A 57,671-nucleotide genomic window follows, 5' to 3' on the forward strand; every position below is an offset into this window, starting at 1 on the left:
TTTAAACTAGGTAGACATAAAACTAACCAGCTACCTGCTTTTAATGTCCCTGTTAACATTGCGAGTGCATCAGCATTAAATTCTTCATTGGCATCAAAAATACCATGTAAGTATTCGTTACCTAATAGATTAATTGCCTGGTTAGGAATAATCGCATCAATATAATTTGGCGATATCATTAACCAATCACCAAGACATACTTGTCGTAATTGCTGGATTTGCGCTAATTGCCATGTCTTATCTCCGGCTAATAGCAACAACCGCCGCTGACCTTTTTGTGCAAAATTCGCTTGATAACGTTGTAACTCTAATAATGGCACAGTTATGATTTACCAATTAATAACGAAAGAATACCTGCGGCAATTAATGGCCCGACAGGTACACCTCTAAATAATGCCACACCTATGACAGTCCCCACTAATAAACCTGCAACAGTAGACGGTTGATTATTCATTAAAGAAACCCCCCTTGCTCCCAACCAAGAAACAGCGATACCTATGACAATAGCTAACAGAGATTTCCAATTTAAAAATGAATTTAACACCTCTTGTGCCGAAATACGGCCAGTAGCAATCGGTGTCATTACACCAATGGTTAGAATTAAAATACCTATTGTCATACCGTATTTTTCAACAATAGGAAAATATTGATTTAATGGTGTGATTTTAACGACTAACAAAAAAATCATTGCTAATGTCACTGTCATGTTATGGCTAATAATGCCAAGACCTGCAAGCACTAACAAAATTAATAATGAGGGATCAACATTACTCATTTGTGTTCCTAACCTATTCTAATAATGGGAATAATCATTTTCTTATTTATAACGGAATATTATTAGTTCAAAGAGGAAGAAGCAAATGTATCACAAGATTTAATGTTGCCACTGTTATATCCTTTCATAAACCAAGCCTTACGCTGCTCAGCACTACCATGAGTAAAGCTATCTGGCACCACATAACCTTGCTGTTGTTGCTGTAGTTTATCATCACCTATCGCTTGAGCAGTTTTAATAGCCGTTAATAAATCAGCTTCATCAATGCGTCCTTCACCAGCCATAAAACGCCCCCACATTCCAGCAAAGCAATCGGCTTGAAGCTCTAATTTCACTGATAATCGATTAGCCTCTGCCTTTGAGCGTGCCATTTGCTGTTTTTCACGCATTTGTGTGGTGATCCCTAATAAATGCTGAACATGATGCCCAACCTCATGAGAAATCACATAACCTTGAGCAAATTCACCCCCCCCCCCTAAGCTATTCTTCATTTCATTATAAAAGGAGAGGTCGAGATAAATTTTTCTATCTGCTGGACAATAAAATGGCCCCATAATTTTGGTGCCTGTTCCACACTGTGTTGTTGTACTACCACTATAAAGCACTAATTTAGGATCACTATATTGTTTGCCTGCTTGAGCAAATAATTCTTGCCAAAAATCTTCTGTACTCGCTAATACCACACTACTAAAATCGGCTGCTTCATTATAAAGTGCACTTTGCTGTTCATTAACTTGTGCTGGCTGAGTTGTTTCACCGGTTAATGAATTAAAATCAAACCCCATAAAGCTAGCGATAACTAAAATAATAATCACAACAAAACCATATTTAGTACGCAATAAAAGTGTAATTAATCCCAAAGGGAGATTACCACCACCTGATGCTGAAGAAGACTGCCCTCGTCTATCTTCAACATTATTGCTTCTACGGCGATCATTCCAACGCATAATCATTCCCCATTAATTAAATACATTAGTTAAATATGCTAGTGTAAATTGATGTCTCTATTTTAGATAATAACAAAAATCTTACTATTTCTATTTCCTATTTTTTAAAAGCAGAATAATAGTGAAGATCAGAAAATAGCCACAACGATAAAAAAATACACCATAAGCATTGGCAAGCACGCTGTTTTTTTTTATTAAGAACCAGAATAGAATTCTCATGTTACCTACACTATTACTAATGAGTAGAAAAATTAATGACTCGAACTCAACGTTTACTCACGTTATTACAGATTTTAAAAGAAAATCGCTATCCCGTTACAGCTCAGGCTTTAGCAACAAAATTACAAATTAGCGTGCGATCTATCTATCGCGATATTGAATCATTACGCGATCAGGGTGCCGATATAATAGGAGAAGCCGGCTTAGGTTATCAATTAAAAACAGGCTTACTACTTCCCCCTTTAATGTTTGATGTGAATGAACTTGAAGCACTGATATTAGGTTTGCGTTGGGTGCAAAGCAATACAGATCAAGAGCTCAAAGAATCGGCAATACGAGCAATAAATAAAATTAATACCGTTGTGACTACACAACATCGCGTTATTCTGGATCAAAATACGTTATTTGCTCCAACTAACCAATTTATTACGGTTAATGACGATATTGCTAAAGATTTACGCCTTAGTTTAAGAGAAGAAAAAAAAGCTAATATAGATTATCAGGATGTAAACAAACAATTGAGCAGTAGAACAATATGGCCTATTGCTGTTGGTTATTTCAAAGATTCGCAAATATTAGCGGCTTGGTGTGAATTACGCCAAAGTTATCGCCACTTTCGCTTAGATAGAATTGCCTCTTACCGTGTATTAACGGATAACTTGCCTTATCCAAAAAGCTATTTACTCGATAGATGGAAAAAAGAGACTTTTTGTAACACTACTGACAAGAATTGACACTCAACAGCCTTACTATTTCATCTCACCTAGCGCTAATTAATAAATACACAAATAGTAAGGAAACATCATGAGCGAACTCACTCTTTATACCAATACAATATCGCGCGGTAATACTGTAGAACTCTTTTTAAACATGCTTGCGGTTCCATTTAAACGCGTGGAGTTATCTTATGGCGAACAGATGAATAGCGCAGAATATCTTGCTATTAATCCGATGGCAAAAGTTCCTGCATTAGTGGATGGAGATAATATCGTCACTGAGACAGCTGCAATTTGTATGTACTTAGCAGATAAGTTTATTGAAAAAGGTTTTGCACCTGCGTTTGGCTCACCTGAACGCGCAGCATATTACCGCTGGTTCTTTTTTACTGCGGGTCCTATTGAAGCCGCTTTTACTGTAAAAGAACTAGGTATTGAACTTAATGAAGAACAACAAAAATCATCTGGTTTTGGCTCTTTTAAGCGTGCATTTCATGGTTTAGAAACAGGTTTAGCAAATGCAAAACCTTATATTTGTGGCAAAAATTTAACGGCTGTTGATGTTTATGTTGGCTATTTTCTCATATTCCTATGTAAATATGCACGGATCCAGCCTACACCATTAATTAACCAATATCTTGATAGCCTTGCTCTTAACAAAGAAATTAAGCAATTACTTGAAGGTTTTGATTTAAAATAAATATTTCAAGCACAAACATGCATTAATCTTTCATTTTTTATACAACAAAAGGTCAGTTTTTAAGCTGACCTTTTTTATTATTGTTTTTTTTCGTGACGTAATCGATTGCGTTTTTAGTCTAAAGAAACACCAATACGGCGTGCAACTTCTTCGTATGCTTCAATTAATCCACCTAAGCTTTGGCGGAAACGGTCTTTATCCATTTTATCTAAGGTGTTTTTGTCCCATAAACGACTGCCATCAGGAGAGAACTCATCACCGAGTACGACTTTTCCGTTAAATAAACCAAACTCAAGTTTGAAGTCCACAAGAATAAGTCCTGCTTTATCAAACAATTCGCTAAGGACATCGTTTGCTTTATAACTCAGACGTTTCATTTCTGCGAGGTGTTCTTTAGATACCCAACCAAAAGTTTCACAATAAGATTCATTCACCATCGGATCATGACGGGCATCATCTTTCAGGAAGAGATCAAAAATAGGTGGGTTTAAAACAAGACCTTCTTCAATACCTAAACGTTTTACTAATGAACCAGCTGCACGGTTACGAATAACGCATTCAACTGGAACCATATCCAGTTTTTTCACCAGCACTTCATTATCAGAAAGCAAACGTTCCATCTGCGTTGGGATACCCGCTTCTTCCAATTTGTTCATAATGAAATGGTTAAATTTATTATTCACCATACCTTTACGATCAAACTGTTCAATACGTTGGCCATCTAACGCTGATGTATCGTTTCTAAATTCTAAAATCAGGAAATCAGAAGATTCGGTGGTATAGACTGTTTTGGCTTTCCCACGATACAACTCAGCTTTTTTTTGCATCTGACACACTCCAAAGATGTGATAGGTTTAACAAGAAATAACCGCCTATACTCTACTCTAGATTATACAAAAAAGCTTTTAAAACGTGGGATAGATAGCTAAAAAACTCATTCATTTAAGCTGTCATTGAGACTCATTACTAAAGGGAAATCAAAGCATAAGCAATATGATAGAAAGTAAGAGATGGGAAGTTAAAAAGAGGATCTTAATACATTTTCTAATGAAAAAAGGGATGTTTATTATTGGTAAACACGACTAACAGCAAAATGTTCTATTTATCATTAACCATAAGCCAAATAGAGACAGCATATTAATAGTTTAATTACTCTAAAAAAGAAAAAAAACGTTATTTTATATTTATCACTAACTCTATTTCATCGTATTTATATTATTCTATTTTTATTCCCTTCCTATATACCAATAAAAACATCCAGACACATTACTCATAAATTAAGTAATTTGTCTGGATATAATGAAATATAAGTGTGGTGATTTACTTTAGTTTATAAACATCATCCTTGATGTATCATTAATTAATTATTCTAACCTAAAGTTATTCTTAATATTTATTAAATAATAAAACAATATACTTCATAGGCGAACCAACCTAATAATGCACCGGCTGGTAAATCAATTAAATAATGTTGTTTAGTAAACATACATGATAATGCAATCAATAATGGGAAAAGAAAAACTAATGGCCCTAATGTTGCATATGCCAAACATGCAGTTAATGTCGCAACTGAAACATGCATACTTGGGAAACAGTTAGAAGTATCATCAAAGTGCTGGACAAACTTAAGAAATTTTTCTGATGCCTTTTTACCTGGATTGATTGTACGCCAATGTGGCGGTGTCGCGACAGGAAAAACAATAAAGAAAAACATTTGCATAACTAACAAAACAATATAACTAAATACAATCATGATAAATTGTCTTGAGTCTTGAATGATCCAGTTGAGATAGAGAATTGCAGGATAATATAAAAAACTATAGATCCATGACCACCAAGGCCAGAAGGGGATCTTTTCATCAATTGGTGAATTAATTACTTTCACTTCTCTTAATGTATATCGTTGAGTAAAAAAATAAAACTGATAAACACCAACAATAAGTATCCCACTTAATATTAAGTGAATAATCATATCACCCGCACTCATAAATACTCCTTTAAATGATTTGAGAATGCTTTGTTATTCTTATTAAAGTAAATAGCGCAGTAATATTGCACAGTTTTTGCCGTATTGCATTAAGATTAATATTATTAATTCTATGATATTCATTTTTCATTTAAAGAAAATGACTATTTTGATAAATATGAATAAATATCTATTGATATATTTATATTAGGAAAAACCTTCTTGCTTATTAAATTATTTTGATAAAATAATAAGTTAAGTAAATAAAAAGCCGCACAATTAGTATTGTACGGCTTATCTTATCATCTTTAAGAAATAATTTTATTTCACTGGTTTACTGAACGCAGCTTTCATTGCAGCAACCATTTGATCATTTTGTGATTGAGTCAAAGGTTTTCCATTATCACTGATAAATTGCAAACTACTACGGTTATTTAAATCACCGACTTGTAGTTTATAATCCCCTTCTTCAACAGAAGGTTTATCAACACCTAAAGAGCTCCAACTTGCACTACTTAAACCTTTATAAGTCACTTCAATTGAGCCTTTAGAACGTGTGCGGTCCCCCATCTTCATACCAACACTTTCTAATGCGATAGGCAGTCTATCCCAAACCACATCAAATGGTGCGCGTACAATAATCACAGGTAAACCTACGTTATCGCTACCGCTTTGTACATCGATAATACCTTGCAAATTGCTAGTTGCCGTATTTTCACTTAAGTTACGCATACGGTTTAAACCATCAACAATTTCATTAAGCAGTAGTGTGTTATAGCGTTTTACTTCAGTAGCATCGGTTACGTCACTTTCGCCTTGGCGTAAACCTTCATTAGTAATAGTTAATACGATAACATTACCTTGCTGAGTAATGGCTAAACGCTGGCGTGTTTGGTAAGGTACGTTTTCATCAGCCCGTGTCCAAACAATCCAATCTGTCATTATCTCTTTTTGTACTGCATCACCTTTAGCAACGACCACACCTTTATCTTTTAACACCGCGGTTACTTGCTCATAAAGCGTGCTATTTTCTGGCGCATTAGGTAATAATAATTTGCTGTTTGTGGCGTTATTTTCACTGCGAGAACCACTCAACAAATTGAGCGCTTGTGTTGGCGGACGAATATCAAGCGCTAAACCAATAGGCTCACTTTTTTTAGAAACGGGAATGTCATATTCCCCATTTTGCAAAGGCAACACCATCCCCGCAGGAAGTGCTAAGTTTTTTAGTCCAGTAGTCTCTAAATAAGACTCGTCACCACTGACCTGACGTTTATAGCGCTGATCGCTTGAACAGGCTGCCAGTAAAACCACCAGCGACAGACCCGCGACTTTCATAATCTTTGATTTATGCAATAGTGTTGCCATTAAAATTCCCTAAGTTTTACAGTATTCCCGCTGTTACCAGCGCTTTCTCAACAATTTGCTGACCTGATGATGTCAACGGTGTCATAGGTAAGCGCAATGTGGCGTCTTCAATCAATCCAATACGTTGACACGCCCACTTAGCTGGGATTGGATTAGGTTCAACAAATAACTGATGATGTAAGTCCATCAGGCGTCGGTTAAGTTCGCGTGCTTTTGCAAACTCTCCAGCTTTTGCCAATCGACATAATTCTACCATCTCTACAGCAGCAACGTTAGCAGTAACCGAAATAACACCATGACCACCCAGCTGCATAAAGTCTAATGATGATGCATCATCTCCACTAAGTAGAATAAAACTATCATCATTTACCAACTCTTGGATTTGACTAACACGACTTAAGTTCCCTGTCGCTTCTTTAATTGCCACAATATTATCCAACTCAGCTAAACGTGCAACTGTTACTGGCAATAAATCACATCCAGTACGACCCGGCACATTATACAATATCTGTGGTAAATCGGTGCTTTCAGAAATCGCTTTAAAATGCTGATAAAGCCCTTCTTGTGATGGCTTATTATAATAAGGTGTCACACTCAAACAACCCGCAATACCTTTATTTTCAAATTGCTGAGTAAACCAAACGGCTTCTGATGTAGCATTTGCCCCTGTTCCTGCAATAACAGGAATGCGGCCATCAGCCATATCTAACGTCATTAAAACAACATCAACATGCTCTTCATGACTGAGTGTTGCCGATTCACCCGTTGTACCAACAGAAACGATAGCAGCACTATTGGCTTTAACATGGTAATCGACCAATTTACGTAAGCTAACCCGGTCAACATTGCCTTGTGCATCCATAGGAGTGACTAGCGCCACCATACTGCCTGTAAAATTAAATTTGTTACTCACCATAATTTATTGCTCCGAGATAGACTTATACCCAATGGTACTCATTCATCCCTCTATTGAAAACTACTTAACTCTAGGTTTCTAATGAAATTTGCTAATATTCTTTGATATGAATTAAAGAGAGATAATAATTCAATATAGTGAACGTCTGATCTTGGCAGAAATCAAAATTTGTGGTTACCTGTTAAGAATAAACTGAAAGTCAAAAGGAACCTCATTTTGCCCATACCTGATAAACATTTTCTCGTGCTCACAGCATTAGGTTCTGATCGTCCTGGTATCGTTGATACCATTACTCAATTAGTTAGCCAATGTGGATGTAATATCGAGGACAGCCGACTTGCTATGTTCGGTCAAGAATTTACGTTTATCATGCTCCTTTCTGGTGGTTGGAATGCTATCGCTCAGTTAGAAGCGTTACTTCCAATCAAAAGTGCGGAACTGGATTTACTGACTGTAATGAAGAGAACAACTAATGCCTCGCCAATAGTTTATCCTTCAACTATTGCGGCAAAAGTCGATATTGAAGATGCACCTGGTATTGTAGAACGATTTACTAATTTGTTTAGTCAACATAACTTTAATCTTGCGGAGTTAATTTCTAAAACACATCCTTCTGATGATGGAACCCCTGCTCGCTTAGAAATACAAATAACGGCACATAATCCGTTAGATGATAATGGTCTTGTTATTCATGAGAAGTTCAATCAATTATGTACAGAACTTCATGCTCAAGGCACAATAAGTATTGTAAATAGTCTGATGATGAAACAGTAAAAATGGAGAATGACCTAATGAACCCATTAAAAGCCGGTGAGAAGGCACCTCAATTCAGTCTGCCCGATCAAGATGGAGAGATCATTAATCTGTCTGATTTCGCTGGCCAACGTGTGCTCGTTTATTTCTATCCAAAAGCAATGACACCAGGCTGTACTACTCAAGCCTGTGGATTGCGTGATGAGATGGATGCACTAAAAAAAGCCAAAGTCGAAGTACTAGGTATTAGCACTGACAAATCGGAAAAGCTTTCACGTTTTGCAGAAAAAGAGATGTTAAACTTCACTTTGCTTTCAGATGAAAATCATCAAGTTGCAGAAAAATTTGGAATTTGGGGTGAAAAACAATTTATGGGGAAAACTTACGATGGCATTCATCGTACTTCATTTCTCATTGATAAAAATGGTGTTGTTGAACATGTTTTCGATAACTTTAAAACCAGCAATCACCACCAAATTGTGCTTGAGTATCTGGCACAACATCCATAATTTGTATGCTCCGTTTTTAAAAACAAACAGACAGTTTTCACTGTCTGTTTTTCATTTTAGTTAAAACTATCTCATCAACTAAATTATATTTTCTTTCTATCTGGTTGATCATTCGCAATTTCATCTGGTAAGGCATGAAGTACTGCTTTAATTAATGTTGCTAATGGGATGGCAAAAAAGACCCCCCAAAATCCCCACATTCCACCAAAAATAATAACGGATAAAATAATGACTAAAGGATGCATATTAACCGCTTCAGAAAACAAAATAGGTACCAACAAGTTACTGTCTAACCCTTGGACAACTAAATAAGCAATAAATAGAGCCCAAAAATCAGAACCTAATCCCCATTGAGAAAGCGCAATCACAATCACTGGAATAGTCGCTAATACTGCACCGACATAAGGAACCAGCACTGACACGCCTACCAACACGGCCAGTAAAACGGAATAGCGTAAATCGAAAAAAGCGAAGACAAAATAGGTGAATATTCCCACGATCACCATTTCTGTTACTTTACCTCGAATATAATTGGTAATTTGCTGATTCACCTCTATCCATACTTGTGCAGCTAATATTCTATTTTTAGGTAAAACACGACGCACTGCATTTAGCATCTGCTGTTTATCTTTTAATAAAAAGAAAGTCATTAACGGTACAAGGATAAGATAAATAGAAAGTGTAATAATACCAATCAATGAAGCGAGAGAAACTTTTAGCACCGATTCTGCCACAGTAGACAGTTTGCTACGTAAATTTTCAGCCATCATATCCACAATGCCTGCATCAACTAGCGCAGGAAAACGATCAGGCAATTCACGAGCAAAATCATTAAATCGATTTATCATATTAGGTAAATCAGAAATGAGAGTCATGCCTTGTTGCCAAACGGTTGGCGCTAAAATCAAAATTACAATGGCACTAACACCAATAAATAGTGTCAGAATGATTGATACCGCCCATACCCGGGCACAACCTAATTTTTCAAGCAAATGTGTTGGCCACTCTAATAAGTAAGCAAGCACAATCGCCACTAATAATGGCGCCAGTATGCCACTGAAAAAGTAGATAATTGAAAAGCCGGCAATTAAGATGAACACTAAGGCAATAACCTGAGGATCAGCAAAGCGGCGTTTATACCATTGAACAAGCAAGTCCAGCATGAAAATCGAGGTCCTTTATAATAACAAGTAAAATATATCTATGTGTTTTGGTTTACAATAGCAATGAACTTTTGACAGATTTTACGTTAGGTTTTGCTATGATACATCATTAATTATTAATTTTTAGTTAAGATAGCCATCAGGATGCTGTTGTATGAAACTCAGACTTAAAAAACCATTGGTCGCGCTTCTTGTTTCTGCTTTGCTATCAACATCAGTGGTGCCTGCTCACGCTGCGATTGATATAGAAGATTCATTACCTGATATGGGAACGACGGCGGGTTCAACCCTAAGTATCAATCAAGAAATCGCTATGGGTGATTACTATACTCGTCAACTGAGGAATAGTGCACCATTAGTTTTTGATCCCCTACTTTCTAATTACATCAATAATCTAGGGCAAAAACTTGTTTCAAATGCAAGCTCAGTGAAAACGCCTTTCCATTTTTATTTAGTTAACAACCAAAATATAAATGCCTTCGCCTATTTTGGTGGCAATATCGTGCTGCACTCCGCACTCTTTCGCTATAGCCAAAATGAAAGCGAACTGGCTTCTGTTATGGCACATGAAATCACTCACGTTACACAGCGCCATCTAGCACGAATGCTTGAAGATCAATCAAAAACAACCCCTTTGGCTCTCGCTGGTGTTTTAGGTTCTATTCTCATTTTTATGGCAAACCCTAACGCAGGACTTGCTACTTTTACTGGGAGTATGGCAGGTATTCAGCAAAATATGATTACGTTTACACAAATGAACGAACAAGAAGCTGACCGCATTGGTATACAAACTCTTTATCGTGCCGGGTTTGACCCACAAGGAATGCCCGATTTTATGCAAATTTTGGCGGATCAAGTAAGATATAGTTCTAAACCACCAGAAATGCTGCTGACGCACCCCTTACCAGATAGTCGTTTATCTGATGCGCGTAGCCGTGCATCACAATATAAACAGCGTCAATTGCCACAATCAGCCGATTTTCTGTTCGCCAAAATGCGCGTATTAGCCATGCTTAATAATGCGCCTGCATCAGATAATGCCTTACAAACAGCACTTGATCAGTTTAACAATGGTACAGAATTAGAAAAATCTGCTGCTAATTATGCACAAGTGTTGATTTATTCTCGTGACCGTAAATTTGATGATGCGAGAAAAATACTCACACCAATGTTAGAAAAAGATCCAAATAATATCTGGCTTATTGATGCCATCACAGATATTGATTTAGAGCAAAACCTTGCTAGCAATGCTGTTGCACGGTTACAAAATGCCTTAAAACGAACCCCAACAAATAAAGTTATTATTGCTAACTTGGCCAATGCCTATATGCATAACAAGCAATATAATGAAGCCAATAAACTACTTTATCGTTATACCTTTGATAACCCGGATGATCCTATTGGCTGGCAATTAACTGCTGAAAATGCAGCAAAACAAGGTGATAGAGCTCATGAATTAGCCGCTTATGCAGAAGATTTAGCGCTTAGAGGCGATTTTGAAACGGCCATTCGTTACCTTGGCGATGCTAGCCGTCAGGTAAAATTAGGCAGTAACGATCAAGCTCGGTTTGATGCTCGTATAGATCAATTACGTAAAATTCAGCAAAGAGATAGTCAGTTTAAATAAGGGAAAACATGACCAAGAAAGTGACGATTTATCATAATCCACGCTGTTCAAAAAGCCGTGAAACCTTACATTTATTAGAAGAAATGCAAATAACACCTGAAGTGGTTCATTATTTAGATAACGCACCGTCAGTAAAAGAGCTCAAATCGCTGCTTAAGGCATTAGGTTTTAATGATGCAAGAGTATTGATGCGTACAAAAGAAGAGATTTATAAAACGCTAAAATTGGCGGATGAATCTTCGCAAGATGTACTTATTCAAGCAATGCATGACAACCCTAAATTAATTGAACGTCCTATTGTGGTTGTTGGTGATAATGCACGTTTAGGCCGCCCTCCCGAGCAAGTGAAAGCGTTATTTCTTTAATTAATCTAAAAAAGCCTCTACTTTTTTCAGTAAAAAAAGGGGCTTTTTATCTATTCACACTCATATCTATAAACATCCGATAATTTTTTCTCATTACATAATCGCTAATTAAATCATCACATGTTAATTAAATGTAACTAGTGTAATTAGTCTCATCTTTTTAATATCCTTAATAGAAATAAGTTTATAAATCTTTTCCTTTCAAAAAATTTCATCTCACTTTCATTTTTTTTATGACTTGTTTATAAGCAGATAGCAAAATAGCTATCTCGATCACATTACTGCGTATAACATCCCGCCTATAAGAAAAAATTTATGCAACGTTTCATTTGTATTGTGACTCAAGTCTCTTTACACAATTGCATTCATACATATTATGGGCATCAGAAAATATGATGGCAAAAATAATGGGTAGCAAATTTTAGCCTTTATCTATTTTCACTATCATCCAAGAAAGAAATTAACAACCGATTTATGGTTTATAACAATATTACAACATAGCAATGTGAACCCAATCCTAAACATTTCTATCTTTTCTTTTTGTTATCTATTTTTGTTTGATGGCAAATTATTTATTTAAAATAAAGTATAGATAGAAACAGGATCGGTTAAAAATATAGCCAACATATGGGCGAATAAAACTAAATAATCATCATAAAAATGTTAGGTGATTGTCAGGCTAATAGGAAAATAGATGAATATCGTACTCAGACTAAAACTTGTCTCATTCCTCCAGTTTTTTATTTGGGGTTCTTGGCTTGTTACGTTTGCCTCATATCTGTTTGGTGAACTTCATTTTAAAGGTAGCGATGTTGGGCTTATTTTTAGTGCACTAGGACTTGCTTCGCTTATTGCACCAGTCGTCATGGGATTTATTGCAGATAAAATAAATAACCGTAAGCTTGTTTTTATTACTTTGCATATCTTCTCAGCATTAGCCCTTGTGCTAATGTCACAAATGACAACCGTCACAACCCTATTTTTTGCTACCTTGCTACATTTATTGTTCTTTATGCCAAGTATTTCCATGGCAAACAGTATTATCTTTGAGCTGTTAGAACAAAAACATTTAGAACCTAATAATTATTTCCCCAAAATACGCGTTTACGGGACTGTCGGCTTTATTGCTGCAATGTGGGTGATTAGTTTTTTAGGATTAGGAAATAGCTATCACCAATTGTTTGTTGCTGCAATTGCATCAATTGTTTTAGCTGTATTTGCGATGTTCCTACCAGCAACAAAAGCTGCTGATAAAAATGCAGCGAAAGAAGAAGTTGCCGCATTTAGTCTATCAAATATTTTGCAAGTATTTAAAAAGAGAAACGTGGTTGTTTTCTTATTTTTTGCAACCTTATTAGGCTCAGTGCTACAAATCACGAATACTTTTGGTGTACCATTCCTGCAAGATATTGCACAAGCACCTAATGCTGATGATTCATTCTTTGCACGTTATCCTTCTGTGTTCTTATCTATTTCACAGATATCAGAAGTCGTCTTTATCTTATTCCTACCACTATTATTAAAACGTGTAAGAATCGAAACTATCGTGCTATTTAGTATGATTGCATGGATTTTACGTTTCGGTTTCTTCGCTTATGGTGATTACACATCGTTAGGCCAAATCGTTTTATTACTATCCATGATTGTATATGGCTGTGCATTCGACTTCTTCAATATCTCAGGTTCATTATTCTTAGAAAAAGAGATCCCTTTGCAATACCGTTCAACCGCTCAAGGCATGTTTATGACTTTAGTGAATGGTTTTGGTACTTATTTAGGTGCGATGTTAAGTGGTTGGGTTATCGATTTATACACTACCGATAGCATTGTTGATTGGAAAATGTTCTGGCTGATCTTCACTGGTTATACTGTAGCAATTACTGTGCTATACCTTATTTTCTTACTGATCCCACAGAAGAAAACAAAAGCAGCAGTAGAAGCAAACTAATTAAATAAAATTATTTCAGTAATCTCTCACCGCTTGTTTATAAACAAGCGGTTTTTTTTATGCCTATTAATTCTTCATTACACGGGTGCGAGTGTTGATTTTTAGAAAGAATGATATAAATAATTTTTTGAAATAAAAAAACAAAAAAGTGGCTAGCAAAATAACTTACCACATCTTAGGTAATGCAAAATAAGGACAACACTAAAGCTTCAGAATATCTTTAACAAAAGGAATTGTTAGTTTTCTTTGAGCAACAATAGAGGCGCGATCAAGCTCATCAAGCATTTCAAAAAGGGTACGCATTTTTCTGTCAAGACGTTTCAATACAAAGCGACCAACATCTTCAGGTAATTCAAAACCGCGTAGTTTAGCTCTTAGTTGTAAAGCTTGAATTTTTTCTTCATCACTTAAAGGCTGTAAACGGTAGATTTGCCCCCAATCTAAGCGTGATGCTAAATCAGGAAGTTGCAAATCTATTTGGCGAGGAGGTCTGTCACCAGTAATTAATAAGCATGTGCGACCAAGTTCTAATACACGGTTATAAAGATTAAATAACGCAAGTTCCCACTCTTCATCACCTGCAACACATTGCACATTATCAATGCAAACAAGAGATAAATGTTCCATACCTTCAAGAACATCGGGGACAAAATAAGCGCGTTTATCTAATGGCACATAACCAACGGCGTCGCCTGCGGCAGAAAGTTCTGCACAAGCGGCATGTAATAGATGACTCTTCCCGCCCCCATCACGAGACCAGAAATAGATATAACTGCCATGAGATTGGTGGATGGCGGTTCGTATTGCAGCGACTAATGACGCATTTTCCCCTGCATAGAAGCTATCGAATGTCTCATCATCGGGCAGAGATAGTGGTAATGATAGCTGCGACGGCGTATTCAGAAGCACCTCACCTGAATAGTTTAATAAACGTCGTGATTCTAACACAAATTCTCTCTAGGTCAGAACCAATATTCAAAAAGCACAGAAAGCTATTTAAAATCCCAGTAACAATCTATTAGTTAGTCTATTTAACAACCATAAATAGACTGTTTAATATTCGGTTACTATCCACTAAGTTATTTAAATCTTAATTTAGTTAAATCATTTCCCGAAGGCTGCTGATAAATGTCGAGCTTAAAATATTTTGCTGACGCATTAATATATTCAAAAATTTCTGATTGCGTCTCTTCATATTCAATCCATGTTGTTGCTCGAGTAAAGCAGTATAGTTCTACAGGAAGCCCCATTGGAGTTGGTGGCATTGTTCTTATAACTAAATACATATCAGCCCGAACATCACCGCGCATCTTTATCCAATTGAGCATATATTTTCTAAATAACTGCAGATTAGTCACACCTTTGCTAACCATCCACTCATTTATATTTTCAATATCTGCTTCTTTTTCTTCAAGCATGGCTTCAATGCTTTTACTTAAAGCTGGCGTGTCTTTTAATTCATTAAATAGCGCTTCTGTTGCAAATGAAATAGAAGATTGATCAATATAAAAACTACGTTTAATCCGACGCCCACCAGAAGAAAACATAGGCTGCCAGTTAGTATATTTTTCTGTTAAGAAATCTTTTGTTGGAATACGTGAAATAGTGTTATCCCAATTGCGGACAGTAATAGTGTGTAGTGCGATATCTATTACTTCACCACTAATATTACTACTTGGTAGTTCTATCCAATCATAAAGCTTTAACACTTTACCATTAGAAATCAAAATATTAGCGACAAAAGACATTAGTGTGTGCTGAAAAACAAACATTAAAACAGCAGCAATAGCACCAAAACTAGAGATAATAATAAGCGGTGATTGTTCAGTAAATAAAGCAAGGATCAAAATAAACGAGATGAGCCAAACAATAATTTTGGCAATTTCTATATAACCTTTAATTGAGTTATTACGATGCCAAGTTTTTTTAGCGTGTCTAAGATTGAAAATATCAAGCGCGTTATTGAGTAGCGAAGCCGTATTTATGATGATAAAGGCGCGACATACTGTTTCAAAAATAATATTCATTTCTGGCGAAAAAGAAGGTAACAGCTGGTTGATATAAAGAACCAATGTTACAGCAACAATTGATGCACTCCTTTTCGCAATATCACCAATAGTCTCTTCATCAGATAATTCAGTAAATAAAAACAGTAAGCGTTTTACTATTCTGCGAAAAATCATCTTGGCAAGAAACCACACCGTCAATAACACAACAACTAAAAATAGTGTGGTGAAAATCTGCTTTGATACAATAAAATCGTAAACTTTAACCAGCTCTTCCATAAATAACACTCGCACCTTTTAAATACTGTTAATCATTTGAAGACACACCACAAAAAATGCAAGTAACAACTACATTTCATACAGCACTGACTATCATTGTCTCATTTATTTTATTTAAATAAACATCAATATGGATAAATAAGCGCTTTTCTAAGTTTTAAACACTATTTACAGTAAAAATCTTAGCGAGTTAAGCCAGCAAAATTAAAATTTACCAATAAAAAAGGTGGGAATTAGCCACCTTTTAATTAAATTCGATATTTTTGCTTTAGCGCGTCAATGTATATATTTATGCGTATAGTTTAGAATTACTTTTTATTTGATTGCTCATTAACAGATTCAAGGGTGTTATCCACCAATTCTGTTTCTGGGCGAAGAATACTGGCTAACTTAAAGACCAGACTTAACACGATACCAACTACTGTTGCTAGCGCCATACCTTTTAATTCAGCAGCACCAATTTGAATTGAAGCACCACTCACACCAACAATCAGAATAATTGCAGTTAATATTAAATTTTGAGGCTTATTGTAATCAACCTTAGAATCTAATAACACGCGAATACCTGATGCCCCAATAACCCCATAAAGCAGTAATGAAACCCCACCCATCACAGGTACAGGTACCGCAGCTATTGCCGCTGCCAATTTACCGATACAAGAGAGTAATATAGCTAAAATTGCAGCGCCGCCAATAACCCAAGAACTGTAGACTTTGGTTATTGCCATAACGCCGATATTTTCACCATAAGTGGTGTTAGGTGTAGAGCCAAAGAAACCTGAAATAATGGTAGAGAAACCGTTTGCAAACATAGAACGATGCAAACCAGGATTTTTCATCAAATCACGTTGCACAATATTTGCAGTCACAACAAGGTGTCCAACGTGTTCTGCAATAACCACTAATGCAGCTGGCAGAATAATAAAGATGGCACTCCATTCAAACCGAGGTGAATAAAAAGTAGGTAATGCAAACCAATTAGCTTCTTTAATTGGTGTAATATCAACGACTCCCATAAAGAAAGAAAGCGCATAACCCGCTAATACACCGATAAGAATAGGAATAATTGCAAGGAATCCCCTGAACATAACAGAACCTAAAATTGTTACGCCAAGAGTGACCATTGAAATAAGCAATGTTGTGTTATCTACAGGATTATCTGCGCTAGGTAATAAACCCGCCATTCCAGCTGCAGTTCCTGCTAATTCCAAACCAATAACGGCAACGATAGCACCCATTGCCGCAGGTGGAAACATCACATTAATCCATCCTCGCCCTGCTATTTTCACAATTCCAGCAACAAGACAAAATAACACCCCACAAACAATAAATCCCCCAAGTGCAAGTTCATAACCTAAAGGTAATAAAAGAAGCACTGGAGAAATAAACGCAAAGCTGGAACCTAAATAAGCAGGAATGCGTCCTTTACAGATAAAGAGATAAAGCAGGGTTCCGATCCCGTTAAATAATAATATTGTTGCCGGATTTACTTTAAATAAAATTGGCACAAGTACGGTAGCGCCAAACATTGCAAACAGATGTTGGAAGCTCAACGGAATCGTTTGTAATAATGGTGGGCGCTCTTCTACCCCGATTGCACGACGAGTCATGCTTACGACCTCTCTTTAGTATGTTGTGAAATGATTTTTGAATATCGTTTAGTTAAAGATAAGTAGTCCAAAAAAAAGCCGACTATCAAAGTCGGCTTAATTATTATTTCGTACCAAATATCTTATCACCAGCATCACCAAGACCTGGGACAATGTACCCGTGCTCATTAAGATGGCTATCAACCGATGCAGTATATAATTCAACATCTGGATGTGCTTCTTCTAATGCTTTAATTCCTTCTGGAGCAGCAACAAGTACTAATACTTTGATTGAAGTACAGCCAGCATTTTTTAATAAATCAATTGTGGCAATCATAGAGCCGCCTGTTGCTAACATTGGGTCAACAACAAGAGCCATACGCTCTTCAATATTGGATGCTAATTTTTGGAAGTAAGGGACGGGTTTTAATGTTTCTTCATCGCGGTAAACGCCAACAACACTGATTCGGGCACTAGGAATATTTTCTAATACTCCATCCATCATCCCGATACCTGCACGGAGGATAGGAACTACTGTGATTTTTTTTCCTTTAATCTGTTCTATCTCTACCGAGCCACACCAACCTTCAATTGTTACTGTCTCTGTTTCTAAATCGGCGGTAGCTTCATACGTCAGTAGACTGGAAACTTCTGAAGCCAGTTCACGAAAGCGCTTAGTGCTTATATCATGATCTCGCATCAGCCCCAATTTATGTTGAATGAGTGGGTGTTTTACCTCAACGATCTTCATAATTTCTCCTAATGTACGACGCAGCCTGACAAAAAAATCGCGAGATTATACCGCTTTTTTGTCAACAATCCATCGTTTTTCTATTGATATTGATCAAACGCACAGCTTTTAACCGCACCAACATGAATAATTGTGATCTAAAAAGAAGATCCTCGCAAACGATTGCTTAGCCTGTTAGAATAGCATCCGCACACATTTTATCTTAACGCAACTTGCCGTGAGGGCCCGAAGTGACAAACAAATCCTCTCTCAGCTATAAAGATGCCGGTGTCGATATTGATGCAGGTAACGCTTTAGTCGAACGTATCAAAGATGTAGTAAAAGAGACTCGCCGTCCTGAAGTTATGGGGGGGTTAGGTGGTTTTGGCGCATTATGTGCAATCCCAACTAAATACCGCGAACCCATTTTAGTCTCAGGTACTGATGGCGTTGGTACTAAACTTCGCCTTGCGATGGACTTGAATCGTCACGATGATATCGGTATTGATCTCGTCGCAATGTGTGTCAATGATTTAATCGTTCAAGGCGCAGAGCCCTTGTTTTTCCTTGACTACTATGCCACAGGAAAACTCGATGTCGATACCGCAGCACGAGTTGTTACTGGTATTGCGCAAGGTTGTAAACTATCGGGCTGTTCTCTTGTTGGTGGTGAAACAGCAGAAATGCCAGGCATGTATCATGGTAACGACTATGATATTGCAGGGTTTTGTGTCGGTGTTGTTGAAAAATCAGAAATTATTGATGGTAGCAAAGTAAAAGCAGGTGATGCATTAATTGCGCTAGCATCAAGCGGCCCACACTCTAATGGTTATTCATTAGTACGTAAAATTCTTGAAGTCAGCAATACATCTGCTGAAAACACCCCATTAGGTGATAAAACACTGGCTGATCACTTATTAGCCCCTACTCGCATTTATGTAAAATCACTACTTTCATTAATTGAAAATATTGATATTCATGCTGTTGCTCATATTACAGGTGGTGGATTCTGGGAAAATATTCCTCGCGTTCTACCTGAAAATACGCAAGCGCGTATTAATAGTAATAGCTGGGAATGGCCAATAGTTTTCCAATGGCTGCAAAATGCAGGGCAAGTTAGCACACATGAAATGTATCGCACCTTTAACTGTGGCGTGGGTATGCTAATCGCAATTAACCAAACTGATGTTGAAAAAACACTAGCACTACTGAATGAAAGTGGTGAAAAAGCATGGTTAATTGGTGAAATTGCGCCTCAGGCGGCAAATGAAGCCCAAGTTGTTATTAGTTAACAAAATATTAACTGAAACGTGCGAATGAAAAATATTGTTGTCCTAATTTCAGGAAATGGTAGCAATCTACAGGCGATTATCGACGCCTGTAGAAGCAATGAAATAGCAGGTAATATTGTTGCGGTATTTAGCAATAAACCCGAGGCTTATGGGCTTGAACGCGCAAAGCTTGCGAATATTCCTGCTCATTTTATCGACCCAGCCAACTTTAGTGATAGAGTCGCTTATGATGAAGCATTGATTGAACAAATCGATGCTTATCAGCCTGATATTGTGGTACTTGCTGGTTTTATGCGTATTTTATCGCCAGCTTTTGTCACTCATTATCAGCAGCGCTTATTAAATATTCATCCTTCACTGCTTCCCAAATACCCCGGATTGCATACTCATCGACAAGTATTGGCAAATAAAGATTCATTTCATGGTGTTACCGTCCATTTTGTTACTGAAGAACTCGATGGTGGCCCAATGATTCTTCAAGCTCGTATTCCTGTATTACCCGATGATACTGAGCAATCACTACAAGCCAGAATACAAACTCAAGAGTATCGAATCTATCCATTAGCAATTAGTTGGTTAGCTCAGGAACGGTTAAAAATGGTTGATAATCAATCATTTCTAGATGGTGTCGCGCTTTTCGATAATTTAGACTAACTATTTCATTTAAGGTAAAAAGTCACTTTGTGCTACACTGTAGCCCGCGTGACTTTTTTTATGTCACTCTTTTTTTGTTTAATTTAATGCATTCACCGAGGTGCTTATGTCCGGTGGTAAGAAAGTTCCACCTATAAAATTACGTCCTCTTGAACGAGAAGACCTCCCATTTGTTCATCAACTCGATAATAATGCTAGCGTTATGCGCTACTGGTTTGAAGAACCCTACGAAGCTTTTATCGAGCTTTGCGATCTCTACGGAAAACATATTCATGACCAAAGCGAACGACGCTTTATTGCTGAAAGTGAAGGCACTAAAGTCGGCTTAGTTGAGCTTGTTGAAATTGATTATGTTCATCGTCGTGCCGAATTCCAAATTATTATCGCACCAGCACACCAAGGGCATGGTTATGCCGCTCGTGCAGCAAAACTTGCGATGGATTATGCTTTTTCTGTACTTAATTTATACAAACTCTATTTAATCGTTGATAAAGAGAATGCCAAAGCGATTCATATTTATGAAAAACTTGGCTTTAAAAAAGAAGGTGATTTGATAGATGAGTTTTTTGTCAATGGTTCCTATCGCTCTGCGATTAGAATGTGCACATTCCAAGCCCCCTATTTTGAACAAAAAGCAAAAGAAACCAAGCCTGAAAGCTTCGTTAAACCAGGCGCGACAATAAAGCAGCATGTCTGATAAAATTCAGATATTATGATTTTACTTTAACCCGTGTTGGAGTTCAGATGTCCCAGGAACGACTCTATATTGACAAAGAAATCAGTTGGTTAGCGTTTAATGAACGCGTATTACAAGAAGCAGCTGATAAACGAAACCCGTTAATTGAAAGAGTCAGGTTTCTGGGGATCTATTCAAATAATCTTGATGAGTTTTATAAAGTGCGTTTTGCTGATGTAAAACGCCGTATTCTTATCAACGAAGAACGAGGTTCACGCTCTGGCTCTAGCCATGCCCGCCATCTCATAAAAAAAATACAATCAAAAGTAGCTAAGGCTGATCAAGAATTTGATGCTTTATATAATGATCTGCTACTTGAAATGGCTCGAAATCAAATATTTTTAATTAACGAACGTCAAATATCGCCTAATCAACAAATTTGGTTACGCCAATATTTCCGACAAAATTTAAGAAAACATATCACTCCTATTTTAATTAATCCTGAAACGAATTTAGTTGAGTTTCTTAAAGATGATTATACTTATTTAGCTGTCGAAATTGTACAAGGTCAAAATATCAATTATGCCTTGTTAGAAATTCCTTCAGATAAAGTGCCTCGCTTTGTGATTTTGCCAACAGATCAAGGCCGTAGTAAAAAGAAATCAATGATTTTGTTGGATAATATTTTGCGTTATTGCCTTGATGAAGTATTTAAAGGCTTTTTTAATTATGATTCTTTAAATGCTTATTCCATGAAAATGACTCGTGATGCAGAATACGATTTAGCCACGGAAATGGAATCAAGTTTACTTGAAATGATGTCATCAACACTAAAACAGCGTCTTACTGCGGAACCTGTGCGCTTTGTTTATCAGCGTGATATGCCTGACGAAATGGTGGCATTACTGCGTAGCAAATTAGGTTTATCAAATAATGACTCCGTTATTGCTGGTGGTCGTTACCATAACTTTAAAGATTTTATTAATTTTCCAAATGAGGGAAGTAAATTTTTATTAAATAAACAAATTCCGCGCTTACGCCATGTCTGGTTTGATAATTTCCGCAATGGTTTTGATGCCATTCGCGAGCGCGATGTCTTGCTCTATTATCCTTATCATACCTTTGAACATGTGCTGGAGTTACTCCGCCAAGCCTCTTTTGACCCGAGTGTTATCTCTATAAAAATCAATATTTATCGTGTTGCTAAAGACTCTCGTATTATTGATTCAATGATCCACGCTGCGCACAATGGAAAACGAGTGAGTGTGGTGGTTGAATTACAAGCACGTTTTGATGAAGCTGCAAATATTCATTGGGCCAAACGACTCACAGAAGCAGGTGTACATGTTATTTTCTCTGCACCAGGTTTAAAAATCCACGCAAAATTATTTATTATCTCGCGCTTAGAAGAAGGTGAAATAGTGCGTTATGCCCATATTGGCACAGGAAATTTTAACGAAAAAACAGCCCGTCTTTATACTGACTATTCGTTACTCACTACTAATCCAGAAATTACTAATGAAGTGCGTCGAGTATTTAATTTTATTGAAAACCCTTATCGCCCCGTCAGTTTTGAGCACCTAATGGTATCTCCTCAAAATTCACGCACTTTGCTTAACCAATTAATTACTAATGAAATTCATAGTGCTCAAGCGGGTCATCCGGCGGGGATTACTCTAAAAGTAAATAATTTAGTCGATGAAGAACTAGTGAATCGCCTTTATGATGCCTCTGAAGCGGGGGTTAAAGTTCGTTTATTGGTGCGCGGAATGTGCTCTTTAGTTCCTAATCAACAAGGCTTTAGTGAGAATATTCAGGTTACTAGCATTGTTGACCGCTTTTTAGAGCATGATCGTGTCTATGTTTTTACCAACAAAGGGGATGAGAAAATTTATCTTTCATCGGCTGATTGGATGACACGAAATCTAGATTATCGTATCGAGGTTGCTGTGGCGTTACTTGATCCTCAGCTAAAACAACGCGTTCTAGATATTCTCGATATTCAATTTAATGACACCGTAAAAGCGCGTTATATTGATAAAGACTTAACAAATGACTATGTTCCTCGTGGAAATAAACGTAAAATTCGAGCCCAATTAGCTGTCTATGAATATATTAAATCGTTAGAACAACCTGAATCACGAGCGTAATCATATGCCTTTATCACAAGAAGACTCTTCACCACGCCCGTTGGAAATTGCGGCTATTGACCTGGGTTCTAATAGCTTTCATATGATTATTGCCCGTGTCGTTAACGGTGCATTACAAGTATTAAGCCGTTTAAAACAACGTGTATATCTTGCAGATGGTCTTAACGATGACAATGAATTAAGCGAAGAAGCGATGCTACGTGGTCTTTCTGCACTTTCTCTTTTTGCTGAAAGATTACAAGGATTTCCTGCTGAAAATGTCACTGTTGTGGGTACACATACACTACGTGTTGCCACTAACGCGAAAGAATTTCTTCAACGCGCTAAAGAAGTTATGCCCTATCCTATTGAAATTATTTCGGGTCATGAAGAAGCTCGACTTATTTTTATGGGCGTTGAACACACTCAATCAGAAAAAGGGCGCAAACTCGTTATTGATATCGGCGGAGGTTCTACCGAATTAGTGATTGGTGAAAATTTTGAACCTATTCTAATCGAAAGCCAACGTATGGGTTGTGTCAGTTTTAGCCGTCAATTTTTTCCTGAACAAAAAATTAGTGAGTCTGCATTTCGCAAAGCACGCGAAAAAGCAGCACGAAAAATGAAAAAAATTGCATGGCAATATAAAATGACGGGTTGGGATGTCGCTTTAGGTGCTTCCGGCACAATTAAAGCCGCTCATGAAATTCTGGTTGAATTTGGTGAAAAAGACGGTGTTATCACCCCAGAGCGCCTACTTATGCTCACTAAGCAAGTATTGCGTTTTAAAAAATTCAAAGATATCGCCCTACCCGGTTTATCTGATGAACGTAAACATGTATTTGTACCAGGTTTAGCTATTTTATGTGGAATTTTTGATTCATTAGGCTTAAAAGCACTGCATTTATCTGATGGTGCATTACGCGAAGGTGTACTTTATGAAATGGAAGGCCGATTTCGTCACCAAGATATTCGCCAGCGTACCGCAAAAAGTCTAGCAGAACACTACAATATAGATAGAGAGCAAGCTAAACGTGTATTGACAACCATGCAGTTGCTTTATGATCAGTGGGCACAACAAAATCCAAAATTAGCAAAACCTGATTTAGAAGCAATTTTAGTTTGGGCGGTTATGTTACATGAGGTTGGCTTAAGTATTAATTTAAGTGGATTACATCGTCATTCTGCTTATATTTTGTCCAATACCGATTTACCCGGCTTTAACCAAGAACAGCAGTTACTTTTAACAACGCTGGTTCGTTATCACCGTAAGGGAATTAAACTAGATGAGCTACCAAGGTTTAATCTCTATAAAAAGAAACAATATTTCCCTTTAGTGCAAATATTAAGACTAGCAACATTACTTAATAATCAGCGACAATCGACGACAAAACCAGCATCTCTGCGTTTAGTCACTGATGAAAACCATTGGACTCTTTTTTTTCCTGCAAATTATCTTTCCGATAACACATTGATGGAACTCGATTTAGAAAAAGAACAAGAGCATTGGCAGTCAGTTCCCGGATGGAAACTAGATATAAAAGAGGAATCTGCTTAACAATATGATATTATACAGAAAAAGACGCTAGCCTGAGCGTCTTTTATTGCATTTATCTTACAACGACTATCACATAACAACATAGGTTTGATTTGTGACGATAATATGAACATCACCAATACAATATTGTTCAAGATTCATATTTTTTATACGGAGAAAACCGATAATCATCCTCAAATGGAATAATTAATATTTAAATGGTTATCTCCCTCGTAAGAATTAAAAAGGAATAACATGTCTCAACCAGCTATCAACAATGATACTGCGGCTGCCATCAATCCGTATTCACAAAAAGTGGCTCACCTGCGTCAGCAAATTTTGACCATCTTTCTCGAAGATGATCACTTTGTTGAAACCGTTCTTGGGGAAGCAAGTGAAAATGATAGACTGAGCCACCAAGAACTTCATGAGAAAATCACTACAGTAAGAGAATTACTACAAGATCTACACGCGGCAGATATTGCAGATATTCTTGAAGCCTTACCCTATGATGAACGTCTAGCGTTATGGCACTTAGTTGATAACAATGAGCGTGGTGCTGTTTTAGTCGAAGCTTCTGTCGCCGTTTGGGACAGTTTAATCAAAGATATGACAGACCGAGAGCTATTACGCTCGGTTGCGACATTACATGTCGACGAACAAGCTTATATCGCAGAGCATTTACCCCGCGATACCATGCGTCGTCTTCTAACCTATTTAGAACCAAGTCTGCGTAATAGAATTAGAGAAGTCCTTCAATATCCAAAAGACAGCGTCGGCCAGATGATGGATTTTGAATTCGTGACTGTGCGCGGCAATGTTTCTTTAAAAACAGTTCAACGCTATTTACGTCAACGTGGCTCAATCCCTGAAGCAACGGATAAAATCTTTGTTATCGACGGCGCTAATCATCTTCTTGGTGAATTGCCTTTAACTACAATATTAACGCAATCTCCTGAAAAACGAGTTTCAGAGGTAATGAAAACTGACACCGTGAGTTTTATGCCTGAAGAAAAAGGAGAAGACGCGGCAGGTGCGTTCGAACGTTATGACTTAATTTCAGCCGCAGTTGTTGATAGCAACGGTCTTTTAATGGGGCGACTAACCGTTGAAGATATCGTTGATAACATGCATGAAGAGAGTGATACCAATCTTCGTCGTATGGGGGGTTTAAGCCCAGAAGAAGACGTTTTTGCTCCAGTAGGACAAGCAGTAAAAACCCGTTGGACTTGGCTTGCAATCAACCTATGTACTGCCTTTGTTGCCTCTCGTGTTATCGGTGTTTTTGAAGATACTATTTCTCAGCTCGTTGCCTTAGCAACCTTAATGCCGATAGTCGCAGGTATTGGTGGTAATACAGGTAACCAGACTATCACGATGATTGTTCGTGCATTAGCTTTACACCAAATTCAAACTGGTAGCTTCTCATTCCTTATTTTAAGAGAGCTCGGCGTTGCGTTAATCAACGGTATTGTTTGGGGGGGCATCATGGGTGTTGTCACCTTCTTACTCTATGGTGATGCCGCTATGGGTGCTGTAATGACAATGGCGATGATACTTAACCTATTAATGGCCGCCATAATGGGAGTCCTTATTCCATTGATCATGATTAAAATGGGTAAAGATCCCGCGATAGGCTCAAGCGTTATGATCACTGCAATTACTGATACTGGCGGTTTCTTTATCTTCTTAGGCTTAGCAACACTGTTCTTAGTCTAAAACTATCCTTATTAAAATTACGCCACTGCACTTGATCCCCTAGTCAGTGGCGTTTTTATTTCTCTTATCATAAAGACTTTGCCCTTAGTCTTTCTTAAAAACTCAATATTATAATTATCAAACCAAACGTGATCCTTATTCATATTGCTAATATTTTTGACAGTTTAGCTTACATATCAACAACCTTTTCCTACCGCAACGACTGAGTATTTAGCTGGTTTTAATTTTATTTTATTGCATCTGGATAATTTTACTATCGAAGTGGTACAAGCTGATCACCAAATAGGTTTCGGTAAAAAAGGAATTGTCTTATATTAGCAAGTTGAAGATTTCACTGATGATCTTAAACATGTTCAGCCATTAGGTGTAAGACGTTATCAAGGCTCAATGGCGATAGATAATGGCTGCTATATGTGCCAAGCATAAGATAATTTTGGTAATTTAAAAGGGGTAGCAAAATCCAAGAATTGAAATTATATATTTAATAATGCAGTGCCATTACTTTCTTGTAATAGCACTGGCGAGTACATAATGCAAAGAACTAAGCTGTTGTAGAGAGGTAATAGTAAACTAGCAGTAATGCAACCACTAGCGATGTAATAAAGGTTTTTTTTACCGATGCTCTCAATAAATAGCTATCACTTTGCTCAATATTATTAAGCATACCTTTTAACACCAAACTCCCACCTAATGCGACGATAGAAAGTATTGCAAATAGAGAAATTGCGGTTAAGAGAACAGCGCTCATTGAAATTGAGACCATAAACCCTCCGACATATTGATTGACTCATTGATGTAATTATAATCAATAATTGGTTTTTTGCGCTTTATTTTCAATTTTATTTCTTCTTAACGCATAATAGATTTAAAAATCACACAGTGCATAAAAATACACAAATAGATTCAAAAAAACAAAATTAAAAGCAATTTAATATCAATATTTTTTAAATTATTGATATAATATTTCAATAACATTGAATTTAACATATAGTGGAATGTTCCAATAATAAGATAATTAACAGCTCATATTATCCAACCACACAAGAAATACTTTATCTATTCTCTAGTTATCATCTAATTTACAATAAATAATAAATATTAAAACTTATTATTTAACTATTAAATTAAAGAGTAAAATTATCATTAATATATTCAATATATATTGAGTCTTATTTAAAAATTTTAATTTAAAGGTCTATGATATATTTAAAGAATATTTTATAAAAAACCAAACAAACCTTAAATTTAAGTGATAAAAATAAGAATTTATTCATATAGCAGTTAAACAATCAATAATGGATATAGTTTTTAGTTAAAATCACTATTTTATTTTTAGCTATTTACATCATTAAGAGCTTCCTGTTATAACTTTAACCATCATCACAATATTATTCTTTCTCGTATAAATAGCCGATAAATAATTTTCTTCTATTATTTATATTTCGTTCTATTTTATTCGTTATTAATTAAAGAAAATTATCTGTGACTTTGTTATTAACCATTTTATCACGATGATTATTATAGGTTGTTATTATGACATCACAATCAACTCCGCCGTTGAGTCAACCTACGGCACGACCATTAAATCGCAGCGACTATAAAACGTTGGGTTTATCCTCACTTGGGGGAACTTTGGAGTTCTATGATTTCGTGATCTTCGTGTTCTTTACGAAAACATTGAGCCACTTGTTCTTTCCTGGTGAAAATGCATTTATCGCACAGATGCAAACCTTAGGTATTTTTGCCGCAGGTTACCTTGCTCGCCCATTGGGTGGCATTATTATGGCTCACTATGGCGATATTATCGGTCGTAAGCGAATGTTTACCTTAAGTATTTTCTTAATGGCAGTACCTACTTTAATTATTGGCTTATTACCGACCTATGAAACTATTGGTGTTATGGCGCCATTATTACTGTTATTGATGCGCATAATGCAAGGTGCTGCAATTGGTGGTGAAATGCCCGGTGCATGGGTCTTTATCGCCGAACACACGCCAAAACAGCGCTATGGCTTAGGTGTTGGTACATTAACATCAGGTATTACTGGTGGTATTTTATTAGGCTCGATAGTGGCAATTATTGTTCAACGTAATTATAGCGTTCAAGAAGTTAACGATTTTGCATGGCGTATCCCCTTTATTTTAGGGGGTGTTTTCGGTTTAATTTCTGTTTATTTGCGTAGATTTTTGCAAGAAACGCCTATCTTTAAAGAGATGGCCGCAAAAAAAGCTTTAGCACAAGAGATGCCTGTTGTCTCTGTTATTAAAAATCATAAACAAGCCTGTTTAATTACGGCTGCATTAACATGGTCATTATCTACCGCAATAGTTGTCACTATTTTGATGACACCAAGTGTCATTGTTGAGGGTATTTACAAAATTGATAGGACAACGTCTTTAGAGGCTAACTGTGTCGCAACATTAACCTTAACTTTAGGTTGTATCTTCTGGGGATGGATTGGCGATAAATTGGGTACACGTATTTCCATGACATTATCATGGGGTGGATTGATTTCTACTGCATTTTATTTCTATGGCAGTTTAGATACCACAATGTCAGGCATTCAATTAGCATTTAACTATGGTTTGATGGGCTTTTTTGTTGGCGCAATTGCAACTACACCCATTGTAAGTACAAGAGCATTTCCACCTTCTATTCGTTTTTCAGGGTTGTCTTTTGCTTACAATATGGCTTACGCCGTATTTGGTGGTTTAACGCCAATGTTAACGGGCGCTTGGTTAGAAAAAACTGCTATGGCAGGTGCTTATTATGTTGCGGGGGTTTCTGCATTAGCTATTGTTGTTGCATTCTTACCTTTAGCTTATAAAGGCTGGACGGCAGTTAAACCCTCAACTCATGAGAAAGATGTTGCATTACAAGCCGATAAAGCCATTAACTAAAATAATTCATTATCACAGTCCCCTTTCCAATACAGCATCTTTATAGGTGCTGTATTTTTTTGTTACATTATAACCTTTATGTATTAATAAAAAATAAATATACCTAAATATTATTTTTTCTAAGCATTTAAATGCAGTTATTCTGATTTTTTTATTTTTAAAATCAAATAATTGATAAGTTTATTTGAGGTCTTTACTCTATTACAAATGGATGTTTTACTTCATAAGTAATATAGAGGTTCGATGGTAACTAAAAATAATAAATCACTTTATAAAAAATTAAATGAACTCGAATTACAAGGTTATATTCCTTATAAAACCTATAAAAAACTTCAACAAAAACGCTGGCAATGGAAATCATCTCCATCAGGTATTCATTATTTCACACCAAATAATCCCTTAGAAATGGGACGTTATAATGACCCTTCTGGTAGAACAGGAGTTTGTTACACAGCTGACTATGCTGTTATTGCGATAGCTGAATCTTTAGGTCGCATTTATCAAAATAATAAAGCCGTTATTATTGGATTAAGTGATCTGCAAAAAGCACAGATATATACACTCACAACAACTCGAAAAGTGAAAATTATCGATATGCTCAGATTATCAGGAATATTACACATTACAGTAGATAAAATGATGGGCAAAAATTATGGTACAACACAAACAATAGTTGATTGGGCAGCAAATACCCCAGCACTTAATTATGATGGTATTGCTTATCCTTCACGCCATTATGCAGGTATATGTACAGCATTCTGGGCTCGAAAAGAAATAATACCTCCACTTATAGATGTTTCCGTCTGTTCCGTTGATTTATATATCGATAATAAAAAAGAGAATTTTCCTCAAAACTGGGTTGAAAAAGATATTTCAGGTCTTGAGATTATTACAGAAACCCTCAACTTTACTCTCAATGGAGATGATTAAAAGCTCAACAAAGTGAGCTTTTATTAATGTGACTCTTGTTGGGCAAAAAGCTTCGCTTGCCGACAGATTTCCTGCATTTGATCACTCATACGACCATATTTTTTTAAAATATCTATCACATTGAGATCATTCTCATCTTTAAAGAAATACAGGCTTGTTAAAAATGAAACTTTAGTCGTAGAACTAAAATCACTTAATAATATGAGTATTTCCTCGAGTCCATCGACTAAACGATTACCATCAAACTGGAATATAGGTAATCGATATTCTCCTCCAACTTTTACTGCCAATAACTTATTTGCTTTTAATCGGTTATTAATGGTTTGTCTTTTAACACCTAAAATTTCAGCCGCTTGACTTGCTCGACATGTTCCACCTAACGCTTTTAGTTGCTCTGCAAATTTAATTGCACCTTCATTTAAACGTGAGATTTTGCGTTTTTCTCTTGCCGAAATTGCACAGGTTCGCTCTAGCTGAGTCTCAAACATTAATTTAGTCAGTTCGTTATCTGTCATTTTTAATGCATTTGTTAAACATTTATCCTTAACCAGTTGATTGACTATCTCTTCTGTTAAGTTTGCTATTCGCTTAAGCATGGTTACACGTTCTATTGATAGCTGCTTATGTGTTTCCTTGTGTATTATATGATTCATTTTCACCTCACTTATCTTTTCATGATTATATGTTAGGTAAAGTGTCAAATACAAGAGTGATAAATGAACAGTGAGTGAAAATAAAATACAAAAAAGGATGCCTATTGGCACCCTTTATTTCTATGCTTTATAAATAAGATTTAAAATGCTATTGAATCATTTTACTCAGCATAGGTGCAGTGATAAGCATCAGTATCGCAATAATGCCTGTTACGATACCAATTTGTAAAAATACACTGCTATAAATTTCTAACGAAGCATGTGCACTTTGCACATCTTCAGGTACAGCCATTAGGCTTGCAACTTTACCGGCAATAATCGCTGCTGCTGCTGAGGTTAAAAACCAAGCCCCCATAATAAAGCCCATTAAGCGTTGTGGTACTAACTGAGCCACCATCGCTAATCCAAGGCCCGAGATCATCAGTTCACCAATACTTTGGAAACCATAACTTGCGACTAACCACCATGAAGAAACGATACCTGCTTCATTTGCCATACTCGCACCTAATGGTAAAACGAGGAAAGCAGTTGCACTGAGAAACATCCCCACAGTGAACTTATAAGGCATAGGTAATTTATCGCCCATAAAATTATAAATAGCTGCTAATAATGGGCTTGCAAGCATAATCCAGAATGGGTTTAGTGATTGGAATTGCTCTGGTTCAACACTGATACCCAGTAGCGAATGTTCAACGTTATGAATAGCAAAGAAGTTTAAAGAAGTTGGCATTTGGTCATAAAGCACAAAGAACACAACAGCTTCAACCATTAATAAAAAAGCAACAATCATCTTACGACGCGCTGCTCCTTTCATCATAAAGGTTTCACGAGCAAAAATCAGAATGATACCTAAAGAGATAATCGCTAAAGACCAGCTCGCAACTTCATTGTTATGTAATAACCAGGTAGATAAAGCAACTAATACAACAATACCCACCAGCGTTAATAGCAATTTTGAATAATTAAGCGGTTCAAAGTCAGGTCTTGAGCCCTTATCTTTAATCCAACCACGACAAACAACGAAGTTTGCCAGTGTAATTAGCATACCCACTACACTGAGTGCGAATGCCACATCCCAACCGTAATTAGCAGCTAACCACGGGGTTGCTAACATTGAGAAGAAAGAACCGACGTTAATAGACATATAGTACATAGTAAATGCACCGTCTAATTGCGGATCGTTTTTCTCATAACAAGTTGCTAATAATGATGATGGATTGGCTTTAAATAAACCATTACCCACAGCAATTGTTGCTAATCCCCAATAGATAACATCTTTATCATGATCAGAGAACGCGACCATGGCATAACCTATTGCCAGCACTATTGCACCAAGGATAATAACCCTTTTAGTACCAAGAACTTTATCCCCTAACCATCCACCGATAGCAACAAAACCATAAACCAGTGCGGTAAATGCAGCAAAAACAGTGATAGCTTCCGCTTCACCCATTCCCAGCATTTTAACCAGATATACGGCCATGATCCCTTGCAGACCGTAATAGCCGAAACGTTCCCATAATTCGATAGAGAAGATGAGGTAAAACGCACGAGGCTGTTTAAATGCATTCAGACTCGGTTTTTGTCCATCATCAGGTGTGTTTGCAGTTGACACTAAAAACCTCTAGTTATTCTATTACGCCTTTATATTTAGGCTCATTTTTACAAAAAACTTTTCATTTTAAGACAGAGTTAAAGCGCGGTGTATTTCATACTGGATTGTTATTCTTTGAAAAGAGTTCAACGCAGAGAAAAACAAGGTCGGCATTCTATCATTGGAAAGCATAATTATCTAAGTTTTATAACTAACTATTGCGTTTTATCACATATAAGTGCAATTGTACAAAATAGTTATGCGATTAAAAAAAGAGCAAACAAAATAACCTACTGATTATAAATAAATTATTTCACACTATATTATTCACTGATAAACCACTTAATTAACCTGATCCTTATTCATTTTTCAGCAATTGATTATTCATTGAATAGAAACAAAAAAATTTTACCATCGCTATTTTTACTCGTTTGGTGAAAATAACATCAACAAAACACATTCCTTGACTTAATTTCCATATTTCCTCCATTTTTAACCATGCAGAAACAGGTAGAATGTCACCATTCCGAAATTTAATTTCACTATTCCTGATTAGCTAGTTGCCAGTGGGATCACAAAAACAATGAATAAAAACAAAAACGCTAAAAAAAGACTTTCTCTTATTATCGCAGTAATCGTTATTGCTGCTGGCGCTGGCGCCTATTGGCAATTCAACACCACTAAAACAACCACAACAGAAACCAAAGGTGCTCAAGCGCAAACTTCAGGACAAACAACTAGGGGAACTTCAAGTTCTCGTCGACCACCACTTCCTCCTGTACAAATTGCAACTTCAATGGAAGAAGATGTGCCACAGTTTTTATCGGCATTAGGCACAGTGCGTGCCACCAATAGCGTGACAGTTACAAGTCGTGTTGAAGGCCAATTAATGGCGTTGCACTTTACTGAAGGCCAACATGTCAAACAAGGTGATTTACTTGCCGAAATTGACTCGCGACCTTTTGAAGTGCAATTAGCCCAAGCCAAAGGTCAATTAGCAAAAGATCAAGCAACCTTAGCTAATGCGCGTCTTGATTTAGCTCGTTATCAAAAACTAGCGAAAACTAATTTAGTTTCACAACAAGAATTAGATAACCAAAATGCGTTAGTTAAACAATCTGAAGCCAGCCTTCGTATCGATGAAGCCACGATAAGCAATGCCCAACTACAATTAACCTATAGCAAAATTACGGCACCTATTTCAGGTCGAGTGGGATTAAAACAAGTTGATGTTGGCAACTATATTTCTGGGGGATCATCAACGCCTATCGTTGTTATCAACCAAATGGATCCCGTCGATGTACTATTTACATTGCCAGAACAAGAACTAAACCGTGTTATTCAAGCGCGCAAAACTAATGCGGATTTACCTGTTACCGCATTTGATCGCAATAATCAGTTTGAGTTGGCCCAAGGAAAACTCTTTAGTGTTGATAACCAAATAGATGCCACCACTGGCACAATTAAACTAAAAGCACGTTTTCCTCAGCAAGAAAATACCCTGTTTCCAAACCAATTTGTTAATATCCGCTTGTATGTCAAAACATTAGAAAAAGCCGTTGTTATTCCTAACGCTGCATTGCAAATGGGCAATGAAGGACACTTTGTTTGGGCGGTTGATGATGAAAATAAAGTCAGCAAATTACGCGTTGAAGTAGCACTGCAAAATGCAGATAAAGTGGTGATTGCTTCTGGTTTATCGGCAAATCAGCGTGTAGTCACTGATGGTGTTGACCGATTAACGCAGGGTGCAAAAGTCGATATCGTCACTCCGACTGTACCAAAAAGTAAAGAAACTAACCGTGTTATAGCGGAGAAAGCGTAATGACCGAAAAAACACACGGTACAGGCGGCGGCCCTTCTCGCTTATTTATTTTACGTCCTGTGGCAACAACGTTATTTATGATTGCGATTTTATTAGCCGGTATTGTGGGCTATCGCATGCTGCCGGTTTCAGCATTACCAGAAGTTGATTATCCTACTATTCAAGTGGTTACACTTTATCCAGGCGCCAGCCCGGATGTAATGACATCCGCAGTCACTGCACCACTAGAGCGCCAATTTGGCCAAATGTCAGGGTTAAAACAGATGTCGTCACAAAGTTCAGGTGGCGCTTCTGTTATTACATTAATGTTCCAACTTACTTTGCCACTCGATGTTGCAGAACAAGAAGTGCAAGCAGCCATTAATGCAGCAACTAATTTGCTGCCTTCAGATTTACCTTATCCCCCCATTTATAGCAAAGTAAACCCCGCAGATCCCCCGATCCTGACCTTGGCCGTAACCAGCTCAGCACTTCCGATGACACAATTGCAAGATATGGTTGAAACTCGTATTTCGCAAAAAATTTCACAAGTAAATGGTGTAGGTTTAGTTTCTTTAGCGGGAGGTCAGCGCCCGGCAGTAAGAGTTAAACTTAATGCGCAAGCGGCAGCATCTTATGGGTTAGATAGTGAAACAGTTCGTGTTGCAATTAATAATGCCAACGTCAACTCTGCAAAAGGTAGCCTTGATGGCCCAACCCGCTCTGTAACATTATCGGCTAACGACCAAATGAAGACGGTAGATGATTATCGTCAATTGATTATCACCTATAAAAATGGCGCACCTATTCGTTTATCTGATATCGCAACCATTGAACAAGCAGCTGAAAATAATCAATTAGGCGCATGGGCGAATAATGAGCAAGCAATTATTATTAATGTACAGCGTCAGCCTGGTGTTAATGTTATTGATACTACTGATAATATTCGCAATTTATTACCCGACTTAGTGTCTAACCTACCTAAATCTGTTAGCGTTGAAATTTTAACCGATAGAACCACCACCATTCGCGCATCGGTTAACGATGTACAGTTCGAATTAGGTTTAGCGATAGCCTTAGTTGTTATGGTTATTTACTTATTCTTACGCAATGGTGTCGCTACACTAATCCCGAGTATTGCGGTTCCACTTTCATTAGTGGGTACTTTTGCCGTGATGTATTTTTGTGGATTTTCTGTGAATAACCTGACCTTAATGGCGCTTACCATTGCCACTGGCTTTGTGGTGGATGACGCTATTGTCGTTATTGAAAATATCTCTCGCTATCTTGAACAAGGTGATAAACCGCTGACCGCAGCACTAAAAGGGGCGGGTGAAATCGGTTTTACCATTATTTCATTAACTTTTTCGTTAATTGCCGTGCTGATCCCACTTCTTTTTATGGGCGATATTGTTGGTCGTTTATTTAGAGAGTTCGCCATCACCCTTGCGGTGGCCATATTAATTTCGGCTGTTGTCTCTTTAACTTTAACGCCAATGATGTGCGCGCGTTTACTAAAACCTGAAAGCGAAATTAAACATAATCGCTTTGAAATGGCTTGTGAACGTTTCTTTGAAAAAATGATTGCCGTTTATGCTGTTTGGCTAAAACGAGTGTTAAATCACCAATGGATAACCCTCGGTGTTGCATTGAGCACACTGGTTTTAACGGTATTGCTTTATATGTTTATACCGAAAGGCTTTTTTCCATTACAAGATAACGGCTTATTACAAGGCACGATAGAAACCTCACAATCCATCTCTTATCAAGCGATGGTCGATAAACAACAACAAGTAGTAGATAAACTTATTGATGATCCTGCTATCGATAATATTGCCAGCTTCGTCGGCATTGATGGCAATAACGCCACACTTAATACCGGCCGATTACAAATTACGCTAAAGCCGCTAAATCAACGTGATGATCGTATTGATGTGATTATTCCTCGTTTACAAAAGAGAGTTGCTGATATTTCAGGAATGACACTTTATCTTCAGCCAACACAAGATTTAACCATAGATACACAAGTATCTCGTACTCAGTATCAATTTACGTTGCAAGCGACCTCACTAGAAGAATTAGCACAATGGGTGCCAAAACTTTCTCAGGCATTAAAACAACGTACTGAATTAACGGATATTAGCAGCGATTGGCAAGATGGCGGCATGATGGCCTATATCAAGGTAGATAGAGATTCAGCTAGCCGCTTGGGTATTTCAATGAGTGCCATTGATAATGCACTTTACAACGCCTTTGGCCAGCGTCTTATTTCCACCATTTATACTCAAGCTAATCAGTATCGTGTGGTATTAGAACAAGATATTCGTAATAGTGATGGTTTACAGGCATTATCTGCCATTCATTTATCGGGTAAAGATGGCGCAATGGTACCGCTCTTATCTATTGCATCAGTAGAACAGCGCCTAGCACCACTTTCTATTAATCACCAAGAGCAATTCCCAGCAGCTACATTTTCTTTTAATGTTGCCGAAAAATCCTCTCTTGAAGAAGCGGTCAATGCCGTTAAACAAGTAGAAGAACAAATTGCAATGCCAAAAGATATCACCACACAATTCCAAGGTGCGACGCTGGCATTTGAAAGCGCGCTTTCCAGCACATTATGGTTAATTATTGCTGCAATTGTAGCAATGTATATCGTTTTAGGTGTGCTGTATGAAAGCTTTATTCATCCAATTACGATCCTTTCTACCTTACCAACGGCTGGTGTCGGTGCATTATTGGCCTTAATGGCTGCCGGCAATGAGCTCGATATTATCGCCATCATCGGTATTATTTTGCTCATTGGTATTGTGAAAAAGAACGCCATCATGATGATAGACTTCGCATTAGCGGCTGAACGAGAACAAGGCCTAGCACCTTACGAAGCTATCTATCAGGCATGTTTACTGCGTTTTCGCCCAATATTAATGACCACAATGGCAGCACTACTAGGTGCGTTGCCATTAATGTTAAGTACCGGTGTTGGTGCTGAATTACGTCAACCATTAGGGGTATGTATGGTTGGTGGTTTGATTATGAGTCAGATTTTAACCCTATTTACAACACCGGTTATTTATTTGCTATTTGATAAGCTATCTATTTATTTCAATCGAAATAAATGCACTGAAAATGATAACGAGGCGATATCATGAAGTTCTTCGCCCTCTTTATTCAGCGCCCTGTAGCAACAACGCTATTGAGCTTAGCAATCTCTCTTTGTGGTGTATTAGGCTTTATGCTACTACCTGTGGCACCGTTGCCACAGGTAGATTATCCCGTGATTAATATCTACGCCTCATTACCGGGTGCCTCTCCAGAAACAATGGCTTCTTCTGTTGCGACCCCTCTTGAACGCTCATTAGGGCGCATTGCGGGCATTGATGAAATGACATCAAGCAGCTCATTAGGCAGCACCAGTATTACTTTAGTATTTGATTTAAATAAAGATATCAATACCGCTGCTCGTGATGTGCAAGCCGCATTAAACGCATCACAAAGCCTATTGCCATCTGGTATGCCAAGTCGTCCACGTTATTACAAATCAAATCCATCAGATGCGCCGATTATGATTTTAACGCTGACATCTGATACGCAAAACACCGGTGAGCTGTATGATTTAGCATCAACTCGGCTGGCACAGAAAATTTCACAGATTGAAGGTGTAAGTGAAGTTTCTGTCGGTGGTGGATCATTACCTGCGGTACGTGTTGCGCTTAATCCTGATGCGCTTTTTAATCAAAATGTTAGCCTTGATGATGTTAGAAAAGCCATTAGCCAAGCTAATGTCCGACGCCCTCAAGGTTTTGTCAATGATGATAAAAGTCGCTGGCAAATCCAAACTAATGATGAGCTCAGCAAAGCCGCTGACTATCGCCCTATAATTGTTCATTACAATCAAGAGGCGACAGTACGTTTAAGCGATATTGCCGAGGTAACAGATTCCGTTCAAAACTCACGCGCCGCGGGTATGAGTGGAGGAGAACCGGCTATTTTGCTGGTTATTCGTCGTGAGGCGGGCGCCAATATTATTGAGACAGTAAACCGCATTCGTGCTGAATTACCTGAATTACGTGAGCTTATTCCTGCCAGTGTCGATTTAAAAGTCGCACAAGACAGAACACCAACCATTCGCGCTTCATTAGCTGAAGTTGAACGCGCACTTTCTATCGCGGTTGCATTAGTGATTTTAGTGGTGTTTCTATTTTTGCGCTCTGGCAGAGCCACGCTTATCCCCGCAGTTGCAGTACCCGTTTCATTAATTGGTACTTTCTCAGCTATGTATTTGTGTGGCTTTAGTTTAAATAATCTTTCATTGATGGCACTTACTGTCGCCACAGGTTTTGTCGTCGATGATGCCATTGTGGTGCTAGAAAATATTTCTCGCCATATTGAAAATGGTTTAAAACCCAAACAAGCAGCATTAAAAGGGGTTGGTGAAGTTGGTTTTACCGTGCTTTCAATGAGTATCTCGCTAGTTGCCGTGTTTATTCCATTATTACTAATGGAAGGATTAGTTGGTCGATTATTCAAAGAATTTGCTATCACCTTAACCACCGCTATCGCTATATCATTGTTTGTCTCTTTAACCTTAACACCCATGATGTGTGCTCATTTACTCAAGGGCGTAAAACCTAAAGCTCAGGCACATTTACGTGGGTTTGGTAAGCTACTTTTTCGTTTGCAGCAGGGTTACAGTGTCACACTACAAGCTGCATTGCGCCATCGGCGCTGGGTTATGGCAATTTTTCTCGCAACACTAGGCTTAAATGTTTATTTATATATCAGCGTTCCTAAGGCCTTTTTCCCTGATCAAGATACAGGCCGTTTAATGGGATTTGTGCGTGCTGACCAAAGTATTTCATTTCAATCAATGAAAGACAAAATGGCGCGCTTTATGCAAGAAATTAATGCTGATAAAGATGTCGATAGCGTCACTGGCTTTACAGGCGGAGGGCGCATTAACAGTGGTTTTATGTTTATCTCGCTTAATCCATTATCAGAGCGCACAGATAGCGCCAATCAGGTCATTAACCGTTTACGCACTAAATTAGCCGATGAACCCGGTGCAAACCTATTTTTAATGCCAGTGCAAGATGTGCGTGCCGGCGGGCGACAAGCGAATTCCAGTTATCAATTTACTTTATTAGCTGATGATTTAAGCGAATTACGTAAATGGGAACCTATTGTACGTAAAGCTCTCGGTGAATTACCTGAGCTAATTGATGTTAACTCAGACAAAGAAGATAAAGGCGCTGAGATGGCACTGACTTATGATCGCGATACCATGTCGCAATTAGGTATTAGCGTCAGCGATGCGAATAATCTGCTTAATAATGCGTTTGGTCAGCGACAAATTTCGACTATCTATGCGCCTTTAAACCAATATAAAGTGGTGATGGAAGTCTCTGAACAATACACTCAAGATGTTTCTGCGTTAGATAAAATGTATGTGATTAATGATAAAGGTGATCGCATTCCATTATCTGCATTTGCCAGTTGGTCTCCGGCTAATGCACCACTAAGCGTTAATCACCAAGGATTATCTGCCGCATCGACCATTGCATTTAATATTCCTGAAGGTTATACCTTATCTGATGCAATTAGCTCGATAGAACGTACGATGACCGAACTCAGTGTACCTAATACCGTACGTGGCACTTTTGCAGGTACAGCTCAAATCTTCCAAGAAACGATAAAATCACAATTAATACTTATTTTAGCGGCAATAGTGACGGTTTATTTGGTTCTTGGCGTGCTGTATGAAAGCTATATTCACCCTCTGACTATTTTATCAACGTTACCTTCTGCGGGCGTTGGTGCGCTATTAGCATTACGACTCTTCGATACTCCTTTTAGCTTAATTGCACTTATTGGCATTATGCTCTTAATAGGCATTGTGAAGAAAAATGCCATCATCATGGTGGATTTTGCTATTACGGCACAACGCGAGGGTAAATTGTCAGCAAAAGAGGCCATAATTCAAGCAAGTTTACTGCGTTTTCGCCCTATTATTATGACTACCTTAGCCGCACTTTTTGGCGCATTACCATTAATGCTCGGCAGTGGTGATGGCGCAGAGTTAAGACAACCTTTAGGTATTACCATTGTTGGTGGTTTATTGATGAGCCAACTGCTAACGCTATATACCACGCCGGTTATTTATCTATTTTTTGATGGACTTCGTGAACGCTGGCAACAACGACGTATCAGCAAGCAAGAGGCAAATGCATGAAATTAAGAAGCAAGTTGTTTCTGGTTATTTTTGCAACCTGTATGGTCGTTGTGCTAGCCATGCACATTGGTATTCGTGGTAGCTTTCAACAAGGCTTTATCGGGTATATCAAAAAAAATAGTGAACAACGAGCAACGCTTCTCGCTGAAGCATTAACTGAACAATATACCTTAACGGGTGATTGGCGTTTTCTTAACCGAGATGATCGTTCTCTTTATCAAATATTACGTACCATAGACCAAATCAACCAAAGCAGTGAAGGCCCTGCTCCACGAGGTTGGCGTACACAATTTTGGATTGTGGACAAAAATATGCAGCGTTTATTTGGACACGATAATCAGTTTCCAGCAGAAACGTTTAAAAAGCCTGTTACTTATCATGATGAAATTGTGGGTTGGGTGGTTGTTAGTGCCGCAGATAAAATCAGTAACGAAGCTGATATTAGCTTTGATAAACAACAATTACGTACAAGCTGGATTATTGCAGGTGCAACGGTTTTATTTGCACTCTTAATCACATTAATCTTGTCTCGTAGCATGATACGCCCAGTAAAAAGACTCGTTGATGCAACGCATAAATTAGCGGCTGGGGATTTTGCAGTTCGAGTCACGCCAACTAATAAAGATGAAATAAGTCAACTTGCTATCGATTTTAATCAACTCGCCAGCACCTTAGAAAAAAATGAACAAATTCGTCGTGATTATATGGCTGATATCTCACATGAATTACGTACACCACTTTCTATTTTAAAAGGTGAGCTTGAAGCACTGCAAGATGGTGTAAGAAAACCCACGACCGAAACGATTAATTCATTATTATTTGAAGTAACGAACCTCACTAAATTAGTTAATGATTTACACCAGCTCTCGTTATCTGATCGTGGTTCACTGGCTTATCGCAAAGATTTTATTGATATTAATGACGTGATTTTGCTTGCAACAGCATCTTATCGTCATGCTTATCAGAGTAAAGATATTGCCCTGTTACCTCAATTAGACGATATTTCACCTATCATTGTACAAGCAGATCCTGATAGGCTTATTCAGCTATTTCATAATTTATTAGAGAATAGTTTGCGTTATACCTATTCTGGTGGGCAATTACAGATAACGACGCGCAAAGAACATGATCGTGTATTTATTGCATGGGAAGACAGCGCACCAGGACTAGATGAAGCACAATATCAGGCTGTTTTTCAACGCTTTTATCGGGCTGAAAGCTCACGTAATCGTGCAAGCGGCGGCTCTGGTTTAGGCCTTGCAATTTGCGAAAATATTGTTGAAGCTCATAATGGAAAAATTAGTGCAATGCCTTCTTCTTTAGGTGGCATAAAAATTCTCGTAGAATTACCCGCATATTCTAATGATACTTGAGTAAATGGATGACAATCACCGAAAAAACCTATTGTGTATTAATAGTAGAAGATGAACCCAAACTGGCTCAATTGCTGATTGATTATCTGCAAGCATCTGGCTATCAAACACATTGGTTGGCAGATGGCGCTGAAGTCAGCGAATGTGTAAAACAGCAACACTATGATTTAGTCTTACTTGATTTAATGCTGCCGATAAAAGATGGTATTACGGTATGTAAAGAGCTACGCCAATTTTCTGATATTCCCATTATTATGGTGACGGCAAAAACAGAAGAAGTTGACCGACTATTAGGATTAGAAATTGGTGCTGATGACTATATTTGTAAACCCTATAGCCCTAGAGAAGTCGTCGCCCGAGTTAAAACCTTATTGCGACGCTATTATCGCCCTCAAGATATTATTCAAACAGATAAGCTAGTGGTTATTGATGAACAGGCTTATCAAATCCAATACAACAATAAAATTTTAGATCTCACTACAGCAGAATTTCGCTTACTCAAAGCCTTGGCAACACAACCGGGTAAAATACTCTCTCGTGATCAGCTAATGGATCATCTTTATGATGATTATCGAATAGTCACAGACCGAACCATTGATAGTCATATTAAAAACTTACGCCGTAAACTTGAGCAGCTAAATGCACAAATTGAGTTTATTCGGTCAATTTATGGCCAAGGTTATCGCTGGGAGATGCAAGCTTATCGCTTTAGATAATCTTTTTTACGGAATACATTGAACCTCGCCATAGTTAAGCGCTAGAATCCTCCCCTTTATGATATACCCCTACCTTTAGTGTAGAGGACTGACTTGAAATCAGAACCAGGAAATTAAATATGTTTACACCCGAATTGCTCTCTCCCGCTGGCTCATTAAAAAATATGCGCTATGCATTTGCTTATGGCGCTGACGCCGTTTACGCAGGTCAGCCCCGTTATAGTTTACGTGTGCGTAATAACGAATTTAATCACGAGAACCTTGCTAAAGGGATCCAAGAAGCGCACGAATTAGGTAAACGCTTCTATGTTGTGGTGAATATCGCACCTCATAACGCTAAATTAAAAACCTTTATTCGCGATTTAAAACCCGTTATCGATATGGGCCCTGATGCACTAATTATGTCAGATCCTGGTTTGATCATGATGGTACGTGAAGCTTTCCCTGAAATGGATATTCACCTTTCAGTACAAGCTAATGCCGTTAACTGGGCAACTGTTAAATTTTGGCATCAAATGGGGTTAACTCGCGTCATTCTTTCTCGTGAACTTTCTATTGATGAAATTGCAGAAATCCGCAAACAAGTACCAGAAATGGAACTTGAGGTTTTTGTCCACGGTGCATTATGTATGGCATATTCGGGTCGTTGCCTATTATCTGGTTATATCAACAAGCGTGACCCAAATCAGGGAACTTGCACCAATGCTTGTCGCTGGGAATACAAAGTAGAAGAAGGTAAAGAAGACGATGTTGGTAATATCGTTGAAAAATACCAACCTATTCCCGTCAAAAATGTTGAACCTACATTAGGTGTTGGTGCGCCAACCGATAAAGTTTACTTAATCGAAGAAGCAAAACGTCCTGGTGAATATATGACGGCGTTCGAAGATGAACACGGTACATATATCATGAATTCAAAAGATTTACGTGCTATCGAACACGTTGAACAACTCACCCAAATGGGTGTGCATTCACTAAAAATCGAAGGCCGTACCAAATCTTTCTATTATTGTGCTCGTACTGCACAAATGTACCGCCGCGCTATTGATGATGCTGTTGCAGGAAAACCTTTCGACCCAACGCTACTAACCACACTAGAAGGCTTAGCACACCGCGGTTATACCGAAGGTTTCTTACGTCGCCATACTCATGATTCATACCAAACTTATGAATATGGTTATTCTGTTTCAGACACTCAACAGTTTGTCGGTGAATTCACCGGTAAGCGTGTTAATGGCTTAGCTGAAGTCGATGTTAAAAATAAATTTATTTTAGGTGATAGCTTAGAATTAATGACACCAACAGGGAATATTCAATTTACCTTGGCAGAGCTATTTAACAAAAAACTTCAGCCAACAGATGTGGCACCCGGTAATGGCCACATGGTTTATTTATCTGTTCCTGATGATGTTGATTTAAACTTTGCACTGCTGATCCGCAACCTAGAGGGAACGACAACGCGTCAACCTCACAAGATTGATGCAGTAGAAGTGAAGTAAAACGTCATAATCTGATTTAAAGTGGTCAATTTCAAATACAGATCACATCAATAATGATTTGTTTACCGTATCATCTGTTTCGAAAAATAAAGAACTAGAATGAATACAGTAAGACTAGGAACCACCTCCTTGGCAAATCCAATCTCCCTTGGATTTGCCTTTTCTTTTTCTATCCACATTAGCCTTTCCTATTTTGTTTTCTCATTTCATTTAAATATTAACTCCCTTATTTAATTCTCCGTTTATTCATTTTTTGTAAAAAAATGGTAATTATCTCGATATCTATTACTTTTAAAAGAGTTGTTTAATTTAAGGAGTGATACTAATGAACCAAATCAGCTTGCTGATTATTAATGGAAAAAACTCAGGTAATACCGCACTGCGCGACGCTGTTTATCAACTCCGTAAAGAAGGTTTTAATATTCAAGTTCGAGTCACATGGGAATCAAGTGATATTAGACGTTTTGTTCAAGAAGCCCTTGATATTCGAGCACAAACCGTTATTGCTGCGGGTGGTGATGGCACGATCAATAGCGTAGTCTCTGAACTTATTCACTTATCGCCTTCATCTCTGCCTGTTTTAGGCATCATTCCATTAGGTACAGCAAATGATTTTGCCTCTAGTGCACTTATTCCACAAGATATGGAGAATGCACTAAATTTAGCGATTAAAGGGCGAGCGGTACCTATTGATGTGATTAATGTAAATAAGACACATTATTTTATTAATATGGCCTCTGGTGGATTTGGTACCAAAATCACCACTGAAACGCCGGAAAAACTAAAATCTTCATTAGGTGGAGTTGCCTATTTTCTTCATGGTCTATTACGTATCGATACTCTTAAAGCAGATCCTTGCACTATTGAGGCAGAAAATTTTCATTGGAAAGGTGAAGCGTTGGTTTTAGGTATTGGGAATGGTCGACAAGCCGGGGGAGGACAACAGCTCTGCCCTGATGCATTAATTAACGACAACAAACTCAATATCACCATCGTTGAAGCTAATGAACTTCTTCCTTCTTTATTAACAAGTCTATTTGATCGCAAAAAGAACGACAAAATTATCGAGATTGAAAGCAGTTGGGTAAACATTAGTGCTACACATGAAATGGTGTTTAATTTAGATGGAGAACCCCTTTTAGGCGATAAATTTGCATTTATTGTGTTACCTGAAGCGATCCACTGCCGCTTACCGCCTCAATGTGGCTTGTTATCTTAATGTATATAAATGACAATCACTTTCATCTAATCGTGAACTGGAGTAAGTAATGACTGATATAGTAAGTTTGTTAGGTGCTGATGCTAACTCATTATTGGAACACCGCTGTCAAACAATCCCAAGTGATAATCTCTACCTGCCAGGTTCAGATTTTGTTGACCGTGTAATGATTGATAATAACCGTCCTAATACGGTATTACGTTCAATGCAAACATTGCTTAATCATGGGCGTCTCGCAGGTACAGGTTATTTATCCATTTTACCCGTGGATCAGGGTGTTGAGCATTCTGCTGCTGCATCATTTGCGGCTAACCCACTCTATTTTGATCCTAAAAATATTGTTGAATTAGCGATAGAAGCAGGTTGCAACTGTGTTGCCTCCACTTATGGTGTTCTTGCTTCTGTTTCTCGCCGCTACGCACATAAAATTCCTTTTCTTGTAAAGCTTAATCATAACGAAACCTTAAGCTACCCTGCGCAATACGACCAAACACTGTACGCCAGCGTTGAACAAGCATTTGAAATGGGTGCGGTTGCCGTTGGTGCAACTATTTACTTTGGTTCACAAGAAAGCCGTCGCCAAATTGAAGAAATTTCAATGGCATTTGAACGTGCGCATGAACTGGGTATGGTTACTGTATTGTGGGCTTACCTGCGTAACCCTGCATTTAAGAAAGATGGCGTGGATTACCACGCAAGCGCTGATTTAACGGGTCAAGCCAATCATTTAGCCGCCACCATTGGTGCTGATATTGTTAAGCAAAAAATGGCCGAAAATAATGGTGGTTTTAAAGCAATAGGTTTTGGTCATACTGATGAGCGAGTTTACACCAAACTTACCACTGAAAACCCAATTGATTTAGTACGTTACCAATTAGCTAACTGTTATATGGGTCGTGCTGGTTTAATTAACTCAGGTGGTGCATCAGGTAAAAACGACCTTGAAGATGCGGTACGTACCGCCGTTATTAATAAACGTGCAGGTGGTATGGGCTTAATTTTAGGTCGCAAAGCATTTAAAAAATCAATGAAGGACGGCGTCGCACTGATTAATGCGGTACAAGATGTGTATCTCAATAAATCAGTAACCATAGCGTAAAAACGTTATTCAATTAAAAGCCACCGCCAAAGGTGGCTTTTTTATTTATATGGCCTATTTTTACCACCAGCGATGAAAATGGTGTACAGGGCCAAACCCATGCCCGACGTCTAAACTATCAGCATGTTCTAATGCCTGTTGTAAATAAGCTTTGGCTTGTTCCACAGACGTTTCCCAATTACTTACTTGGGGACGTATTGCGGCGAGTGCAGCTGAAAGTGTGCAACCTGTTCCGTGGGTATTTTTTGTATTAATTCTCGGTGAGGTAAAACGCCATTCACCTTTTGGTGTAAATAACCAATCTGGACTCTCATTTTTTGTTAAGTGCCCTCCCTTCATTAGCACTGCTTTACAGCCTTGAGCGAGTAATGCATAGCCTTGCTGTTTCATCGTCTGTTCATCTTGTGCAACATCACATCCTAGCAAAGCTGCGGCTTCGGGTAGATTAGGTGTAATTAAATCAACAAGGGGAAGAAGTTTATTAACCATCTTTTCGACAGCATTGGGTTGCAAAAGTGGGTCGCCACTTTTTGCAATCATAACAGTATCAAGAACAACAAAAGGAATAGAGTATTGATGCAGTTTCTGGCAAACAATTTCAATAATATCTGCGTTAGAAAGCATACCAATTTTTGCGCTATCTATTCTAACATCAGAAAGAACTGCATCTAATTGTGCGCCGACAAAGTCAGGGGATAAATCATACACGCTATGTACACCACAAGTATTTTGAGCGACAAGAGCCGTCATTACTGTTGTGCCATAAACACCGAGGGCAGAAAAGGTTTTTAGATCTGCTTGAATACCTGCGCCGCCGCTAGGATCCGTTCCTGCAATAGTTAGTGCATTAAATCTCACTGATTAACTCCTACTTTTACCAGTTACAGAAAAGTCGGTCTCTGTTAATCAGCACATCGCAGAGTTACCTTGACTTCCCTACGCTGGCATTATCCAGATCAGGTTATACGGGTTTCATCTCAGCCATAAGGCGCCCCGAGCCAAAGCCTGTAAATTCAGGCAATAGAGAGTATCGCATGACCAAAGTAAAGATACTAGCCACAGTCTCTCGCTTTATTTATTGTTATCTAGGAGAAACAAATCAAGACGATATAATAGATACAAACTTATTTATTTATATCCCCATTAAATAAATAATAATTATATATTCCGATAAAAAACAAATCATTTTGCTGATTTTAACGACACTCGATATATGATCTGCCAAATGAGGCATTTATACTGCATTTATGGACAACTAAACAACGTAGAAGGGAAAATGAAGAAAAAACTACCGCAGTGACAGGAAGAAAAATCAATGTATTATCTTATACTTGATGCAGATATTAATATGGTATTGAAAATTCACTCTAGAAATATTGCGCATACAAAAAATTTTATTGAAAAAAGAATTGAAGACTTCATATTACCTCATTATCGCCTTCCTCATTGATTAAAATTCCAAAGAAAAATACTCACAATAATGGTTACTATCAATGCTTTTATCGCAATAGTCATTTACATTTCTTTTTTAACCCATGTTAATCACTACAAATCAATATATCTCACTGACATACTCTTTTAAGTATCTGTAAAAACTTAAACGCTTCATAAACAAACATCTTATTTTATCTGATTTAAATTAACGCTTTTTTATCGATTAACTTATTATCCCAGCGCAAATATTTGTCTGCATCATAAATAAGAATGATTACTCATACTAAATAGACTAATATTTATATAAAAAGGGATAGAAATAGGTATTTCGCTCATCTTGTGTTCTGATATCTTCCCAATAACTAAATTTCTTATGATTAATCTCTTATATTTAACTTCTGAACTTACATTATCAGTAACACATTTTGTCCATAAAAAACAATGTGCTAGTGATAATATCATCGCAGAATTTAGCCTTAAGAAAATTAATCGATACCATACAATGAGTAGATTTGTTCTTTGTTCAACTCACTAAAATACCTTAGGATTATATTCAATAAGTATAATTTCAGATACCTCTTATCTTAAATTATCACTAATTAAATAACACTATTATTGAAATCTATTTGCCATTACCAGAATCATAGCTGTGTAGTATTCGGAGTTATATTATGTCATCACCCCATTTTCGTTATAGAGCATTAGCAACTACGTTGTTTTCACTCACGTTAACAACCTATGCTTTTGCTACTGAAAATAGCCCTGCCAACACTCAGACAATTACGATAAAAAACACCCAAACAACAGATCAATCTTTACAACAAAATAATGAAGAGAGCTATTGGGGAAAATTTAAGCGTAATGTCTCTCAAACGTGGGATAGTGACGATTATAACTACTATTTACCTGTCTGGACTTGGCATAACCGCTTTACTTACGATAAAGAAAAAACAGATCGCTATAACGAAACACCTTGGGGCTTTGGGATGGGAAAATATCGCTATGATAGCGATAACGACTGGCATGCGCTGTATGCAATGGCTTTTATGGACTCAAATAATCGCGTACAACCGATAGTCGGTTATGGCTTTCAAAAAATGTGGGTACCTGGTGATCTTGATGGATTTAGAATGGGAGCGGGTTTTACTTTAAGTATTACAGCACGCCATGAATATAATTATATTCCTATGCCATTACCACTACCGATGGTTTCTGTTGAATATGGTCATCTCTCATTTCAAGCAACTTATGTTCCGGGTACTTATAATAATGGTAATGTGTTATTTGCTTGGCTGCGTTGGCAGTAATGTTATTCAAGTAAATTTTATTTATTTCACCCTTCAATGACCCAATAAAAAACGCATCTAAAATTAGATGCGTTTTTTGTTTTCGCTAAGAAGGATAATTAAATTATAAATTGTTATTTTATCTATTTAGCTGAAATAACTTACCTCGCCTCATCTGCTACTGGTTCTTTTTTTGGTCTCGACAATTTAAAACCTAACCATAAAAAACCAATCCAGAATGGCATTAAAATTACTGAGATATTAATTTTTGGCATTAACAAAATAATCACTAAAATCATGCATAAGAAGGCAAGACAAATATAGTTACCATAGGGATACCATAACGCTTTAAATGATGGTTCAACACCTTCTTTAATTTTTGCAGCACGGAATTTTAAGTTTGCTAAACAAATCATGATCCAGTTAAGCACTAATGTAGTTACCACTAACGCCATTAATAGCTCTAATGCTTGATCAGGCAACACATAGTTAACCAAAATACCTAAAGAGGTAGCTACCGCAGATAATGCTAATGATATCACTGGCACACCACGTTTATTGACATGTGATAATGAACGTGGCGCGTTACCTTGCTTCGCTAAACCATAAAGCATACGACTATTTGAATACACACCGCTGTTATATACAGATAATGCGGCGGTTAACACCACGGCATTTAAAATATTTGCAATTAAGAAGTTATCCAAATGATGAAAGATAAGCACAAATGGGCTTTCACCCTTAACAACTTGCGTCCAAGGATAAAGTGATAGTAATACCAATAATGAACCGATATAAAAAATTAAAATACGGTACACAACTTGGTTGGTTGCTTTAGGAATGCTAACTTTCGGATTTTCGGCTTCTGCCGCCGTAATGCCTACCAGCTCAAGTCCACCAAAAGAGAACATCACTATGGCAAGTGCCGACATAAATCCAGTAAAGCCATGAGGAAAGAAACCCAGTTCCCATAAGTTAGTAACAGAAGCTTGAGGTCCACCATTACCACTTGCCAGCAGATAGCTACCAAATAAAATCATACCCACAATGGCGAGAACTTTAATAATGGCAAACCAGAACTCGGTTTCACCATACATTTTTACGTTGATCAGATTAATAAGATTAATGGCAACAAAAAAGACAGCAACAGAAACCCAGACAGGAATATCAGGTAACCAATAATGAATATATTTACCTGCGGCGGTTAATTCAGCCATACCAACAAGAATAAACATGACCCAATAATTCCAGCCAGATAAAAAGCCAGCAAATGGGCTCCAGTATTTATTAGCAAAGTGACTAAATGAACCCGCAACTGGTTCTTCGGCAACCATTTCGCCCAATTGGCGCATGATCATAAACGCAATAAAACCACCTATCGCATAACCTAAAATTACTGATGGTCCTGTCATGTTAATGGTTTGCGCTATTCCAAGAAACAGACCCGCGCCGACGGCACCACCCAGCGCGATAAGCTGGATATGTCGATTTTTTAAACCGCGCTTTAGTTCTGCTTGTTGCGACTCTCTCGCCATACATCCTCTTCTATTGATCTATCAGTTTAAAGTGTAAATAAATGTTTACACTTGTGTTTATTTTAAGCCACCATTAAAACACTATTCTGACTTGAATAACAAATAGATTTCATGTTAAAGGGAAAATAATTAGAAAAGGTGAAAAACTAACCGTGTTTAGAGGGAAATAGCGTGGTAAATCGACAAATACCTTGTTGAAAGTCTTCTCCTTGATCGCAAAAATTATCTAAAGCTATAAGATACAAACCTAAGCTAATGGCTAGTACAATAATTATGCTAATAATTATTTTTTTTGCGTTCAATTTAAAATCCTTTAAATACATTTTGTTAGCATGATTAGTAACAATAATAAGCATTCGCTTTAATTTGATAACGGCGTAAGGAGTTGTTGTTATAAAATCCGCGATAACTTATCTCTGGCTGTGAATTTAGCATAGTTTTCATAAAGAAAGTTAAATGCTTCCTCGACAAAACCAAGATAGTTTGTATTATTTTTAATTTGATCTGACTGTTTAATGTGCATATACCTTCTCAACTACACATTTTGCCAACGATCATGGATGACTATCCATTAATATGGATTTCTCTGTTTGCCTCTTTTTGTATAATATTAGGGAGTTAATTTTGCTTTTTACCTTAACTTCATCGATAGAATGGAATTGTAATGCCACAAGATAATCATCTCGCATTGGTTTGCGCGTTAAGCAAATGGATTGAGGAGCATTTAGGTCGCGTTATTCATCTGGAAGAACTTGCGGCTTATTCGGGCTATTCTCTTTGGCATATGCAGAAAATTTTTAAAGAAGTCACAGGAACCTCTTTAGGAAAGTATATTCGCCAACGTAGGTTGGCTGGCGCTATTTATTTATTACGGACAAGTGAGCGTTCAATTTTTGATATCGCACTTGATTTTGGTTTTGGTTCACAATCGCACTTTACTTATATGTTCCGTAAAGAATATGGCATCACACCTTTTGATTTTAGACAAAACCAAGAAATTGAATTAGAAACTAAACAACCACTGCATTTACAGTCACCTTGCTGTGAATAAACCCTCTATCTGTGTGATATATCCTATAATGCCTTTTATATCACACAAATAGAGTGTCACCTATGTGATGATAAAACGCTTCACTTCTGACTTGTCATTTTGACTGCTTTTATTTTCTTTTATATGGGGATACTAATGAGTATTAAGCTTATTGCTATTGATTTAGATGGAACCTTACTCAATAAACAACGTGAAATTACACCAGAAGTAAAAAATGCGGTTCTGCGAGCCAAAAAAGCAGGTGTTCATATTGTTTTAGCCTCAGGTCGCTCTTTTAATGGTATTTATCCTTATTTAAAAGCCCTTAACCTTGATTTGGCAGATTGTTTTTGCATCAGTAATAATGGTAGTCAAATTCATCAAGCAGATAACGGAGAAGTGATTATTGAAGATTTGCTTGATTTTGAGGATTATCTCTATTTTGAGAATTTATCACGCGAGATCGGTGTCCATTTTCATGTTCTGAGTGATAATAAAATCTACACTTCTAACCTTCATATTAGCCATTTCACTTGCCAAGAAGCCTTTTTATCTTGGACACCACTCTATTATCGCCCAGTAAATGAAATGCAAAGGGATATGCGATTTAGCAAATTTATGATTGCTGATGCGCCTACTGTATTAGATAGCGCTATCCAGTATTTTCCTACCAATATCTATCAACAATACAGCATACTTCGCAGCGCACCTTATTTTATCGAAATTTTAAATACCAATGTGAATAAAGGGAGTGCGGTACAAAAAATTGCAGAACATTTAAAAATTACCCCCGAAAAAATTATGTGTATTGGTGATCAAGAAAACGATCTCGCGATGCTTAAATATGCAGCATTGGGTGTAGCAATGGGAAATGCTCCCGACTCCATTAAGAATATTGCCAAATTTGTTACATTATCTAACGAAGAAAATGGCGTTGCCATCGCAATTAATAAATTTATTTAAACACGATCTTTTTTGTGTTTTATCTCTAATGCCGACAAAATTATAAAGCTTTTGTGATCCTGAGCAGAGGATCGCACTGCTTTTATGTCTATTAACTAGTAATTTATTATTCTATATTCCCTTTCGATTTAGCATTAAATATCCCATTGTTCTTACATCTCGCTCAGAATTTGTTACTATCAATTCTCTTTTCGTTATTCAAATCGTATTTTTACAACACAATCACCTAGTTAATAGGCTAAATGTAGAATAACAAATATAAATCATTAATATATTTTTCACAGACAGGTAGTATTCGTTATGCTTTCGACAAAAGATATGCTGGTTCTTGGAATGATGGTTTTCGCCCTCTTTCTTGGTGCTGGCAATATTATTTTTCCACCTATGGCTGGTTTTCAATCAGGAAATCAATGGTTCAGTACATCTTTAGGATTTCTTGTTACTGGTGTATTACTTCCCTTTCTTACATTAGTTATCGTCGCTATTCGCGGCCGTGGTGAACGTTTATCAGTCGATTTACCTTCATGGTTTGCCGTCATATTTTGGGTTGCCCTTTACCTTATCGTTGGCTCCACCTTTGCTATGCCACGTGTCACAAATACGGCCTATGAAATGGGATTTTTACCTTTAGGCCTTATTGAGAAAAATACTGTAACTCACCTTATTTTTGCACTTACCTTTAATATTTTAAGTATGTTTTTTATGCTTAAACAAGGCACTATGATCAGTGCGATAGGTAAGTTTATGACACCCGCACTTCTCGTTTTATTAGTGGTTGTCGGTATTGCTGTCGTTGCCAAACCACTTTCTCCTATTGAAGAACCTACCGGTTTATATGCTGTTAATGGTTTTTTCTCTGGCATTATTGATGGCTACCAAACTATGGACGTGCTTTCAGCAATGGCGTTTGGGGGAATTGTAGCTCGTGCGTTATATACCAAAGGTATAAATTCACCAAGACAAATAGGTTTAATTACTGTTAAAGCGGGCATGATTTCAGTTTTACTCTTAGCTGCACTTTATTTGTGTTTATTCTATTTAGGTGCCACTAGCCATTCCGTTTCTGTGTTTGCTGATCCTGCATTAAATGCAACAAATGGTGGACAAATATTCTCTCGTTATGTTGATGCCATATTTGGCTCTGTGGGTACATGGCTAATGGGTGGCATTGTATTACTAGCAAGTATGACAACGTTAGTTGGTGTAACAAGTGCTGCTGCTGATTACTTTGCAACCTTTCATCATCGTTTAGGTTATCGTTTTTGGGTTGTTGTATTCACCTTAATGACCACTGTTGTTTCAACATTTGGCCTTGATACCTTATTGCGTGTCACTATTCCTGCATTACTGATGATTTATCCAACTTCAGTCACTTTGGTTCTACTTCAATTTATTCGTAGCAAATTAAAAGCACCTCGTTTTACTTATCGCTTAACTATTGGCGTAATTGTACTAATGAGCTTATTTGATACCTTAAAACAATTGAAATGGCTAAATGCAGATTTACTACAATTATTTAGCTATATACCACTTTCTGAATATGGCTTAGGCTGGTTACTACCTGGCGCTATTGCTTTTGTGGTATCGCTATTAATTAGCCTGAATTTAAAAGAAGTGCCTGCAATAACGACAACCAAAGAAGCAAATACAACGCTCTAAACAAGTATTCTTCTTATATAGTTAGTTTGTACAAAAAAACCTCTTATATCAATATGCTATAAGAGGCTTTTTATCGAGATCTAACTTAATATTACTTTTTGTATTTTTGTATTAATGCTTTTAATATCGCTTCTGATTGTGCATCAGGAATACCATTAGCATTAATCACTCTAAAATGCATTTGAAATGCCTTAACGACCTTTTGGGTTTTATTGTCTAGAACACCACTATTAGGTGTTTGATACCCATATTCCGACAGTAATTTTTGAAAGTTGGCAATATCAACAGGTTCTGAAGGATCTCTACCTGCTAAATAAAAATTCACTGATTGTTCATCAGGCCAAGCACCTATACCTTGCTTTGCAAGGCGTTTCCATGGAAACAAAGGACCCGGATCAACTTTTCGTTGGGGGGCAATATCACTATGTCCTAAGACATTCTGCGGTTCAATATTATGACGGTGAATAATATCTTTCATTACTGCACTAATAGTCACTATTTGGTCAGCGGTATAAGGATACCAATATCTAAATTTACCATTATCGCGATAACCCAAATTAACAATCTCAATTCCTATCGAACAACGGTTTAAGCTTGTTGCATCTCCCCACTGGCTAACCCCTGCATGCCACGCAATTTGTTGTTCATCAACTAATGAATAAATAACGGGTTTTTCATCTATTTTCATGGGATGAGTAGGAATTAGATAATGGCTGCTCACATTTCCTGCGGTTAATACTTTAAACGATTTGTCATCATCTAGCGCGGTATAATGCATCACCAAATATTTTACACAGTCACTTGGTTCCTGTTTATTTGGAACGACTTGTGCAATGTAGCTCCCTCTATCAATATATTTTGATGGCTGAGCACAACTTGTCAGTAGACTTATCGAAGCAAGTAACCCTATGTAATATCTATTTAACTTCATTCTTCATCCTAAAAATAAATAAGCCCAAAGCTAAATTGTAATGAAAAAACCCATATTAAAGAATATGGGTTCAAAGATTTGGCGATATTTTGCTATATTCTTAAGACTGACGTACTTTTTCGCAACGAATTAAAGGTTCGTCAGATACAACCGGCTCTTCCCATATGCCTTCTTCAATCTCATCTTTTAACTCAGGATATTGGTTAATATCGAAGGTAGGAAGTAGCCCTGCTTGGCGTTGTTGGTTGTAATCTTTGATAAGTTTTAAAGCAACACCTGAAAGTAAAATAATAGCGACTAAATTAGTCATTGCCATTAATCCCATTGAAAGATCTGCCATTTTCCAGACTAAAGGCATATCGGCTAATGCACCAAACATCACCATAGCTAACACTGCTGAACGTAATAAAAATAGCCCTGTAGTATGATTACGACCTAGGAAAATCATATTACTTTCGGCATACGCATAGTTAGCAATAATAGATGTAAAAGCAAAAAAGAAAATCGCAATGGCAATAAAGGTACTTCCCCATCCACCGACGGTTGACGACAATGCCAATTGAGTGAGTTGAATACCATTAATACCTTCAGGATAACTATCCAATACACCCGATGACAAAATAATCACCGCTGTAGCACTACAAATAACCAACGTATCCATAAACACGCCAAGCATTTGAATATAGCCTTGAGAGGCAGGGTGCGGGGGATAAGGCGTTGCTGAGGCAGCCGCATTAGGTGCCGAGCCCATACCCGCTTCATTAGAAAATAATCCTCGTTGAATACCTTGAGTCATTGCTTGGCTAATACTATAGCCAATAGCACCTGCTGCCGCTTCTTGTAAACCAAATGCACTTTTAAATATTAATAAAAAGACTTCGGGTAATCGTTCAATATGATCAGCAACAACCCAAAATGCTAATAATAAATATGCGGTCGCCATAATAGGAACAACTAATTCAGCAACCCTTGCAATCCAACGCAATCCACCAAAGATAATAAATCCACTAGAGATAACTAAAGCGATTCCCACATAAAGAGGATCAAAATCAAATGCAGAAGCAGTTGCTTGGGCAATAGAGTTAGCTTGAACGGCATTAAACACTAAACCAAAAGCAATGATTAAGAAGATAGCAAACATCACGCCCATCCAACGCATTTTCAGTCCCTTTGTCATATAATAAGCGGGACCACCACGATAATTTCCTTGATCATCTTTCGTTTTATAGAGCTGAGCAAGCGTGCTTTCAATTAATGAAGTTGCCATACCAATAAGCGCAACAACCCACATCCAAAAAATAGCACCTGGCCCACCAGCTGTTAATGCAATAGCTACACCCGTAAGATTTCCTGTTCCTACGCGAGCTGCTAAGCTCGTACATAATGCTTGAAATGAAGATATTCCTGATTTATCTGATCTATTGCTATTTTTTAAAATAGAGAACATGTGGCTAAAATGACGGATTTGTATAAATCCAGTACGAAAAGTAAAATAGATGCCAACCCCAAGGAGCAAGTAAATAAGGACATATCCCCATAAAATATTGTTTGCAAAGTTTATTAGGTTAGTCAAATTAGTTCTCCTATATAATAACGTATATAACCGTTCCTTACATCGCTATCGTAATAAAAATTAAGCGACAGAGTTTAAATGAAATCAGTAAATGACCCTTCTCTGCCTTTATATATTGCTGTGTTAAAAAGCGAGTAGAATGTAACACAATATTATACTTCATGTATATTTTTTGTTTATTTTTTTATTTATTAACGCTAAGACTTAATTGCAACATTAATTAGAGTAGTCATTAGAATAAAATAAAAAAACATTGTTTTTCATAAACATAAATCAAAGTCTTATTTAGTCAGTTAACTAAATAAGGTTATAGATAGCGTTAACAAAAAAATAAATCACGCATTTGAAAATTAATTAACCTGATTAAAAAGCAAACTCAACTAATTGTTTAATAGCTTTATAGGTATATATTAATAAATCATTTTAAGCTAGAAACTAAAATAAACGACTATTTAATTTTATAATTGAAAGAATTAAAATTTAGTTTATATAAAAATTTATAGCGGTTAACAATGGAATAGTTATATTGATAAGAACTATAAAACACTTAGAAATTAACAATATATTATCAATCAAATATAAATAAAAAAACAAAAATAAAAAGTAAAAAATAATATTTGATATTTAAAATTATTTTTCATTAAAATAAATAGCTAG

Annotated in this window: 47 protein-coding genes and 1 riboswitch (1 of these 48 only partly in view); of the genes, 27 read left to right on the forward strand and 20 right to left on the reverse strand. The window is 37.2% G+C overall.

Features of this window, described 5'->3' with window-relative positions:
* The 3 genes from M997_RS11305 to ypfJ form a co-directional block, all read right to left on the reverse strand.
* Window positions 1–320, reverse strand: the 5' portion of a protein-coding gene (locus tag M997_RS11305; RefSeq protein WP_064720226.1) for a tRNA(Met) cytidine acetyltransferase TmcA. The gene continues 1,747 nt to the left of window position 1, outside the view; 320 of the gene's 2,067 nt are visible here — the first part of the coding sequence; its start codon is at window positions 318–320; the stop codon falls past the left edge of the window.
* A gap of 2 nt (window positions 321–322) precedes the next feature.
* The gene (locus M997_RS11310; protein ID WP_064720227.1) at window positions 323–775 is read right to left on the reverse strand and encodes a DUF441 domain-containing protein; all 453 of its coding nucleotides are present in this window, start codon (window positions 773–775) and stop codon (window positions 323–325) included.
* A 62-nt stretch (window positions 776–837) separates the two neighbouring features.
* Entirely contained in the window at window positions 838–1,722 is an 885-nt protein-coding gene (gene ypfJ / locus M997_RS11315; protein ID WP_064720228.1) for a KPN_02809 family neutral zinc metallopeptidase, read from the reverse strand.
* 254 nt (window positions 1,723–1,976) lie between these two features.
* On the opposite strand from ypfJ, the gene M997_RS11320 reads away from it, so the two are divergent.
* Both M997_RS11320 and M997_RS11325 read left to right on the forward strand, forming a co-directional pair.
* The gene (locus tag M997_RS11320; RefSeq protein WP_064720229.1) at window positions 1,977–2,675 is read left to right on the forward strand and encodes a helix-turn-helix transcriptional regulator; all 699 of its coding nucleotides are present in this window, start codon (window positions 1,977–1,979) and stop codon (window positions 2,673–2,675) included.
* A 70-nt stretch (window positions 2,676–2,745) separates the two neighbouring features.
* Window positions 2,746–3,357 (forward strand): glutathione S-transferase family protein, encoded by a 612-nt coding sequence (locus M997_RS11325; protein ID WP_064720230.1) that lies wholly within the window; start codon window positions 2,746–2,748, stop codon window positions 3,355–3,357.
* Window positions 3,358–3,470: 113 nt separating this feature from the next.
* On the opposite strand, the gene purC is transcribed toward M997_RS11325, so the two are convergent.
* From purC to dapA, 4 genes are all read right to left on the reverse strand, one after another.
* Window positions 3,471–4,184 (reverse strand): phosphoribosylaminoimidazolesuccinocarboxamide synthase, encoded by a 714-nt coding sequence (purC, locus tag M997_RS11330; protein WP_064720231.1) that lies wholly within the window; start codon window positions 4,182–4,184, stop codon window positions 3,471–3,473.
* 569 nt (window positions 4,185–4,753) lie between these two features.
* Window positions 4,754–5,344, reverse strand: coding sequence for a phosphatase PAP2 family protein (locus tag M997_RS11335; RefSeq protein ID WP_064720232.1), 591 nt, complete (start codon window positions 5,342–5,344; stop codon window positions 4,754–4,756).
* A gap of 300 nt (window positions 5,345–5,644) precedes the next feature.
* Window positions 5,645–6,691, reverse strand: coding sequence for an outer membrane protein assembly factor BamC (gene bamC, locus M997_RS11340; protein WP_064720233.1), 1,047 nt, complete (start codon window positions 6,689–6,691; stop codon window positions 5,645–5,647).
* A gap of 16 nt (window positions 6,692–6,707) precedes the next feature.
* Entirely contained in the window at window positions 6,708–7,607 is a 900-nt protein-coding gene (dapA, locus tag M997_RS11345) for a 4-hydroxy-tetrahydrodipicolinate synthase (protein WP_064720234.1), read from the reverse strand.
* 216 nt (window positions 7,608–7,823) lie between these two features.
* Here dapA and M997_RS11350 point away from each other — a divergent pair, with 216 nt between their 5' ends.
* Window positions 7,824–8,381 (forward strand): glycine cleavage system transcriptional repressor, encoded by a 558-nt coding sequence (locus tag M997_RS11350; RefSeq protein ID WP_064720235.1) that lies wholly within the window; start codon window positions 7,824–7,826, stop codon window positions 8,379–8,381.
* 17 nt (window positions 8,382–8,398) lie between these two features.
* A complete protein-coding gene (bcp, locus tag M997_RS11355; protein ID WP_064720236.1) occupies window positions 8,399–8,869 on the forward strand; it encodes a thioredoxin-dependent thiol peroxidase in 471 nt (156 codons plus the stop codon).
* A gap of 83 nt (window positions 8,870–8,952) precedes the next feature.
* On the opposite strand, the gene M997_RS11360 is transcribed toward bcp, so the two are convergent.
* A complete protein-coding gene (locus M997_RS11360; protein WP_064720237.1) occupies window positions 8,953–10,032 on the reverse strand; it encodes an AI-2E family transporter in 1,080 nt (359 codons plus the stop codon).
* 154 nt (window positions 10,033–10,186) lie between these two features.
* On the opposite strand from M997_RS11360, the gene bepA reads away from it, so the two are divergent.
* The 3 genes from bepA (at window position 10,187) to M997_RS11375 (ending at window position 13,972) form a co-directional block, all read left to right on the forward strand.
* On the forward strand, window positions 10,187–11,659 hold the full coding sequence (gene bepA / locus M997_RS11365; protein WP_064720238.1) for a beta-barrel assembly-enhancing protease: 1,473 nt from the start codon (window positions 10,187–10,189) through the stop codon (window positions 11,657–11,659).
* A gap of 8 nt (window positions 11,660–11,667) precedes the next feature.
* Complete coding sequence (arsC, locus tag M997_RS11370; protein WP_064720239.1) at window positions 11,668–12,024, forward strand: arsenate reductase (glutaredoxin); 357 nt, start codon at window positions 11,668–11,670, stop codon at window positions 12,022–12,024.
* A gap of 694 nt (window positions 12,025–12,718) precedes the next feature.
* Window positions 12,719–13,972 (forward strand): MFS transporter, encoded by a 1,254-nt coding sequence (locus M997_RS11375; protein WP_064720240.1) that lies wholly within the window; start codon window positions 12,719–12,721, stop codon window positions 13,970–13,972.
* 201 nt (window positions 13,973–14,173) lie between these two features.
* On the opposite strand, the gene hda is transcribed toward M997_RS11375, so the two are convergent.
* The 4 genes from hda to upp form a co-directional block, all read right to left on the reverse strand.
* On the reverse strand, window positions 14,174–14,881 hold the full coding sequence (gene hda / locus M997_RS11380) for a DnaA inactivator Hda (RefSeq protein ID WP_064720287.1): 708 nt from the start codon (window positions 14,879–14,881) through the stop codon (window positions 14,174–14,176).
* A 170-nt stretch (window positions 14,882–15,051) separates the two neighbouring features.
* A complete protein-coding gene (locus M997_RS11385) occupies window positions 15,052–16,257 on the reverse strand; it encodes a mechanosensitive ion channel family protein (protein WP_064720241.1) in 1,206 nt (401 codons plus the stop codon).
* 308 nt (window positions 16,258–16,565) lie between these two features.
* Window positions 16,566–17,867 (reverse strand): uracil permease, encoded by a 1,302-nt coding sequence (gene uraA, locus M997_RS11390; RefSeq protein ID WP_064720242.1) that lies wholly within the window; start codon window positions 17,865–17,867, stop codon window positions 16,566–16,568.
* A gap of 103 nt (window positions 17,868–17,970) precedes the next feature.
* Window positions 17,971–18,597 carry a uracil phosphoribosyltransferase gene (gene upp / locus M997_RS11395; RefSeq protein ID WP_064720243.1) on the reverse strand — a complete coding sequence of 209 codons (627 nt, stop codon included), beginning with the start codon at window positions 18,595–18,597 and terminating at the stop codon, window positions 17,971–17,973.
* 230 nt (window positions 18,598–18,827) lie between these two features.
* On the opposite strand from upp, the gene purM reads away from it, so the two are divergent.
* The 6 genes from purM to mgtE all read left to right on the forward strand — a co-directional run bounded on the left by purM (window position 18,828) and on the right by mgtE (window position 26,583).
* The gene (gene purM, locus M997_RS11400; RefSeq protein ID WP_064720244.1) at window positions 18,828–19,868 is read left to right on the forward strand and encodes a phosphoribosylformylglycinamidine cyclo-ligase; all 1,041 of its coding nucleotides are present in this window, start codon (window positions 18,828–18,830) and stop codon (window positions 19,866–19,868) included.
* Between the two features lie 24 nt (window positions 19,869–19,892).
* Entirely contained in the window at window positions 19,893–20,522 is a 630-nt protein-coding gene (purN, locus tag M997_RS11405; RefSeq protein ID WP_064720245.1) for a phosphoribosylglycinamide formyltransferase, read from the forward strand.
* Window positions 20,523–20,628: 106 nt separating this feature from the next.
* The gene (gene speG / locus M997_RS11410; RefSeq protein ID WP_064720246.1) at window positions 20,629–21,219 is read left to right on the forward strand and encodes a spermidine N1-acetyltransferase; all 591 of its coding nucleotides are present in this window, start codon (window positions 20,629–20,631) and stop codon (window positions 21,217–21,219) included.
* A 47-nt stretch (window positions 21,220–21,266) separates the two neighbouring features.
* Window positions 21,267–23,348: a polyphosphate kinase 1 gene (gene ppk1 / locus M997_RS11415; RefSeq protein ID WP_064720247.1), complete on the forward strand. Its 2,082-nt coding sequence runs from the start codon at window positions 21,267–21,269 to the stop codon at window positions 23,346–23,348.
* 4 nt (window positions 23,349–23,352) lie between these two features.
* Window positions 23,353–24,885, forward strand: coding sequence for an exopolyphosphatase (ppx, locus tag M997_RS11420; RefSeq protein ID WP_064720248.1), 1,533 nt, complete (start codon window positions 23,353–23,355; stop codon window positions 24,883–24,885).
* A gap of 234 nt (window positions 24,886–25,119) precedes the next feature.
* Window positions 25,120–26,583: a magnesium transporter gene (gene mgtE / locus M997_RS11425; RefSeq protein WP_064720249.1), complete on the forward strand. Its 1,464-nt coding sequence runs from the start codon at window positions 25,120–25,122 to the stop codon at window positions 26,581–26,583.
* A gap of 541 nt (window positions 26,584–27,124) precedes the next feature.
* On the opposite strand, the gene M997_RS11430 is transcribed toward mgtE, so the two are convergent.
* Window positions 27,125–27,346, reverse strand: a complete 222-nt coding sequence (locus tag M997_RS11430; protein ID WP_064720250.1) for a hypothetical protein — start codon at window positions 27,344–27,346, stop codon at window positions 27,125–27,127.
* A gap of 770 nt (window positions 27,347–28,116) precedes the next feature.
* On the opposite strand from M997_RS11430, the gene M997_RS11435 reads away from it, so the two are divergent.
* Both M997_RS11435 and M997_RS11440 read left to right on the forward strand, forming a co-directional pair.
* Window positions 28,117–29,484, forward strand: coding sequence for an MFS transporter (locus M997_RS11435; protein WP_064720251.1), 1,368 nt, complete (start codon window positions 28,117–28,119; stop codon window positions 29,482–29,484).
* Window positions 29,485–29,727: 243 nt separating this feature from the next.
* A complete protein-coding gene (locus M997_RS11440; protein WP_064720252.1) occupies window positions 29,728–30,414 on the forward strand; it encodes an RES family NAD+ phosphorylase in 687 nt (228 codons plus the stop codon).
* Between the two features lie 23 nt (window positions 30,415–30,437).
* On the opposite strand, the gene M997_RS11445 is transcribed toward M997_RS11440, so the two are convergent.
* Both M997_RS11445 and dtpA read right to left on the reverse strand, forming a co-directional pair.
* Window positions 30,438–31,067, reverse strand: coding sequence for a helix-turn-helix domain-containing protein (locus tag M997_RS11445; RefSeq protein ID WP_064720253.1), 630 nt, complete (start codon window positions 31,065–31,067; stop codon window positions 30,438–30,440).
* A gap of 148 nt (window positions 31,068–31,215) precedes the next feature.
* Window positions 31,216–32,682 carry a dipeptide/tripeptide permease DtpA gene (dtpA, locus tag M997_RS11450; RefSeq protein ID WP_064720254.1) on the reverse strand — a complete coding sequence of 489 codons (1,467 nt, stop codon included), beginning with the start codon at window positions 32,680–32,682 and terminating at the stop codon, window positions 31,216–31,218.
* Window positions 32,683–33,244: 562 nt separating this feature from the next.
* Here dtpA and M997_RS11455 point away from each other — a divergent pair.
* The 8 genes from M997_RS11455 (at window position 33,245) to fbaB (ending at window position 46,603) form a co-directional block, all read left to right on the forward strand.
* A complete protein-coding gene (locus M997_RS11455; protein ID WP_064720255.1) occupies window positions 33,245–34,486 on the forward strand; it encodes an MdtA/MuxA family multidrug efflux RND transporter periplasmic adaptor subunit in 1,242 nt (413 codons plus the stop codon).
* Window positions 34,486–37,617: an MdtB/MuxB family multidrug efflux RND transporter permease subunit gene (locus M997_RS11460; RefSeq protein ID WP_064720256.1), complete on the forward strand. Its 3,132-nt coding sequence runs from the start codon at window positions 34,486–34,488 to the stop codon at window positions 37,615–37,617. Before M997_RS11455 ends, M997_RS11460 begins: the two co-directional genes overlap by 1 nt.
* Window positions 37,614–40,697: a multidrug efflux RND transporter permease subunit MdtC gene (gene mdtC / locus M997_RS11465; RefSeq protein ID WP_064720257.1), complete on the forward strand. Its 3,084-nt coding sequence runs from the start codon at window positions 37,614–37,616 to the stop codon at window positions 40,695–40,697. The genes M997_RS11460 and mdtC overlap by 4 nt, the downstream gene beginning before the upstream one ends.
* A complete protein-coding gene (gene baeS / locus M997_RS11470) occupies window positions 40,694–42,070 on the forward strand; it encodes an envelope stress sensor histidine kinase BaeS (RefSeq protein WP_064720258.1) in 1,377 nt (458 codons plus the stop codon). Before mdtC ends, baeS begins: the two co-directional genes overlap by 4 nt.
* Before the next feature lie 8 nt (window positions 42,071–42,078).
* Window positions 42,079–42,786, forward strand: a complete 708-nt coding sequence (gene baeR / locus M997_RS11475) for an envelope stress response regulator BaeR (protein ID WP_064720259.1) — start codon at window positions 42,079–42,081, stop codon at window positions 42,784–42,786.
* Window positions 42,787–42,905: 119 nt separating this feature from the next.
* Window positions 42,906–44,285: a prephenate-dependent tRNA uridine(34) hydroxylase TrhP gene (gene trhP / locus M997_RS11480; protein WP_064720260.1), complete on the forward strand. Its 1,380-nt coding sequence runs from the start codon at window positions 42,906–42,908 to the stop codon at window positions 44,283–44,285.
* A gap of 325 nt (window positions 44,286–44,610) precedes the next feature.
* Window positions 44,611–45,504, forward strand: a complete 894-nt coding sequence (yegS, locus tag M997_RS11485) for a lipid kinase YegS (protein WP_064720261.1) — start codon at window positions 44,611–44,613, stop codon at window positions 45,502–45,504.
* Window positions 45,505–45,553: 49 nt separating this feature from the next.
* Complete coding sequence (gene fbaB, locus M997_RS11490; protein WP_064720262.1) at window positions 45,554–46,603, forward strand: class I fructose-bisphosphate aldolase; 1,050 nt, start codon at window positions 45,554–45,556, stop codon at window positions 46,601–46,603.
* Between the two features lie 60 nt (window positions 46,604–46,663).
* On the opposite strand, the gene thiD is transcribed toward fbaB, so the two are convergent.
* Window positions 46,664–47,461, reverse strand: coding sequence for a bifunctional hydroxymethylpyrimidine kinase/phosphomethylpyrimidine kinase (gene thiD, locus M997_RS11495; protein ID WP_064720263.1), 798 nt, complete (start codon window positions 47,459–47,461; stop codon window positions 46,664–46,666).
* A 58-nt stretch (window positions 47,462–47,519) separates the two neighbouring features.
* Window positions 47,520–47,609, reverse strand: a riboswitch (TPP riboswitch).
* Between the two features lie 1,099 nt (window positions 47,610–48,708).
* On the opposite strand from thiD, the gene pagP reads away from it, so the two are divergent.
* Complete coding sequence (gene pagP, locus M997_RS11500; RefSeq protein WP_064720264.1) at window positions 48,709–49,344, forward strand: lipid IV(A) palmitoyltransferase PagP; 636 nt, start codon at window positions 48,709–48,711, stop codon at window positions 49,342–49,344.
* A 140-nt stretch (window positions 49,345–49,484) separates the two neighbouring features.
* On the opposite strand, the gene M997_RS11505 is transcribed toward pagP, so the two are convergent.
* Window positions 49,485–50,858 carry an amino acid permease gene (locus M997_RS11505; protein ID WP_064720265.1) on the reverse strand — a complete coding sequence of 458 codons (1,374 nt, stop codon included), beginning with the start codon at window positions 50,856–50,858 and terminating at the stop codon, window positions 49,485–49,487.
* Window positions 50,859–51,004: 146 nt separating this feature from the next.
* Window positions 51,005–51,214, reverse strand: a complete 210-nt coding sequence (gene mgrB, locus M997_RS17775) for a PhoP/PhoQ regulatory lipoprotein MgrB (protein WP_341868138.1) — start codon at window positions 51,212–51,214, stop codon at window positions 51,005–51,007.
* A 308-nt stretch (window positions 51,215–51,522) separates the two neighbouring features.
* Between mgrB and M997_RS11515 the strand changes: the two genes are divergently transcribed.
* The 3 genes from M997_RS11515 (at window position 51,523) to brnQ (ending at window position 54,510) form a co-directional block, all read left to right on the forward strand.
* The gene (locus M997_RS11515; protein WP_064720266.1) at window positions 51,523–51,909 is read left to right on the forward strand and encodes a helix-turn-helix domain-containing protein; all 387 of its coding nucleotides are present in this window, start codon (window positions 51,523–51,525) and stop codon (window positions 51,907–51,909) included.
* A 135-nt stretch (window positions 51,910–52,044) separates the two neighbouring features.
* Window positions 52,045–52,851: a sugar-phosphatase gene (gene yidA, locus M997_RS11520; RefSeq protein ID WP_064720267.1), complete on the forward strand. Its 807-nt coding sequence runs from the start codon at window positions 52,045–52,047 to the stop codon at window positions 52,849–52,851.
* A 300-nt stretch (window positions 52,852–53,151) separates the two neighbouring features.
* Window positions 53,152–54,510 (forward strand): branched-chain amino acid transport system II carrier protein, encoded by a 1,359-nt coding sequence (gene brnQ, locus M997_RS11525; RefSeq protein WP_064720268.1) that lies wholly within the window; start codon window positions 53,152–53,154, stop codon window positions 54,508–54,510.
* A gap of 91 nt (window positions 54,511–54,601) precedes the next feature.
* On the opposite strand, the gene M997_RS11530 is transcribed toward brnQ, so the two are convergent.
* Both M997_RS11530 and M997_RS11535 read right to left on the reverse strand, forming a co-directional pair.
* Entirely contained in the window at window positions 54,602–55,441 is an 840-nt protein-coding gene (locus M997_RS11530; RefSeq protein WP_064720269.1) for an N-acetylmuramoyl-L-alanine amidase, read from the reverse strand.
* Between the two features lie 100 nt (window positions 55,442–55,541).
* The gene (locus M997_RS11535; RefSeq protein WP_064720270.1) at window positions 55,542–57,014 is read right to left on the reverse strand and encodes an alanine/glycine:cation symporter family protein; all 1,473 of its coding nucleotides are present in this window, start codon (window positions 57,012–57,014) and stop codon (window positions 55,542–55,544) included.
* Window positions 57,015–57,671: the final 657 nt, after the last annotated feature.

The organism is Proteus hauseri ATCC 700826, from assembly GCF_001654965.1.
Lineage (GTDB): Bacteria > Pseudomonadota > Gammaproteobacteria > Enterobacterales > Enterobacteriaceae > Proteus > Proteus hauseri.

Excerpts from the sequence above, each read along its gene's own strand:
- M997_RS11310 (WP_064720227.1), bottom strand. The coding sequence starts at position 775 with ATGAGTAATGTTGATCCCTCATTATTAATTTTGTTAGTGCTTGCAGGT.
- ypfJ (WP_064720228.1), bottom strand. The coding sequence starts at position 1,722 with ATGCGTTGGAATGATCGCCGTAGAAGCAATAATGTTGAAGATAGACGA.
- M997_RS11320 (WP_064720229.1), top strand. The coding sequence starts at position 1,977 with ATGACTCGAACTCAACGTTTACTCACGTTATTACAGATTTTAAAAGAA.
- M997_RS11325 (WP_064720230.1), top strand. The coding sequence starts at position 2,746 with ATGAGCGAACTCACTCTTTATACCAATACAATATCGCGCGGTAATACT.
- purC (WP_064720231.1), bottom strand. The coding sequence starts at position 4,184 with ATGCAAAAAAAAGCTGAGTTGTATCGTGGGAAAGCCAAAACAGTCTAT.
- M997_RS11335 (WP_064720232.1), bottom strand. The coding sequence starts at position 5,344 with ATGAGTGCGGGTGATATGATTATTCACTTAATATTAAGTGGGATACTT.
- bamC (WP_064720233.1), bottom strand. The coding sequence starts at position 6,691 with ATGGCAACACTATTGCATAAATCAAAGATTATGAAAGTCGCGGGTCTG.
- dapA (WP_064720234.1), bottom strand. The coding sequence starts at position 7,607 with ATGGTGAGTAACAAATTTAATTTTACAGGCAGTATGGTGGCGCTAGTC.
- bcp (WP_064720236.1), top strand. The coding sequence starts at position 8,399 with ATGAACCCATTAAAAGCCGGTGAGAAGGCACCTCAATTCAGTCTGCCC.
- M997_RS11360 (WP_064720237.1), bottom strand. The coding sequence starts at position 10,032 with ATGCTGGACTTGCTTGTTCAATGGTATAAACGCCGCTTTGCTGATCCT.
- bepA (WP_064720238.1), top strand. The coding sequence starts at position 10,187 with ATGAAACTCAGACTTAAAAAACCATTGGTCGCGCTTCTTGTTTCTGCT.
- arsC (WP_064720239.1), top strand. The coding sequence starts at position 11,668 with ATGACCAAGAAAGTGACGATTTATCATAATCCACGCTGTTCAAAAAGC.
- M997_RS11375 (WP_064720240.1), top strand. The coding sequence starts at position 12,719 with ATGAATATCGTACTCAGACTAAAACTTGTCTCATTCCTCCAGTTTTTT.
- M997_RS11385 (WP_064720241.1), bottom strand. The coding sequence starts at position 16,257 with ATGGAAGAGCTGGTTAAAGTTTACGATTTTATTGTATCAAAGCAGATT.
- uraA (WP_064720242.1), bottom strand. The coding sequence starts at position 17,867 with ATGACTCGTCGTGCAATCGGGGTAGAAGAGCGCCCACCATTATTACAA.
- upp (WP_064720243.1), bottom strand. The coding sequence starts at position 18,597 with ATGAAGATCGTTGAGGTAAAACACCCACTCATTCAACATAAATTGGGG.
- purN (WP_064720245.1), top strand. The coding sequence starts at position 19,893 with ATGAAAAATATTGTTGTCCTAATTTCAGGAAATGGTAGCAATCTACAG.
- speG (WP_064720246.1), top strand. The coding sequence starts at position 20,629 with ATGTCCGGTGGTAAGAAAGTTCCACCTATAAAATTACGTCCTCTTGAA.
- ppk1 (WP_064720247.1), top strand. The coding sequence starts at position 21,267 with ATGTCCCAGGAACGACTCTATATTGACAAAGAAATCAGTTGGTTAGCG.
- ppx (WP_064720248.1), top strand. The coding sequence starts at position 23,353 with ATGCCTTTATCACAAGAAGACTCTTCACCACGCCCGTTGGAAATTGCG.
- mgtE (WP_064720249.1), top strand. The coding sequence starts at position 25,120 with ATGTCTCAACCAGCTATCAACAATGATACTGCGGCTGCCATCAATCCG.
- M997_RS11430 (WP_064720250.1), bottom strand. The coding sequence starts at position 27,346 with ATGGTCTCAATTTCAATGAGCGCTGTTCTCTTAACCGCAATTTCTCTA.
- M997_RS11435 (WP_064720251.1), top strand. The coding sequence starts at position 28,117 with ATGACATCACAATCAACTCCGCCGTTGAGTCAACCTACGGCACGACCA.
- M997_RS11440 (WP_064720252.1), top strand. The coding sequence starts at position 29,728 with ATGGTAACTAAAAATAATAAATCACTTTATAAAAAATTAAATGAACTC.
- M997_RS11445 (WP_064720253.1), bottom strand. The coding sequence starts at position 31,067 with ATGAATCATATAATACACAAGGAAACACATAAGCAGCTATCAATAGAA.
- M997_RS11455 (WP_064720255.1), top strand. The coding sequence starts at position 33,245 with ATGAATAAAAACAAAAACGCTAAAAAAAGACTTTCTCTTATTATCGCA.
- M997_RS11460 (WP_064720256.1), top strand. The coding sequence starts at position 34,486 with ATGACCGAAAAAACACACGGTACAGGCGGCGGCCCTTCTCGCTTATTT.
- mdtC (WP_064720257.1), top strand. The coding sequence starts at position 37,614 with ATGAAGTTCTTCGCCCTCTTTATTCAGCGCCCTGTAGCAACAACGCTA.
- baeS (WP_064720258.1), top strand. The coding sequence starts at position 40,694 with ATGAAATTAAGAAGCAAGTTGTTTCTGGTTATTTTTGCAACCTGTATG.
- baeR (WP_064720259.1), top strand. The coding sequence starts at position 42,079 with ATGACAATCACCGAAAAAACCTATTGTGTATTAATAGTAGAAGATGAA.
- trhP (WP_064720260.1), top strand. The coding sequence starts at position 42,906 with ATGTTTACACCCGAATTGCTCTCTCCCGCTGGCTCATTAAAAAATATG.
- yegS (WP_064720261.1), top strand. The coding sequence starts at position 44,611 with ATGAACCAAATCAGCTTGCTGATTATTAATGGAAAAAACTCAGGTAAT.
- fbaB (WP_064720262.1), top strand. The coding sequence starts at position 45,554 with ATGACTGATATAGTAAGTTTGTTAGGTGCTGATGCTAACTCATTATTG.
- pagP (WP_064720264.1), top strand. The coding sequence starts at position 48,709 with ATGTCATCACCCCATTTTCGTTATAGAGCATTAGCAACTACGTTGTTT.
- M997_RS11505 (WP_064720265.1), bottom strand. The coding sequence starts at position 50,858 with ATGGCGAGAGAGTCGCAACAAGCAGAACTAAAGCGCGGTTTAAAAAAT.
- mgrB (WP_341868138.1), bottom strand. The coding sequence starts at position 51,214 with ATGCTTATTATTGTTACTAATCATGCTAACAAAATGTATTTAAAGGAT.
- M997_RS11515 (WP_064720266.1), top strand. The coding sequence starts at position 51,523 with ATGCCACAAGATAATCATCTCGCATTGGTTTGCGCGTTAAGCAAATGG.
- yidA (WP_064720267.1), top strand. The coding sequence starts at position 52,045 with ATGAGTATTAAGCTTATTGCTATTGATTTAGATGGAACCTTACTCAAT.
- brnQ (WP_064720268.1), top strand. The coding sequence starts at position 53,152 with ATGCTTTCGACAAAAGATATGCTGGTTCTTGGAATGATGGTTTTCGCC.
- M997_RS11530 (WP_064720269.1), bottom strand. The coding sequence starts at position 55,441 with ATGAAGTTAAATAGATATTACATAGGGTTACTTGCTTCGATAAGTCTA.